Source organism: Schumannella sp. GW821-FHT10F01 (genome assembly GCF_058809295.1).
Map to the genome: position 1 here is coordinate 1 of NZ_JBXASM010000006.1, position 56,869 is coordinate 56,869.

Genomic DNA, 56,869 nt, shown 5'->3' on the forward strand with positions numbered 1-56,869 from the left:
GCCCCGGAGGCCGCCGCGCCGGCCGAGGCGTCCCGCACGGTCGCCGAGCGCCCGCGCGGCACCGCCGCATCCGATGTGTCCGCCGCCTCGCAGGCCGACACGACGTCCGCGGCCAGCGTCGGCGGCCTCCGTCGCGCCTCCGCGGTGACCTCGTTCGACGGCGGCGCCTGGCGCGGCTGGGCCTGGCTCGCCGGGCCGCTGTCCGTGCTGGCACTGACCGGCGCCGTCGCGCTCGCGTTCCGTCTGCGCGGCCGCCTGGGCTGATCCCGCGGCGGCAGCCCGTCGTTAGGCTGGATCCGTGGGCGATGCGGCGGATCCGGACGTTCCTCGCGCCGAGGTCCGCCCCGATCCGGCAGGCCGACCGCGCGAGGTGCTCCGCGTCCCGGCGTTCGCGCTGTTCTGGAGCGCGACGACGATCCGGGCGCTCGGCGGCTCGATCGCCGGCGTCGCGGTCCAGGTGCTCATCGTCACGGTGCTCGACGCGACGCCTGTGCAGATCAGCATCCTCAGCGCCCTCGGGGTCGTGCCGTACCTGTTCCTCGGGCTGGTGGTCGGCGCGCTCATGGACCGCTGGCGGCGGCAGCGGACGCTCGTCGTCACGAGCATCGCGCGCGCGCTCGTGCTCGCCTCGATCCCGGTGCTGCTCCTCCTCGGCGTGCTGGACTTCGCGGTGCTCGCCGCGCTGACGCTCGTGCTCGGCGTGCTGACTCTGTTCGAGGACTCGGCCGCCCAGCCGCTGCTCCCCCGGCTCGTGCCGCGCGGCTCGCTCGTGATGGCGAACGCGCGCCTCGGCCAGAGCGGCACGGTGGCGACGACGGCCGGACCGGCGATCGGCGGCGCGCTGCTCGGCCTCGTCGGCGCGCAGGTCCTGTTCGCGATCGACGCGGCGATCACCGCGGTGGCGGCGGTGCTCCAGTCGCGCATCCGCGTCGACGAGCCGCCTCCGGAGCCGCGCCCCGCGGGCCGCCATCTCGGCCACGACATCGCGGACGGCATCCGCTACACCTACCGGCACCGCACGCTCCGGCCGCTCGCGATCTCGATCCACACCTGGTTCCTCGGCAACAGCATGGTCTCGACCGTGTTCGCGGTCTTCGTGCTCCGCGAGCTCGACCTCGAGCCGTGGGCCTACGGCGTCGCGCTGGCCGGCGGCGGGGTCGGCGGCTTCCTCGGCGCGGTGCTCGCGACGCGGATCGGGGCGCGGCTCGGCGCCGGCCGGGCGATCCTCCTCGGCCGTGCGCTCGCCGTGGTGCCGTGGCTGACGCTGGCCGTCGCGCCGCTCGACGCGTCCGGCGCGCTGCCCGTGCTGCTCGCCGTCGTCGCTGCGGCGCAGTTCGTCTGGGCGCTGTCGATGGGCATCGAGGACGCGAACGACACCGGCTACCGGCAGGCGGTCGCGCCGGACGCCATCCAGGGCCGGATGAACTCGACCATCCGCACGGTGAACCGCGTCGTGTTCTTCGTCGGCGCGCTGCTGACGGGCGTGCTCGCGACGCTGCTCGGGTTCCGGGCGACCCTCGGCATCGCCGCGGCCGTGTTCGCGGTCGCCGCGCTCATCGTGCTGCTGTCGCCGCTGCGCGACGCGCGGCACGACGAGGCGCGCGTGCCCGCTCGCTAGCGGGCGGGCGTCAGGACTCGGATGCGCGAGCGCGCGCGGCCCGACGGATCGAGCGGCGCCACGCGATCGCCGTGAACAGCATCAGGCCGCCGATCACCGCGACGCCGAGGAAGACCTGCAGCAGCACGATCCGCGGGTCGAGTCGCGGCCCCGGATTCCCCGTCCGGTAGGACGACTCGGGCAGCGTCGGCATCGGGCCGCTGATGAGCCCGCCGTCGATGAGCCACGCGGCGAGCCCGCCGACGAGCAGCACCGCGCCCACGATCCCGAGGATCAGCAGCGCGCGACCGATCCGCATGGCACGAGTATGCGCCGCCCGGCGGGTGACGTCACCCCCGTCCGCGCCGTCGCACCGCGAGCCGGACGGCCTCGGACAGCGCGGCGACCGCGACCGCCGCGAGCACCCCGGTCACGACGAGCAGCACATCCCGGGTGGCGGGTCGGTTCACGTCCGCGACGTCGTAGTACGCACCGGGCAGCCGCAGGATCGCGTCGGCGGATGACCGGTCGGCGGGGTCGGTCGACGTCGTGCAGCGCCAGGCGCCCGCCTCCCCCTCCGAGGCTCCCGTGCGAGTGCAGGTCGTCTCAGCTGCGGCGAGCGCCGGCACCTCACCCGTGGCCTCGACCGCCCAGCGCGATCCGTCCGAGTCGAAGCGCGCCGCCGACGCCGTCGTCACGATCGACTCATCGCCCGTCCGCGTCACGCCGTCGCCGAACCGCACCGCGACGCGGTAGCCGGGCGCCGTCAGCGTGCGCTGCTGGAAGCCCGCATCGGTCCGGACGTCCTGCAGGTCGATCACGAGCGCACCCGTCGTGCAGTGCTCGTCCGGCTGGAAGTAGTCGATCCGCACGACGTGCGGACGGCTCGCCCCCTCGTGCACCTCGCTGCTCCAGCACGAGCCGTCATCGGCGACCGGCAGGCGCGGCGTCTCCGGTCGCGATCCGGTCCATCGCAGCTCGGCGCTGAACCCGGTCCACCCGGGCACGGTCCGGACGCTGAGGAGATCCCGGCCGTCGGGCGAGAGCGAGCGGCTCACCGACTCGACGGCGCCGGCGATGCGGAGCGAGTCCTGGGTCCGAGTCGGCGCGACGGACGGACGCACGGACGTGAGTCCGACGACGGCGAGAGCGGCCACCGCGGCCAGCACGGCGACGGCGAGGAGCGCGGCGAGCGGGACCCAGGCGCGGGATGGGCGCGTCGGCGGCGCCGCCGTCACGGCATCCGTCCTCGTCGCCGGCCGACCGGATGACCGCGACGCGCGCGCGGCGCGGCGGTCCGTCGTCCTGCGGTTGGGCATGCCCGAATGATGGACCCGCTCCGTCCGTGCGGGCAATGGCGGAAAGCGGCCCTTCGGCCGACGACCATCACCGCAGGGTGTCGAGCCACGCCGCGAAGGTCTTCCGTCCGAGCCGCGTGCCGGGCTCCGGCAGGAGCGTGCCGTCGCGCATCGCGCGCCCCCAGCGCCCGGGGAACGGCACCGGCAGCACCGGCGCGTGCGAGCCGCGCGCCGCGAGGTACCGCCGCACCATGTCCGGCATCCGCTCCTCGCGGGGGCCCGCGAGGTCGGGGGCGACGCCGCGCGGGTCGCCCTCGGCGAGCGCGACGAGCTCCGCGGCGACCTCCGCAGCGGCGATCGGCTGCGACCGCATCGTCGGCACGAGCCGCAGCGGACCCACGGCCCCGCGGTCAGCCAGCTGCGCGGCGAACTCGTGGAACTGGGTCGTGCGCAGCAGGGTCCAGCCGCCCGGCCTCGCCAGGAGCATCCGCTCCTGGAGCGCCTTGCCGGCGTAGTAGTCCGCGTCCACCTCGAGCGCGCCGATGATCGACAGCGCCACGTGATGGCCGACCCCGGCCGCCCGCTCCGCGTCGAGGAGGTGCTCCGTCACCTTGCCGAAGAAGCGCCGCGACGCCTCCGCGGCGAGCGTGCTCGTGGAGGCGACGTCGATCACGGCGTCGACGCCGTCCAGCGCGTCGGCGAGGCCGGCTCCGGTGACCAGGTCGACACCGGTCGCGCGGCTCAGCACCACGGCCTCGTGCCCGGAGGCCGCGAGCCGGTCGACGACCGGGAGCCCGACCGCGCCGGTGCCGCCGGCCACCGCGATCCTCATCGGACGACCTCCGCCGTCCGAGCGGTCCGCGCCGACTCCGCGCGCCGCGCCGGCACCGCCAGGGCGATCCCGAGCCCGGCGCTGACGACGAGCGCGAGGACCTCGGCGGCGTAGTCGGCGGCGGTGCCCTCCGGGTGGCTCACGTGGTAGCCGAAGTGGAGCACGCCGAACACGCCCCAACCCGCCCCGGCGAGTCGCCCGGGGAGCGCCGGGCGCGCGAGCAGCGCGACGAGGGTGATGGCGCCGAGACCCAGGTAGAAGGCGCCGACGTCGCGCACCAGGTGCTCGTTGTACGGCCCGTCGATCGACACGAAGGTGAGCCCGAAGCCAGGGAAGCCGTCGTAGAAGGATCGCGGCAGGAATGCGGCCCAGACGCCGGCGAAGAGCGCCAGGATCAGGGAGAGCGCCAGGAGGACGCGTCGCAGCGGTGTGTTCATACTCCACAGGACCGGACGGCGCACGGAGATGTCAGGTGCCACCTGACGATCCTCGCGGCTGTCCGGTCCTGAAGGCGAGACGAGGTGGAGATGACGGACCCGGAGACCGATGCCGAGGTGCTCGGCGAGCGGCGGCACCTGCTCGCGCTCGCCTTCCGGATGCTCGGCACGGTCGCCGAGGCCGAGGACGCGGTGCAGGAGACGTACATCCGCTGGTACCGGATGAGCGAGGCCGAGCGCGACGCGATCGAGGTGCCGCGGGCGTGGCTGACGCGGGCGGCGAGTCGCGTCTGCCTCACCGTGCTCGACTCGGCCCGGATGCGGCGGGAGCGCTACGTCGGTCCCTGGCTGCCCGAGCCGGTGCCGGCCGCCGCCTTCGCCCTGCCGGCGCCGCCGACCGACGATCCGCTCGACCGCGTCACCCTCGACGAGTCGGTCGGCACCGCGCTGCTGGTGGTGCTCGAGGCGATGACGCCGGCCGAGCGGGTCGCCTTCGTGCTCCATGACGTGTTCGCGCTGCCGTTCGACGAGATCGCGGAGATCGTCGGACGCACGCCGGCGGCCTGCCGCCAGCTCGCGTCCGCCGGCCGGAAGCGCGTGCAGGACAGCCGCGGCCGCCGGGTGCCGCGAGCGGAGCACGACGGCGTCGTCCGCGCGTTCGCCGCGGCGGCGCGAGGTGGCGACCTGGATGCGCTGATCGCGGTGCTGGACCCGGACGTCGAGCTGCGCTCGGACGGCGGCGGCATCGTGACCGCAGCGCGCAACCCGGTCGCCGGCGCCGACCGCGTCGTCCGCTTCCTCCTCGGCATCCTCGAGAAGAACCCGCACGCCGAGGTGCTCGAGCAGGACACCCCCGACGGGCTCGGCTTCGCCATCTGGGACGAGGGCCGCATCACCGGCGTCGTGACGCTCGACGTGGTCGCGGGGCTGGTGGCGAGCATCCGGATCGTGCTCAACCCGGAGAAGCTCACACTGTGGCGGTGAGGCCGCGCCCGGCCGGGGAAACAGCGAAGCCCGACCGGAGTGGAGTCCGATCGGGCTTCGTCGGGCTGACAGGATTTGAACCTGCGACCCCCTGACCCCCAGTCAGGTGCGCTACCAAGCTGCGCCACAGCCCGTGGCCTGCGCCGGACGGATCCGGCACGGCTGTCCACTCTACCGTGTCGCGCGCGACCGCCGGCACCGGATCCGGTGCCCGCCGGAACGCGTGCCCTTCACCCCGCCGGCGCCACGTTGAAGTTGTCGCGGAACACGTTGTCCGGGTCGACCTCGCGCTTGATTGCGCGGAGCCGCACGAGCGTGTCGCCCGGGAAGGCGTCGTCGATCCGCTCGGCCCGCAGGTCCGTGTCGAAGCTGAGGTAGAGGCCCGAGAAGTGGCTCGCCAGGTCGTCCCAGGCGGCGTCGATCCGGTCGCGGTCGGAGCCGAACGCGACGGCCGAGAAGCGGGCGTCCCGGGCGGCGAACGCGGTCGCGTCGGACGGCACGTCCTCGGTGGCGCCGCCCATCGCGCGGATCTGGAAGAAGTACACGTCGCCGCTCGCGAGCAGGTCCGCCGCGGCGCGCGCGAACTCGGGCGTGATCGTGCGGAGCAGGCCGCTGCGGGTGACGGGCTCGCCCGAGCCGGCGTGCGGGTCCGGCGAGACGTTCGCCATGATGCCCGCGTAGTCCGTCATCCGCGCCTCGGAGCCGACCAGGGTGCCGACGGCGGCGAAGGGCTGCAGGCGCTCGAGCACGGTGTCGGGGTCGTCGGAGTCGACGGCCACGGTGATCATGGCGACGTCGGGCTGGCCGGGACGCGGGCGGCCGAAGAGCAGGAAGCTCGTCGTGTCGCGCGGCGCGGCCACCTGCGCGGCGCCCCAGCGCTCGAGCAGGTCGGCGACGTCCTGCGTGGCGACCTGCAGCTGCGCGAAGCCGAGCTCGCCGACCTCGTCGACCTCGAACTCGAAGTCCACGACGATGCCGACGTTCGCGCCGGCCCCGCGGATCGCCCAGAACAGCTCGGGGTGCTCGGTGTCGGACGCACGGACGACACTGCCGTCGGCGAGGACGACCGTCGCCGCCCGGAGGTGATCGATCGTGAGCCCGTGCTCGCGCACCAGCCAGCCGATGCCGCCCGCCGTGGCCAGACCGCCCACGCCGACGCCGCCGTAGTCGCCGGAGCTCAGCGCCCAGCCGTGCGGCCGGAGCGCGTCGGCGACCGCCGCCCAGCGGGCGCCCGGGCCGACGCGCACGCGGCGCGCGGCCTCGTCGACGACCTCGATGGCGTCGAGCGAGCCGAGATCGAGGACGACGCCGCCGTCGTTCGTCGACCGCCCGCTGATGCCGTGCCCGCCGCTGCGGATCGAGAGCGGCACGGGCTGCCGCCGTGCGAACGCGAGGGCTGTCACGACCTCGTCGACGGTGCGAGGACGCAGCACGAGCCCCGGCGCACCGCCGCGGAGGTAGGTGGACCGCACGCGCGCGTAGCCGAAGTCGCCCGGCTCGACGGCCGTCTCCGCCAGCTCCGCGGGCACGGCGTCGTAGGCGATGCCCTCGCGACGAGCTGCGAGCGAGGCCGCCGAGCGGCCGGAAGCGGCCCCGGTGCCGCGACGGGCGCGCTCCGCCTCGACGGCCTCCCGCACCGCCGGCGCCAGGTCCTCCCCCACCTGCCGGATCCGGTCCGGGTCGTCCGTCGCCACGATGAACGTGCTGATGCCGCCGTCCAGGGCGAGCGTCACCAGCTCGGCCACCTCGGCGTCCAGCGACGTGTCGCCGCCGCCCACGTTGAGCAGCCGCTCGATCTCGTCCGGCCGCCGGCCGTGCTCCTCCGCCGACGCATCGATGATCGCGTTCCCGCGCGCCAGGTCGCCGTCGTCGAGCCACATCCGGCTCGGCAGCCAGCCGTCGGCCTTCTCGCCGATGAGCCGCAGCATCCGCGGCTTCCGCGCGCCGAGCCAGATCGGCACCTCGTGCGCCGGCCGCGGACCCCGCTTCGCGCCCGCGACGCGGTGGTAGGTGCCTGGGACGCGGAGCGGCCGCCGCTCCTCGGCGTCCCAGATGCCTCGGATGATGTCGATCGCCTCGCTCAGCGCGTCGACGCCCTGTCCCGGCGTCAGCTTCGACTCGCCCATGCCCTCGATCGCGTCCCAGAAGCCGCCGGCGCCGAGGCCGAGCTCGATGCGGCCGCCGGAGAGCAGATCGAGGCTCGCGACCGAGCGGGCGAGCACGGCGGGCTGCCGCAGCGGCAGGTTGAGCACGTTGCCCGAGAGGCGGATGCGCGACGTCTGGGCCGCGACCCAGGAGATGAGGGTCCAGGTGTCGAGGAACGCCGGCTGGTACGGGTGGTCCTGGAACGTCACCAGGTCGAGCCCGGCCTGCTCGCTGACCCGGGCGAGCGCGACGGGCGCCTGCGGGTCGCGGTTGGACGGGGTGATGAAGGTGCCGAAGCGGATCGGCCGGCCGTAGTCGGGCATGCTCCGATCATGCGGGGCGACGGACGCCCCCGGCAAACGCACGAGAAGCGGCTTACGATAGAGAAGTGACTACGACCTGGAGCCGGATCTCGGACGAGCAGTGCGGCGCCTTCACGAGCGCCGTCGAGCTGGTGGGGCGGCGATGGTCCGGCGGCATCCTGCTCGCGATCGCGCGCGACGCGCACCGCTTCAGCGACATCCGCGCCTCCGTGATCGGCCTGTCCGATCGGATGCTGGCCCAGCGGCTGCGCGAGCTCGAGTCCGCATCCATCGTCGAGCGCTCGGTGCTGCCGAGCACGCCGGTGCAGGTGCGCTACGACCTCACGACCCGCGGACGCGAGCTCATGAAGGCGCTCCAGCCGCTCGTGGCCTGGGCCCACGAGTGGGAGACCGAGCCGGCCGTCGCCGTCTGAGGCGCGGCCGATCGAGCCGGGGGGCGCCGGATCGCCGACGCCGCTCAGCCCTCCTCGGCGATCCGCTTGATCGCGGCCAGTCGACGGTCCCAGCCCGCGCCGATCGCGTCGAGCCGTGCGGCCGTCGCGCTGAGCTCCGCGCCGAGCACGCGGAACCGCACCTCGCGGCTGACCCGGATCGGCTCGACGACCCCGACCTGCTCGAGCACGGCCAGGTGCTTCGCGATCGCCTGGCGCGACACCGGCAGCCGCTCGGCGAGAGCGGACGCGGACGCGTCGCCCTCGCCGAGCGCCGTGAGGATGCTCCAGCGCGTCTCGTCCCCGAGCGCGGCGAACACCGGCACGAGGGTCGCACTCACGCGGCGCCCTCGAGCAGCACGACGAGCTCGTCGAGCTCGAAGACCCACCCGCGGGCGTGCTCGCGCAGGTTGCCGACCGGGTCGGAGGTGGTCGCGAAGCCGGTCTCGACGACGGTCAGCTCGGTGCCGTCGTCGATCGGGGTCAGCGTGAAGACGAACACCGTGGAGCGGGCGTCCTCGACCGCGGCGGGGATGTCCTCCGCGCGCGCGTCGTCATTCGTCCAGCGGTAGGCGATCGAGCGCGGCGCGTCGACGGACTCGATGCGGAACGGGATCGCGCCGTGGTCGTCCCAAATCAGCCTGCCGGTCGCGCCGGCCCCCTCGCCCTCGAGCTCGGCACGGTCGCTGAACCAGCGCGCGATCTGCTCGGGCTCGGTGATGGCGGCCCAGACCCGCTTCACGGGGGCGGCGATCCGGACGGTGCGGCGCACGCTGAGCGCGGTCTCGTCGATGACGGACGCCGGGTTGGTGGTGGTGGTCATGATCGGTCCTCTCAGTCGGTCGATCTGCAACCTCAGCATTGCACGTCTGGGTGTCCGGACGCAACTGTGGAGTTGCAGATCAGTCGAGCTGGTCGCCGTCGACGTAGACCCAGCGGCCGTCGACCCGGGCGAACCGACTGCGCTCGTGCAGCAGGCCCGCGCCGTCCGGGGACCGGTACGACGCCCGGAACTCCACCACCCCGGTCTCGTCGTCCGCTCCCCCTGCCTCCGTGTCGACGATCTGGAGCCGGCGCCAGACCAGGTCGGGCTCCAGATCGAGCGCCGCCGGCCGCGTCGACGGATGCCAGCTGCGCACCAGGTACGCGGCGTCCCGGCTCGCGAAGGCGCTGTACCGTGAGCGCATGAGCGCCTCGGCCGTCGGCGCCGGAGCACCCGCGAGCAGGGGTCCGCAGCAGTCGGCGACCGCGCGGCCGGACCCGCACGGGCAGTCGTCGGAGGTCTGCGGCTCGGCCATCGGGCACCATGGTGGCATGACCGACGCCGCGCCGACCGTGCTCCTCACCGGCTTCGAGCCGTTCGGCCGCGCGGTGCGCAATCCGTCGTGGGACGCCGTGGCGGCGCTGGCCGAGCGCGGCGTGGACGGCGTCCGCCTCGTCCCGGTGCTGCTGCCGGTCGGGTTCGGCGCCGCCTCCGACGCGCTGCGGGCCGCGATCGCCGAGCACGCCCCGGATGCCGTGGTCGCCGTCGGTCTCGCCGAGGGCCGCGACCGCATCACGCCGGAGCGCATCGGCATCAACCTCGACGACGCCCGCATCCCCGACAACGGCGGCGCGCAGCCGGTGGACGAGCCGATCGAGGCGGACGGACCGGATGCGCGCTTCAGCACGCTGCCCGTGCGCGCGATCGTCGACGCCCAGGTCGTCGCCGGGCTGCCGGCGGCGCTGTCGACCACGGCCGGCACCTACGTCTGCAACCACGTCGCATACCTGCTGCCGGCCCTGACGTCGGCGCCGGCGGGGTTCATCCACGTGCCGGCGACGGCCGAGACCGGCATCCCCGACGTGCCGACCGTGCCGCTCTCGACGATCGTCGACGCGCTGCGCGTCGCGGTGCAGGTGACGGCGGGAGCGGTGACGGCCGCGCGGGTCGACTGACCGCGACCGGGTTCAGGCGAGCTCGGCGATCAGCTCGTCGACCGTGACGACCTCGGCCTGCCGCGGGAACACCTTGCCGGTGAGCACGCGGTGCACCTCCTCGTCGAAGTCGGCGCAGGCGTCCTCGACGACGATGACCCGGTAGTCGCGATCGGCGGCATCGCGCACGGTCGAGAGCACGACCCCGCTCGTCGAGACGCCGGAGAGCAGCAGCGTGTCGATGCCGCGCGACCGGGCCCAGTCGTCGAGGTCGGTGGTCGACAGGGCGCCGACGCGGCGCTTGCGGAACTGCGGCTCGGCGGGCAGCGCACCGAGGCGCTCGTCGACCTGCGACGCGGCCGGATCGGCCGAGCGGCTCCGCGCCGCGTAGCCGGCGAAGATGCGGTTGTGCGGCGCGACGTCCGCGGCCTCCTCCTCGGTCAGACCGACGCGCACGTAGCCGACGCGCAGCTGTGCCGTTCGCGCGGCGTCGATCGCGCGACGCGCGCGCTCGAGCAGCGCGTCCACCTCCGCCACCCGGCCCAGCACGCCCGGCTGGAAGTCCATGACGAGCAGGAGCGAGCGGGCGGGGTCGACGGCGTCCATGAGCCGGAGGCTACTCCGGGTGCGTCGGGGCTTCGACAGGCTCAGCCATCCGGAGGAAGCGGCTCAGCCATCCGACCCTGCGACTCAGCCATCCGGGGAGGCGGCTCAGCAATCCGGAGGCGCGGGTCAGCGGCGGGCGCGCTTCTCCCGCACTCGCATGTTGACCTCGACCGGCGTGCCCTCGAAGCCGTAGACCTCGCGCAGGCGCCGCTGGATGAACCGGCGGTACTGCGGGTCGAGGAACCCGGTCGTGAACAGCACGAACGTCGGCGGACGCGTCGCGGCCTGCGTGCCGAACAGCACGCGCGGCTGCTTGCCGCCGCGCACCGGGTGCGGGTGCTCGGCGGCGAGCTCGGCCAGCAGGGCGTTGAGCTTGCCGGTCGGGATGCGGGTGTCCCAGCTCGCCAGCGCGGTCTCGAGCGCCGGCACGAGCTTCTCGAGGTGGCGCCCGGTGCGAGCGGAGATGTTCACGCGCGGGGCCCACGTCACGTGCGCCAGATCCTGCTCGATCTCGCGCTCGAGGTAGCGGCGGCGGTCGTCGTCGAGCAGGTCCCATTTGTTGAAGGCGAGCACGAGTGCGCGGCCCGACTCGAGCACGAGATCGATGATGCGCAGGTCCTGCACCGAGATCTGCTCGGTCACGTCGATCACGACCACCGCGACCTCCGCCTTCTCGAGCGCGGCGGCGGTGCGGAGCGAGGCGTAGAAGTCGGCGCCCTGCTGCAGGTGCACGCGCTTGCGGATGCCGGCGGTGTCGACGAACGTCCAGATGCGGCCGCCGAGCTCGATCTGCTCGTCCACGGGGTCGCGGGTGGTGCCCGCGAGCTCGTTGACGACCACGCGCTCCTCGCCCGCCGTCTTGTTGAGCAGCGAGCTCTTGCCGACGTTCGGGCGGCCGAGGATCGCGACGCGGCGCGGGCCGCCGATCTCCTGCTTGGCGACGGCCGACACCTCGGGCAGCACGGACATGGCGTGGTCGAGCAGGTCGTACACGCCGCGGCCGTGGATGGCGCTGACGGGCCACGGCTCGCCGAGACCGAGGCTCCAGAGCACGGCCGCCTCCGGGTCGCGCACCGCGTCGTCCGACTTGTTGGCGACGAGGATGATCGGCTTGCGCGAGGCGCGGAGCATCCGCACGACGTGCTCGTCGACCGCGGTCGCGCCGACGTTGACGTCGACGACGAACAGCACGGCGTCGGCGAGGTCGACCGCGACCTCGGCCTGCGCCGCGACGGAGGCGTTGATGCCCTGCGCGTCGGGCTCCCAGCCGCCGGTGTCGACGAGCGTGAAGCGGCGGCCGAGCCACTCGGCCTTGTAGCTGACGCGGTCGCGCGTGACGCCCGGCTTGTCCTCGACGACGGCCTCGCGGCGGCCGAGGATGCGGTTCACGAGGGCCGACTTGCCGACGTTCGGGCGGCCGACGATCGCGAGCACCGGCAGGGCCGGCAGGTAGGTGATGCCGTCGGGGCCCTCCTCGGCCGCCTCGAGCAGCTCCAGGTCCTCGTCGTCGAGCTCGAACTCGTCGAGTCCGCGCCGCAGCGCCGCGGCGCGCAGCTCGGCGGCGTCGTCGTCGAGGGCCTCGAGGCGCTCGGCGAGGGCGGGGTCGAACTCCGGCGCGTCGTCCGCGTCGGGGGTGTCGGGCAGGTCCGTGGTCATGTGCTGGTCCTCAGCTGGTCGTTGACCGCACCAGTCCGACGACCGCGGCGACGGTCTGGTCGAAGTCGAGCTGGGTGGAGTCGATCGTGGTGACGCCCTCGGCTGCGGTGAGGAAGTCCACCACCTGCGCGTCCGCCCGGTCGCGCTCGACGAGCTGCGCGGCGGATCCGGCGTCGGCGGGCGCCAGCTCGGCGGCCCGACGGGCGATTCTAACCGCTTCGTCGGCCGTGAGCAGGATCCGCACCTCGGCGTCGGGCGCGACGACCGTCGTGATGTCCCGTCCCTCGACCACGATCCCGGCCGCCGGGGTGTCGCGCATGAGCTTGCGGAACACCTGGTTCAGGCCCGTGCGCACCTCGGGCACGCGCGCGATGGCACTGACCACGGCGGTGATGCGGGGCTCGCGGATGGCGGACGTGACGTCCGCCCCGGCGACGCTGATGCGCGCCCCGCCGGGTGCGGGCACGATCCGGTAGTCGAAGTCGGCGAGCGCGGCGCGCACCTGCTCGGCGTCCTGCGGGTCGCGGCCGCCCTCGAGCGTCCACCAGGCGAGGCCGCGATAGGCCGCGCCGGTGTCGAGGAACTCGAACCCGAGCTCCCGGGCCGCGGCCCTGCTCACGCTCGACTTGCCGCTGCCGGCCGGGCCGTCGACGGCCACCACGACGGCGCTCATCCGTCCACCTCCATGAGAGTCCAGCCGCGCGCGGTCAGCGCGTCGGCGAGCCGGGTCGCCGACTCCGGCACCACGGAGACCTCGGCGAAGCCGACGTTCGCCTCCGGCGAGTGCTCGAGCCGCAGGTCCTCCATGTTCACGCCCTCCTGGCCGATCTCGGTCAGCAGGCGCGCGAGCACGCCCGGCTCGTCGTCGATCCGCACGGTCAGGGTCGCGTACCGGGTGCCCGAGCCGTGCTTGCCCGGCAGCCGCTGCACGCCGAGGTTGCCGTTCGCGATCGCCTCGACGAGCATGCGGCGCGATCCGGGGGCGTCGAGGTCCTCCAGCGCGCCGAGCACGGCGTCGAGGTCGTCGCGGAGCGGGCGGAGCACCGCGGCGATCGGCGCCGCGTTCGCACCGAGGATCTGGCCCCAGAGCGCCGGGTCGCTGCCGGCGATGCGGGTCGTGTCGCGCAGGCCCGGGCCGCTGATCGCCAGCGCCTCGTCGCTGCCGCGGGTGAGCCGCGCGGCGAGGAGGGAGGCGACGAGCTGCGGGGCGTGCGAGATGAGCGCGACGCTCTGATCGTGCGCGACCACGTCCATCTCGATCGGCGTCGCGCCGAGGTCGAGCACGAGGTCCTCGAGCGCGGCGGCCCGGCGGTAGGTGATGCCGCCGTGGCCGGCGAGGATCCAGGGCCGTCCGTTGAACAGGTCGGCGCGAGCGGACACCGCTCCCCCGCGCTCGCGCCCCGCCATCGGATGCGAGCCGAGGTAGCGGCTCACGTCGGCGCCGAGCTCGCGCAGCTCGGCGAGCGGCGCGGACTTCACGCTCGCGACATCCGTGACCAGCGCGTCCGGGTAGGCGGCCAACTGCGCCGCGACGACGCGCGCCGTCACGTCCGGCGGCACGGCGACGACCACGACGCCCGGCCGGTCGTCCGGCCCGGCGAGGCGGCCCGCGCCGTAGTCGACCGCGAGGCGGAGCGCGGCCGGCGACGCGTCGTCGAGCGTCACGTCGACGCCCTTGGCGCTGAGGCCCAGGCCGACGCTCGTGCCGAGCAGGCCGGTGCCGACGACGCGGACCGACTCGGCGAGACGTCGGTCGCTCATGGTCAGCTGTCCTGTCGGTCGGCGGGCCGGTCGTCCCGGTCGGCGCCGCCCGCGCGCGAGAGCGTCAGCAGGCGGCCGACCTCCACCTTAGTGAGGTGGCGGCTGCGCCCCGACCCGAGCGTGCCGAGGTGCAGCGGCCCGAACTGGCGCCGCACGAGCTCCTCGACGGGGTGGCCGACGGCGTCCATCATCCGGCGCACGATGCGGTTGCGCCCCGAGTGCAGCGTCAGCTCGACGATCGTGCGGCCCCGGCTCGGCTCGCCGAGCAGCCGCGCCTTGTCGGCCCGGATCGGGCCGTCCTCGAGGTCGAGCCCCGACAGCAGCGCGCGGAGCGCCGGGGGCGCCACCACGCCGCGGACCGTCGCGATGTAGGTCTTCTCGACCCCGAACGACGGATGCGCCAGCACGTGGGCGAGGTCGCCGTCGTTCGTCAGCAGCAGCAGCCCGCTCGTGTCGGCGTCGAGGCGGCCGACGTTGAAGAGCCGCTCCTCGTACTCGTCCGTGAACTCGCGGAGGTCGGGCCGGCCGCGCTCGTCCTTCATCGTGCTCACCACGCCGGTCGGCTTGTTGAGCATGACGTAGCGCACGTCCGGTCGCAGCTGCACGGCCTGGCCGTCGACCGCCACGAGATCGACGTCGGGGTCGACGCGGCTGCCGAGCTCCGTGACGATGCGGCCGTTCACCTCGACGCGGCCCTCCACGATGAGCTGCTCGCTGACGCGGCGGGAGGCGACGCCGGCCGCGGCGAGCACCTTCTGCAGGCGCTCGCCCTCGGTCGGCAGTCCGGGGTCAGAGGTCGTCGAAGCCATCGGATCCATCCGGGAGGAGCGGGGAGATCTCGGGCAGCTCGTCGAGCGAGTTGATGCCGAGCTGGACCAGGAGCAGGTCGGTGGTCTCGTAGAGCACCGCCCCCGTCTCGCTGTCGGTGAAGGCCTCCTGGATGAGGCCGCGGCCGAGCAGCGTGCGCACGACCGAGTCGACGTTGACGGCGCGGATCGACGCGATCGAGCCGCGGCTGATCGGCTGCTTGTAGGCGATCACCGCGAGCGTCTCGAGCGCCGCCTGCGACAGCCGCGTCGGGTTCTGCGTCATCACGAAGGAGGCGACGACGCTGTCGTGCTCCGGCCGCACGTAGATGCGCCAGCCGCCGCCGACCTCCCGCAGCTCGAAGCCGCGGCGCGGGCCGCCGGCCTCGCCGTCGTAGTCGGCGACGAGCCGCTCGACGGTCTGCCGCACGGCCGCCACGGGCGCCTGGAGCGCGGTGGCCAGCTGCACGAGCGACTGCGGCTCGTCGACGACCATGAGGATCGCCTCGAGCGCGCGCTCGAGGTCCCGCGGGGCGGCGGCGTCCACCGCGGTCGTCTCCGTGTCCGTCGTCTCGGCGTCGGTCATCGCGTCCGCGTCATCCGTCATAGTCGGCTCCCAGATCGGCCAGGCTGTCGTCCGTCCAGTGTGCCGCGGTCCAGCGCACGGTGAGCTCGCCGAGCGGCTCCAGCTGCTCGAAGGCGACCGCGGCGTGACGGTAGAGCTCGAGCACGGCGAGGAAGCGCGCGACGACCACGCCCTTCTCGGTCGCGCCGGCCACCAGCGCGCGGAAGCTCAGCGGCTCACCGCGGCGCAGCAGCGCGACGACGTGCGCGGCCTGCTCGCGGATGCTCACCAGCGGCGCGTGCAGGTGGGCCAGCCCGACGAGCGGCGCGTCCTTCGGCGTGAAGGCGAGCACGGCGAGCGCCGCGAAGTCGTCGGCGGTCAGCGTCCAGCGCAGCTCGGGCGTCTGGCGGCGGTACTTCGCCTCGAGCCGGACGCTGCGCACGTGCCGCGTCGACTCGGCCTCGAGGTGCGAGCCGAACCACGCGGACACCTCCTTGAACGCGCGGTACTGCAGCAGCCGCGCGAACAGCAGGTCGCGGGCCTCGAGCAGTGCGACATCCTCGGCGTCGACGAGCTCGCCGCGGGGCAGGAGGCCGGCGACCTTGAGGTCGAGGAGCGTCACCGCGACCACGAGGAACTGGCTCGCCTGGTCGAGCTCCTCCTCGCTCTCGAGGCCGCGCAGGTAGGAGATGAACTCGTCGGTCACCTGGCTCAGGGAGATCTCGGTGATGTCGAGCTCGCGCCGCGTGATCAGCGTGAGGAGCAGGTCGAACGGGCCCTCGAAGTTCGCCATCGAGAGCCGGAAGCCCGCCTCCGCCTCCCGCGCGGACGCCGCCTCGGGCGACGTCGCGCCCGGCGACGTCGCGACGGGCGACGTCACGCCCGGCGACGCCACGCCCGGCGAGGCCGCGTCCGGCGACGGCGCGTCAGGCGACGGCACCGCGGGCCACGAGCTCCCTCGCCAGGTGGCGGTAGGACTCCGCGGCCGGGTGGTCGGGCGCGAAGTCGACGATCGCCTTCGCCGCGACCGAGGCGTCGGGGAACTTCACCGTGCGTCCGATGATCGAGTCGAGCACGCTGCCGCCGAACGCCTCCTGCACGCGCTCGAGCACCTCGCGGGAGTGCAGCGTGCGCGAGTCGAACATGGTGGGCAGGATGCCGTCGAGCGCGATCGCGGGGTTGAGCCGCTCGCGCACCTTGTCGATCGTCTCCAGCAGCAGCGCGACGCCGCGGAGCGCGAAGTACTCGCACTCGAGCGGCACCAGCACGCCGTGGGCGGCGGTCAGCGCATTGACGGTGAGCAGGCCGAGCGAGGGCTGGCAGTCGATGAGCACGACGTCGTAGTCGTCGCTGACGTGCCGCAGCACCCGCGCCAGGATCTGCTCGCGCGCGACCTCGTTGACCAGGTGCACCTCGGCGGCCGACAGGTCGATGTTCGCGGGGATCACGTCGAGCCCGTCGACGCCGGTGTGCTGGATGGCGCCCCGCACGTCCTTGCTGCCGCCGAGCAGCAGGTCGTAGATGGTGGTGGCCTCGTGCGTGTCGACGCCGAGCCCGGCGCTGAGGGCGCCCTGCGGGTCGAAGTCGATCGCGAGCACGCGCCGGCCGTACCGCGCCAGGCTCGCGCCGAGGTTGATGGTGGTCGTCGTCTTGCCGACGCCGCCCTTCTGGTTGCACAGCGCGATGATCCGCGCCGGCCCGTGACCCGAGAGCGCGCGGGGCACCGGGAACTCGTGATGCGGCTGCCCGAGGCGCCCGGCGCCGGCCGTCTCGGGCCGGTCGATCTCGGCCACATCGTTCGGCTCTGCCATGGCGGCGAGTCTACGAGCGGCCGGCACCGGCACCCGGCCGCGCAACGCCCGTCTGCGCGGGCTCGGTTCGACCTCTGGTTGAAGGTCGTACACCGTCCGGACCTAGTCTGATCGCATGACGACGGTGCTCCTCACGGGCGGGTCCGGCAACATCGCCACCCGCGTCCGGCCCCACCTCCGCGAGCGAGGCTGGCGCGTCCGCCTCCTCGATGTCACGGCCCCGCGGGAGCCGCTCGAGGCGGGCGAGGAGGCGATCGTCGGCTCGATCCTGGAGGACGCGGATGTGGCGCGCGCGGTCGAGGACGTCGACCTCGTCGTGCATCTGGCCGCCTACCCGACCGAGCAGGCCTGGCCCGACATCATGCGGCTCAACATCGACGCGACGGAGCGCGTGCTGCGGCTGTCGCAGGCGGCCGGCGTGCGGCACGTCGTCTACGCCAGCACGGTGCACGCCGTCGGCTTCGTGAACTTCTCGCAGCTCGCCTCGGCCGAGGTTCTGCTCCCCCGCCCCGACACCTACTACGGCGTCAGCAAGGCCGCGAGCGAGGCGCTCTGCAGCGTCTACGCCGACCGCTTCGGCATGTCGATCGCCTCCGTGCGCATCGTCAACGCGACGCCCTACCGCGAGGAGGCGGGCCAGCGGATCACCTGGTTCGATCCCGCGGACGCCGCCCGCCTGTTCGCGGCGACGCTCGCCCTCGAGGAGCCGGGCCACCACATCGTCTGGGGCGTGTCGCTCGGCGCGGAGCGGTACTTCCCCCTCGGCCCCGGCCGCCGGATGGGCTACGACCCGCAGGAGGACATCACCCTGCCCGGCGACCACGACGGCATCGACGACTTCGAGGACGGGCCGATCGGCTGGGACTTCCCGCAGTACCCGCTCGGCGTCCCCCTGCCGGCCGACTACGGCGCCGGCGGCCCGCCCGCGAGCTGATCGAGTCGCGCGGCCGACCGCGCGTGCGTGCGGCGCTCAGCGCGCGCGGGGATGCGCCGTCGTGTACGCATCGCGGAGCGCATCCGCGGTGACGAGCGTGTAGAGCTGGGTCGTGCCGACGTCCGCGTGGCCGAGCAGCTCCTGCACGACGCGCACGTCCGCGCCGCCTTGCAGCAGGTGCGTCGCGAAGGAGTGCCGCAGCGAGTGCGGCGAGAGCGCCACGTCCACCTTCGCCCGCGCCGCCGCCGCCCGGATCACCAGCCAGACGCTCTGCCGCGACAGCCGCGCCCCGCGGGCGCCGAGGAACAGCGCCGGGGTGGCCGGGCCGCGAGTCGAGAGCACCGGGCGTCCGCGCACGAGGTAGGCGTCGACGGCGGCGCGGGCGTAGCTGCCGACCGGCACGATCCGCTGCTTGCCGCCCTTGCCGGTCAGGCGCACGAGATCGAGCGCGCCGTCGTCGCCGATCAGGTCGTCGACGTCGAGCGAGGTCGCCTCCGAGACGCGGGCGCCGGTCGCGTAGAGCAGCTCGAGCAGGGCGCGATCGCGCAGCGCGACCGGCTCCTCCCCGTCCACGGCGGCGAGCAGCGCCTCCACCTGGTCGAGCCGGAGCGCCTTCGGCAGCCGCCGCGCCGCCTTCGGGGCGACCAGCCGGGCCGACGGATCGGCTGTCAGCACCCCCTCGTCGACGAGGAAGCGCGCGAACCCGCGGATCGACGAGATGAGCCGCGTTCGCGACGCCGTCGCGCGACCCGAGCGCTGGACGGCCGCGAGGTGGGCGCCGATCGCCTCCTCCGTGAGCGCGTCGGCGCCGGCCCCCGGCGGCAGCTGCGCGAGCAGCGCGTCGAGGTCGCGGCGGTAGGCGTCGAGCGTGTTCGCCGACCGGCCGCGCTCGATCGCGAGATGCCGCAGGTACCGGTCGCGCTGCCGCTCCAGCTCCCCCGACACCGTCGCGCCCGCCACCGCTGCTCCCGCCGTCCCGATCCGACCGAGCCCGGTCGGCCTCCGTCCCGCCGATGCTATGCCGGTGGGCGGACGACGGACGGCGCCGCCCCGGAGATCCGGGACGGCGCCGTCGGCGTGCGGTCGATCAGGCTCCGAGGAGCGAGGCCGTGCCGCGATCGGTGTCGATCACCAGGAGGCGCTTGCCGACCTTCTGGATGTACTCGGTGTCGTCGAGGTCGTACGACCAGACCTCGTCCTTCTCGGAGTACTTGTGGGCCGAGAGCTGGTCGTCCTCGGCCTCGTAGTACTGCTGGGCGCCGAGGTAGGTGGAGCTGCCCGAGTCGAAGCGCTCGGTGTAGTTCTCCGTGCCGTCGCCCGCCTTGAGCAGCACGACCTCCTTCTCGGTCTTCACCACGACGTTGTCGCCGACCACGCCGGAGACGTACTGGAACGTGTCGTCCCACGCCTTCGTCCACTTCTCGGCGCCCGTCGCGGGGTCGAGTCGCTGGATGCTGTCGTAGCCGTCGTCGCCCGCGCTCTCGCCGGAGAACAGGGCGCCGTCGGTGATGAAGAACTGGTCGACGTCGACCGACTTCGACCAGCTGTCCTTGCCGGTGGTCGGGTCGATCGCCATCAGCGTGTAGCTCTTGCCCTTGTCGTCGCCCTCGGCGCGGAGCACCTTGTCGCCGAGCGACACGTAGTACGTGTTCTCGTCGATGTCGTCGCCCCAGCTGGCCGACTTGCCGGTCTTCGCGTCGTAGACCTCGCCCGAGACGTCGTAGGAGAAGTCGCTGTCGTCGGAGGAGCTGTCCGACGACGAGAAGTCGTAGGCGCGCACCTCGATGTAGTCGCCGACGAAGCTGAGCCCGGACGACTTGTCGTCGACCTTGATGGACCAGTCCGCCTTCTTGTCGACCGCGGCGCCGTTGTAGCGCGACAGCTCGACCGGGGCGTCGTCATCCTCCTTGCTGAGCACGAAGGTGTCGCCGCCGTGCGTGTAGACCGTGGCGTAGCCGTCGACATCCTGCTTGACGTCGACCTTGCCGGTCTTCGCGTCGACCGCGAGCAGCGTCGTCGTGTAGTCGCCCTTGTCGCCGAGCGTGGCGGCCGAGACGACCACCGTGCCGGCGGCTGCGAGCGGGTCGGCGGTGACGGCGGTCTGGAAGTCCGCGCCGTCGACCTCCTTCGTCACGTCGAGCTTCCAGAGCACCTTGCCGTTCGACATGTCGACGCCGGCCACCTGCGGGGTGAAGTCGGGGTCCTCCGGCTTCACGGCCTTGCTGGTGCCCTCGGGGTCGCCGTACGAGCCGTCGTCCCAGCCGTCGCAGGCGCCGGTCTCGTCGTCGTCGCCGAAGCTGTAGCACGTGCCGAAGTAGTCGCCCGACGGGAAGTAGTCGTCCTCGTCCGGGTAGTCGAGCGTGAAGGTCGAGTCGTTGAAGTACGCGTCTTCGGCCGCCGCGTAGGCGACGCCGGCCGCGTAGCCCGCCGAGTAGTCCTCGTCGTAGCCCTGGTACCAGTTGCTGTCGCCGCCGTCGTACGAGTCCTCGTCGAACACCGGCACGACCACGGCCAGGTCCTCGCCCACCTCGGAGACGTCGACCGACTTGATCGTGTCGCTGTCGTTGCCGAGCGTGTAGTCGGCCTTCCAGACCGCCTTGGGCTCGCTGGTCAGGTCGGTGATGAGCCCCGCCGACGACCCCGCCGGCGCGAACAGGCCCGGGAGCACGAGCACCGCGACCGCGATGATCGCGCCGACGACGAGCACGCCGCCGCCGGAGAGCCCGAGGATGAGCGGGAGGCGGCTCTTGCGCTTCGGCGGCACCGGCGGCACGGCACCGGTGAAGCCCTGCGGCGGCTGGGCCGTGGCCCCGTAGGACCAGTCGCCGGTCTGCTGCTGCCCGGTCTGCTGCTGCCCGGCCCACTGCCCGGCGGGCTGCTGGCCCGGCTGCACGTACTGGCCGGTCTGCGGGTCCCACTGCGGCTGCTGGCCGGTCGGCTGCTGCGCCTGCTGGCCCCACTGCTCCGGCTGAGCCGGCTGCTGGGGCTGCTGCGCCTGGACGTACTGGCCGGTCTGCGGGTCCCACTGCGGCTGCTGGCCGGTGGGCTGCTGACCGATGGGCTGCTGCTGGGCCTGCTGACCCCACTGGGGGGCGGCCGGGGCGGCCGGCTGCTGGCCGGGCTGCACCCACTGGCCGGTCTGCGGATCCCACTGCGGCTGCTGACCGGTCGGCTGCTGCGCCTGCTGGCCCCACTGCTGTCCGGGCTGCTGGGGCTGGGCCGGCTGCTGACCCCACTGCGGCTGCTCGCCCGTCGGCTGCTGCGGCTGCTGGGGTGCCTGCCCCCACTGCGGCTGCTCCGGCTGCGTCGGCTGCTGGCCCCACTGCGGCTGCTCGCCGGTCGGCTGCTGCGGCTGCTGGGGTGCCTGACCCCACTGCGGCTGCTCGCCGGTCGGCTGCTGCGGCGCCTGCGGGTCCTGGGGTGCCCACGGCGAGCCCTCGGGCTCCCCCGGCTTGCCGCCGTTCGGCGGGACGTTGGAATCGGACACGGGTCTCCCTCGGTGCGGTGAAACGGTGCTGTGTTTCGCAGGACGCCCGCGAAAGAGAACGTGAGCGTACCCCGACAGCGAGGATCCTAGACCCGGGTCGCGCCGGGTCGGGATGCCCCGTTGTGGGGGATGCTCACATCCTAGCGCGCGGCCAGCGCGGCGAGCGCGAGTGACGCGACCTGCAGCGGACCGTTGCGCAGGCGCCCGTCGAGCACCGCATCGACGACCTCGGCCAGCGGCACCCAGCGGGCCACGATCTGCGCCTCCTCGTCGGTGCGCTCGTAGTCCGACTCCACATCGCGGAGCCCGCGCGCGGCGAAGACCGTGATGATCTCGTCGCTGCCGCCGGGGCTCGTCGCGATCTGCACGAGCGGCTCCCAGGTGTCGGCGGCGAGGTCGACCTCCTCCGCCAGCTCGCGGCGGGCCGCGTCGACCGGCGGCTCCCCCGCGACGTCGAGCAGCCCGGCCGGCAGCTCCCAGTCGCGCAGGCGCACCGGATGCCGGTACTGGTTGATCAGCAGCAGCCGGCCCTCGTCGTCCAGCGCCGCCACGGCGACGGCGCCCGTGTGGTCCACGTAGTCGCGCGTGAACTCCGAGCCGGCCAGCCGCACGCGGTCGGAGCGGATGTTCCACACGCGCCCCTCGAACGCGATGCCGGTCTCGAGCACCTCGGCCTGCTCGGCGACGTCGACGAGCGGCCCGGTCAGCAGGCGCTCGCGCAGCGCGGCGAAGTCCTCCATCTCAGGACTCCACGGCCTCGGCACTGCGACGGCGCTCCTCCTCGGCCACCTCGAACAGGCGGGTGGAGCGCTGGCGCTCGAGCGCGGCGCCGACCAGCCCGCGGAACAGCGGATGCGCCCGGTTCGGCCGCGAGCGCAGCTCCGGGTGCGCCTGCGTGCCCACGTAGAACGGGTGCACGTCGCGCGGCAGCTCGACGTACTCGACGAGCGTGCGGTCGGGCGAGATGCCCGAGAACACGAGGCCGGCGTCCGCGATGCGGTCGCGGTAGTGGTTGTTCACCTCGTAGCGGTGGCGGTGGCGCTCCGAGGCCTCCGTCGACCCGTACAGCCCGGCCACGATCGACCCCGGCGTCAGCGCCGCGGGGTAGAGGCCGAGGCGCATGGTGCCGCCGAGATCGCCGCCGGCGATGATGTCCACCTGCTCCGCCATCGTCGCGATGACCGGGAACTCGGTGTCGGGGTCGAACTCGCTCGAGGAGGCGCCGGGCAGGCCGGCGACGTCGCGGGCGTACTCGATGACCATGCACTGCAGGCCGAGGCAGAGGCCGAGCGCCGGGATGCCGTTCTCGCGCACGAAGCGCAGGGCGCCGAGCTTGCCCTCGATGCCGCGCACGCCGAAGCCGCCGGGCACGCAGATGCCGTCGACGTCGCCGAGCATCCGCGCGGCGCCCTCAGGGGTCTGGCACTCGTCCGACGGCACCCAGCGCAGGTGCACCTTGGTGTGGTGCGAGAAGCCGCCGGCGCGGATCGCCTCCGAGACCGAGAGGTACGCGTCGGGCAGGTCGATGTACTTGCCGACGAGCGCGATCGTCACCTCCTGGCGGGGGTCGTGCACCGTGTCGAGCAGCGGCTGCCAGGTGCTCCAGTCGACGTCGCGTGCCCGGGTGAGCCCGAGCTGCTCGATGATGTAGCGGTCGAGGCCCTGGTCGTGGAGCATCGTCGGGATGTCGTAGATCGAGGGCACGTCGATCGCGTTCACGACCGCGCGCTCCTCGACGTCGCACATGAGCGCGATCTTGCGCTTGTTCGACTCCGAGACGGGGCGGTCGCTGCGCAGCACCAGCGCATCCGGCTGGATGCCGATCGAGCGCAGCGCGGCGACCGAGTGCTGGGTCGGCTTCGTCTTCTGCTCACCGGAGGCGCTCATGAACGGCACGAGCGAGACGTGCACGAAGAACACGTTGCGGCGGGTGAGCTCGTGGCGCACCTGGCGCGCGGCCTCGATGAACGGCTGCGACTCGATGTCGCCGACGGTGCCGCCGATCTCGGTGATGATCACGTCGGGCGCGGGGCTGCCGTCCTCCGGCGGGATCGCCTGGAGGCGCATGCGGCGCTTGATCTCGTCGGTGATGTGCGGGATCACCTGCACCGTGTCGCCGAGGTACTCGCCGCGGCGCTCCTTCGCGATGACGCTCGAGTAGATCTGGCCGGTGGTGACATTCGCCGCCTGGTCGAGGTCGATGTCGAGGAACCGCTCGTAGTGGCCGATGTCGAGATCCGTCTCGGCGCCGTCGTCGGTCACGAAGACCTCGCCGTGCTGGAACGGGTTCATGGTGCCGGGATCGACGTTGAGGTACGGGTCGAGCTTCTGCATGACGACCCGGAGCCCGCGCGCGGTGAGCAGATTGCCCAGACTCGCGGCGGTGAGGCCCTTGCCGAGGGAGGAGACGACACCCCCGGTCACGAAGATGTGCTTGGTCACGTCCGCTTCGGTATTGATCGCCACGGGTTTTCAGCGTATCGGACCCGGGGCCTGTCCGCCGACGCGATCAGCGGCGTGGTGTGTCGTGCGCCAGCTCGAGCAGCTCGCGCGCGTGCTCGAGGCCGGTGTCGGAGTCGGGCAGGCCGCTGAGCAGCCGGGCCATCTCGGCCGTGCGCTCCTCGCCCTCGAGCCGCCGCACATCGCTCGCGGTGACGGCGCCGTCGACGCTCTTCACGACCGCGAGGTGGTTGCCGGCGAACGCCGCCACCTGCGCCAGGTGGGTCACGACGATGACCTGGGCCGTCTCGGCGAGCCTCGCAAGGCGGCGCCCGATCTCGATGGCGCTCGCACCGCCCACGCCCGCGTCGACCTCGTCGAACACGAACGTGGGCACCGGATCCGCCCCGGCGAGCACGACCTCGATCGCGAGCATCACGCGCGACAGCTCGCCGCCGGACGCCCCGCGGGCCAGCGGCCGCGGCTCGGTGCCCGGATGCGGCTGCAGCAGGATCGACACCTGATCGCGGCCGTGGCGGCCGAGATCGCGCTCGGCGAGCTCGACCGAGAGCCGCGCATCGGGCATGGCGAGCGCGCCGAGCTCGGCGCTGACCTGCTCGGCGAGACGGGAGCCGGCATCCGACCGCAGCGCGCTGAGGTGCGCGGCGCCGGACTCGACCCGCGAGCGGAGCACGCCGACCTCCTCCTCGAGCGCGGTGATCCGGTCGCCGTCGCCGTCGAGCTCGAGCAGGCGCCCGCTCCCCCGGTCGAGCAGGTCGATGACCGCGTCGAGGTCGGCGCCGTGGCGTCGGACGAGGGCGGCCAGCTCAGCGCGGCGCTCCTGCAGCGACTCGAGCTCGCGGGCGCCGTCGGCGTCGAGTGACCCGAGGTAGTGCGCGAGCTGCGCCGACAGCTCGCTCAGCGCGACGGACGCGGTCGTGCCGGCCTCGACGACGGGCGTCAGCGCCGGATCGTGCGATGCCACGCGGTCGATGCGCGAGCGGGCCGTCTCCAGCAGCCCGAGCGCGTCGGGCGCGTCCTCGCCGAACTGCGACGACACGGCCTCGAGCGCCTCGGCGGCGGCGACGCGCAGATCCTCGAGGTTCGTGAGCCGCTCGGCGCGCTCCGCGAGCTCGGCGTCCTCGCCGCGCTGCGGTGCCGCCCCCTCGATCTCCTCGATCGCGGCCCGCAGCTCCTCGGCCTCCACGGCGCGGCGGTCGCGGTCGGTCACGAGCAGCTCGAGCTCGGAGGCCGTGGACTGCCAGCGGTCGAAGTCGTCGCGGTACGCGGCGAGCGCCGCGAGCATCGGCTCGCCGGCGAAGCGGTCGAGCGCGTCGCGCTGCGCGGTCGCCGACTTCAGCCGCAGCTGCTCCGACTGCCCGTGCACGACGACGAGCTCCTCCCCGAGCTCGGAGAGCACCCCGACGGGCGCGGAGCGGCCGCCCACCGTCGCGCGGCTGCGTCCCTCCGACGACACCGACCGGCTCAGGATGAGGTGCGCGCGCCCGCCGGCGTCCTCGTCGAGGTCGCCCCCGGCATCCCGCACGCGGTCGGCCACCGCGCCGGCGGCGGCCACGTCCCAGTGGGCCTCGACCACGGCGGCCGCGCTGCCCGAGCGCACCGCACCGGCATCGGACCGCTCGCCGAGCACGAGCCCGAGCGCCGTCACGACCATCGTCTTGCCCGCGCCCGTCTCGCCCGTCAGCGCGGTGAAACCCGGCCCGAGCGGGAGCGTCGCCTCGGAGATGACGCCGAGGTCGCGGATGACCAGCTCCTCGATCACTCGGAGCCCTCCCCCGACGCCGGGCCGCGCCAGCCGGCGACCGGCAGCGCGAACTTGTCGACGAGCCGCTGCGTGAAGCTGCCCTCGCTGAGCCGGGCGAGCCGCACGGGCACGTCCGAGCGCTCGACGACGACACGAGCCCCGGCGGGCAGGTCGACCCAGCGCCGGCCGTCGGCCCACAGCACACCGGCACCGGTCGAGCGCTCGAGCAGCTCCACGGCGAGCGCCGACGACGGGCCGACGACGAGCGGCCGCGCGAACAGCGCGTGGGCCGACAGCGGCGTCATGAGCAGGGCGTCGACCCCCGGCCAGACGACGGGCCCGCCGGCCGAGAACGAGTAGGCGGTCGAGCCGGTCGGCGTCGACATGACGACGCCGTCGCAGCCGAACGTCGAGAGCGGGCGGCCGTCGACCTCGATCACGACCTCGAGCGACCGCTCGCGGCTCGCCTTCTCGACGGAGACGTCGTTGAGCGCCCAGGTCTCCCACACCGTCGTGCCGCGGTGCTCGACGCGCGCGGCGAGCGTCATCCGCTCCTCGACCGTGTAGTCGCGGGCGAGCGCCCGGGCGACGGTCTCGGGGAGGTCGGCGCGCTCGACCTCGGCGAGGAACCCGACGTGGCCGAGGTTCACGCCGAGCAGCGGCGCCCCGCAGCCCCGAGCGAGCTCCGCCGCCCTGAGGATGGTGCCGTCGCCGCCGAGCACGATCACGAGCTCGAGCTCGCTGGTCGCGACGTCGCGGCCGAGCAGATGCAGCGGCTCCAGGTCGGGAGCGGCGCTCTCCAGGTCGGCGAGCTCGTCGTCGGAGACGACCGGCACCAGGCCGGCGGCGATCAGCCGGCGGCACACCTCGATGCCGGCCTCGAGCGACTCGCGGCGACCCGTGTGCGCGACCACCAGCAGGTGACGCGGTTCGGACATCGTCGCTCCTCGGGGGTCAGGGCAGGGCGGAGACCGCCCGGGTCCATTGTGTCGGATCGACCTCCGCACCGCCGCCCAGCCAGGCCAGGTACTCCTGATTCCCCGACGAGCCGAGCACTGGGGAGGAGACGATTCCGCGCACCGCGAGCCCGAGATCGTGGGCGCGCCAGAGCACCTTCGACGCGGCGTCCTGCCGCAGACCTCGATCGCGGACGACCCCCTCGCGGATGCCGGTCCTGCCCACCTCGAACTGCGGCTTCACGAGCACGAGCAGGTCCGCACCGGGCGCGGCGGAGGCTGCCACCGGCTCGAGCAGCAGGGTCAGCGATATGAAGGACACGTCGGCGACGACGAGATCCGGGCGCTCGGTCGTGCGCGCCACGGCCGCGAGCCGCTCCGGCGTCAGCTCGCGGGCGTTCTCGCCCTCCACGACGCGCACCCGCGGATCGCCGCGCAGCAGCGGTTTGATCTGCCCGTGCCCGACGTCGAGCGCGATGACCTCGCGCGCCCCGCGCTCGAGCAGCACTTGGGTGAACCCGCCCGTCGAGGCGCCGACGTCGAGCGCGAGCCGATCCGTCGGATCGACGGGGAACGCGTCGAGCGCCGCCAGCAGCTTGTGCGCCGAGCGCGCGACGTAGTGGTCGGCGCCCGCGATCGTCAGGTCGGCGCGCACCGAGACCCGGAGCGACGGCTTCGCCGCGGGCCGGCCGTCGACCGACACCCGCCCCTCGGCGATCGCGGCCGTCGCCTGGGCGCGCGAGCGCACCAGGCCGCGGCGCACGAGCTCGGCGTCGAGGCGCCCCTCGCCGGCATCGTCTTGGCCGTCGTGGATCGTGCCGCGGTCGTCCGTCGTCACGCGGAGGCGCGGGGCGCGTCGCCCGACTCGAGCCGCGCGCGGAGCTCGTCGTGCAGCTCGCCGAGCGCCACGGCGCGCTCCGACAGGGGCTGGTCCTCGATCACGCGGAGACGGGAGAGGAGGGCGTCGTCGACGTCATCGGCATCGGCATCGGCATCGGCATCGGCATCGGCATCGGCATCGGCATCATCTGCGGGGCCGTCATCCGCAGCATCGTCATCCGCAGCATCGTCATCCGCAGCATCGTCATCCGCTGACGGCTCGTCGTCGGGCAGCTCCGCGTCGGCGTCGTCACCGTCGTCGACCGCACCGTCATCCTCGACCGGACCGGCTTCGGCGGACTGCTCGTCGTCGGTCCACGAGTCGCGGTCGTCGTCGCGGTGCTCGTCGGTCATGCGCTCGAATATAGCCGCGCGTCGACGTCGAGGGCGTAGATCGGCACCCCCGCCGCCCACACCGCGGCGCTGCCCGCGCGGAGCACGTCGATGGCCGTTCCCGGCCGCTCGAGGCGCACGACGGAGCCGTCGCGCACGACGACCGCGTCGCCGCTGCGGTGCTCGGAGCGACCGCGCCGCTCGCGCACCGACTGCTCCGGATAGGGCTGGTGCAGCTCGCGCAGATCGGCGAGCAGGAAGTCCGGACGCGAGGCCGCATCCGCCGCGAGCACCTGCTTCGGCCCGTCGATGCCCGTCATCACGAGCGCCGTCGGCATGCCGGCGGCGCGACCGCCCGAGATGTCGGTGTCGAGCCGGTCGCCGAGGAAGAGCGGATGCTCCGCCCCGAACCGCTCGACGGCGGCGTCGAAGATCGCGCGCTGCGGCTTTCCGGCCACGATCGGCAGCCGCCCGACGGCGGTGTGCACAGCGGATACGAGCGTGCCGTTGCCGGGGGCGATGCCCCGGGCCTGCGGGATCGTCCAGTCGGTGTTGGTGGCGACCCAGGGGATCTCGTCCTCGCCGGGACGCGCAGCCAGCGCGAACGCCGCCTCGGCCAGCTCGGTCCAGCCGACCTCGGGAGCGAAGCCCTGCACGACCGCGGCCGGATGGTCCTCGGCGGAGCGCGTAACCCGGAATCCGGCCTTCTCGACCTCGACCGTGAGCCCGTCGCCGCCGATGACCAGCAGCGTCGAGCCGGCGGGGACGAGCCCGGCCATCAGCGCCATCGCCGCCTGCGGCGACGTCACCACATCGTCCGCCGCGACGCGCAGCCCGAACGATGCGAGGTGCTCGGCCACGGAGGCGTCGGTGCGGGACGCGTTGTTCGTGATGTAGCCGACGCGCAGCCGGTCCTGGGCGCGCGTCAGCGCGTCCACGGCGTGCGGGATCGCATCGGGCCCGGCGTAGACGACCCCGTCGAGGTCGGCCAGGAGCACGTCGACGCCATCGAGCGGCGTCGCGGACTCAGCCCTTCGCATCCGGGTCCTGCTCGTCGCCCTGCTCGTCGTCCGACTCGTCCCCCAGCTCGTCACCGAAGAGGCGGTCGTCGAACAGGAGGTCGTCCGGCACCTCGGCGGCGGGCTCGGCCGCCTCGGCGGGAGCTTCGGCGGCGGACTCCGCGGCCTCCTCCGCCTCAGGCTCGTCCGCCTCAGGCTCGTCCGCCTCAGGCTCGTCCGCCTCAGGCTCGTCCGCCTCAGGCTCGTCCGCCTCAGGGTCACCGGCCGACTCGTCGGCGAGATCCTGGTCGAGCGGGAGATCCTCGTCCTCGTCGTCGGCGACGCCATCGGCACCGTCGGCCAGATCTTCATCGAGGGCGAGGTCGTCGTCCAGGGCGAGGTCCTCCTCGCCGGCCGTGTCGTCGGGGTCCTCCGACTCGTCGGCGTCCTCGACGTCGTCGGCGGCGTACGAGCCCTCGGGCAGGTCCTCCTCGACGATCTCGATCGTGCCGTCGTCGGCCGCGTCGCCGAGCGCCTCCTCGGCGCGATCGGCCAGCTCGTACCAGCGCTCCGCCTCGGCGGTGTCGCCGAGCTCCTCCTGCACCGCGGCGTACGCGGAGAACAGGGCGGGGCTCCAGCTGAACGCGCGCTCGGGATCGAGCTGCGGGATGCGCAGCTCCTGCAGCGCGAGCTCCGCCTGACCGAGGTCGAGCCGTGCGCCGGACATGGCGATCGCGAGGCCGACCTGCACGGCGACGTCGAGCTCAGCGCGCGGAACCGAGCGTCCGAGCTCGAGCGCCCGCTCCGGACGACCCACGCCCCGCTCGCTGTCCACCATCAGCGCGAGCTGGTCGTTGCTGCCGGAGATGCGCCGGTACGTCCGCAGCTCCCGAAGGGCGAGGGCGAAGTCGCCGACGGCGTAGGCCGTGATCGCGACGGTCTCGCGCACGATGCCGACGCGACCGGCGCGACGGGCCGCAGCCAGTGCGTGCCGATGCGCGAGAGCCGGATCCTCGTCGATCAGCCGCGCCGCCATCACGAGGTGCTTCGCGACGCCGTCGGCGTTGTCCTTCGACAGCGTCTTCAACTCGCCGCGCGCGACCTTGTCGAGCTGGTTCGCGGCCACGTCCTCCGGGAGCTCCGGGTCGTCGTGGCGCTGGAGCGGGACGAGCCCGTATCCGCGCCCCTCGGCCTCGCGCTCCGCACGCAGCTCCGCATCGGTGCGACGCGGGCGATCGCCGAAGCGGTCGCTGCCGCCGCGCGGACGATCGCCGTCACGTCCGCGGAAGCCGCCGCGCTGCTCGCCGCCGCGAGCGTCGCCGCCGCGGAAGCCGCCATCGCGTCCGCCCGTGCGCGGGGCGGCACCACGGGGACCGTCGCGGCGGTCTCCGGCGTCACTCCGACGCGGACGATCGCCCGAGTCGCTCCGACGCGGGCGCTCTCCGCCGTCACGGCGCGGGGCGCTGTCGCGCGAGTAACCGCCCTCGCGACGCGGGGCACCATCACGGCGGTCTCCACCGTCACGGCGCGGGGCGCTGTCGCGCGAATAGCCGCCCTCGCGACGAGGACCACCATCACGACGGTCTCCGCCCTCGCGGCGCGGGGCACCATCGCGGCGGTCTCCACCATCACGGCGCGGGGCACTGTCACGCGAGTAGCCACCGTCGCGACGAGGGGCACCATCACGGCGATCCCCACCATCACGACGCGGCGCGCTGTCACGCCGGTCTCGCCCATCACGACGCTGGCCGCCGTCACGCGAGTAGCCCCCGTCACGGCGCTGACCTCCATCGCGGGGGGCGCCGGCGTCACGACGGGGTGCTCCATCACGACGCGGAGCACTGTCGCGCGACGAGGCGCCGTCCCGACGCGGGGCGCCATCACGACGGTCTCCGCCATCACGACGCTGACCGCCATCACGCGAGCTGCCGCCATCACGACGCTGACCTCCATCGCGGGAGCTGTCACGCTGATAGCCGCCCTCGCGACGGGGTGCGCCATGACGGCGCTGAGGGCCGTCTCGACGGCCGGCCTGATCGCCGGACCGAGCCGGGCGATCTCCATCACGCCGAGGTCGGCGGTCATCGTCTCCACGACGGGCGGCGTCGCCCGATCGGCTGTCGTCGTCGCTCACATCGCTCCTCGTGTGGTCCGGCGCTCCGAGCGCGCGGTTAAACACAAGATGGCCATCCGAATACTCGGATGGCCATCTTATGAAAGAAGTCCGGCGGTGTCCTACTCTCCCACGAGGTCCCCCTCGCAGTACCATCGGCGCAGAAGGTCTTAGCTTCCGGGTTCGGAATGTAACCGGGCGTTTCCCCTTCGCTATGGCCGCCGAAACACTATTGATTTACAGTCTGTCGGCCGCTGCCGTGCTCTCACACGGTGCGGGCGCAGTTCTCGACCGTAGATCGAGAACCACAAAGTGGACGCGAGCAACACGCAAAACTCATTCCCTGAATAGGGGTGTTGTCAAGTTGTCGGCTTATTAGTACAGGTCAGCTGCACGGGTCTTTAGTCCCCGCTTCCACATCCTGCCTATCAACCCAGTCGTCTGGCTGGGAGCCTCTCCCCCGAAGGGATGGAAGTCTCATCTTGAAGCCGGCTTCCCGCTTAGATGCTTTCAGCGGTTATCCGTTCCGAACGTAGCTAATCAGCGGTGCTCCTGGCGGAACAACTGACACACCAGAGGTTCGTCCATCCCGGTCCTCTCGTACTAGGGATAGATCTTCTCAAACTTCCTACGCGCGCAGCGGATAGGGACCGAACTGTCTCACGACGTTCTAAACCCAGCTCGCGTACCGCTTTAATGGGCGAACAGCCCAACCCTTGGGACCTACTCCAGCCCCAGGATGCGACGAGCCGACATCGAGGTGCCAAACCATGCCGTCGATATGGACTCTTGGGCAAGATCAGCCTGTTATCCCCGAGGTACCTTTTATCCGTTGAGCGACAGCGCTTCCACAAGCCACTGCCGGATCACTAGTCCCGACTTTCGTCCCTGCTCGAGCCGTCACTCTCACAGTCAAGCTCCCTTGTGCACTTACACTCGACACCTGATTGCCAACCAGGTTGAGGGAACCTTTGGGCGCCTCCGTTACTTTTTGGGAGGCAACCGCCCCAGTTAAACTACCCATCAGGCACTGTCCCAGAACCGGATTACGGTTCGTGGTTAGACATCCAGAGTGACCAGAGTGGTATTTCAACAACGACTCCACGAACACTAGCGTGCCCGCTTCAAAGTCTCCCACCTATCCTACACAAGCCACACCGAACACCAATACCAAACTATAGTAAAGGTCACGGGGTCTTTCCGTCCTGCTGCGCGTAACGAGCATCTTTACTCGTAGTGCAATTTCGCCGAGTTCGCGGTTGAGACAGCTGGGAAGTCGTTACGCCATTCGTGCAGGTCGGAACTTACCCGACAAGGAATTTCGCTACCTTAGGATGGTTATAGTTACCACCGCCGTTTACTGGGGCTTAAATTCAGAGCTTCGCCGAAGCTAACCCTTCCTCTTAACCTTCCAGCACCGGGCAGGCGTCAGTCCGTATACATCGTCTTGCGACTTAGCACGGACCTGTGTTTTTAGTAAACAGTCGCTTCCCACTGGTCTCTGCGGCCCTGCAGCGCTTCCGGAGCAAGTCCGTACACGCCTTAGGCCCCCCTTCTCCCGAAGTTACGGGGGCATTTTGCCGAGTTCCTTAACCACGATTCTCTCGATCTCCTTGGTATTCTCTACCTGACCACCTGAGTCGGTTTGGGGTACGGGCGGCTGGAACCTCGCGTCGATGCTTTTCTTGGCAGCATAGGATCACCCACTGTCTCTTTCGAGTCCGCGTCGTGTCTCGGCCTTTATGAGAGACGGATTTGCCTATCTCTCAGCCTACGCACTTGCACCGGGACAACCATCGCCCGGCTTGGGCTACCTTCCTGCGTCACACCTGTTAATACGCTAGCCGCACCAGCACGGGTTCGAGCGTTAGGCCGGCTGCTTCACCCCGAAGGGATCCATCTGCCGGATTAGGACTCTTAGCACTACTGGATTAGCTTGGGCGGTTCTTCGCCGGTACGGGAATATCAACCCGTTGTCCATCGACTACGCCTGTCGGCCTCGCCTTAGGTCCCGACTTACCCAGGGAAGATTAGCTTGACCCTGGAACCCTTGGTCTTTCGGAGGACATGTTTCTCACATGTCTTTCGCTACTCATGCCTGCATTCTCACTCGCGTGGCGTCCACGGCTGGATCACTCCGCCGCTTCACTCGCCACACGACGCTCTCCTACCACTCCGCACGGCTGGACCACGAAGGCCTACCAAATGTGCGAAATCTACGACTTCGGCGGTGTGCTTGAGCCCCGTTACATTGTCGGCGCGGAATCACTTGACCAGTGAGCTATTACGCACTCTTTCAAGGGTGGCTGCTTCTAAGCCAACCTCCTGGTTGTCTGAGCAACTCCACATCCTTTCCCACTTAGCACACGCTTAGGGGCCTTAGTCGGTAGTCTGGGTTGTTTCCCTCTCGACGATGAAGCTTATCCCCCACCGTCTCACTGCTGCGCTCTCACTTACCGGCATTCGGAGTTTGGCTGACGTCAGTAACCTTGTAGGGCCCATCGGCCATCCAGTAGCTCTACCTCCGGCAAGAAACACGCAACGCTGCACCTAAATGCATTTCGGAGAGAACCAGCTATCACGAAGTTTGATTGGCCTTTCACCCCTATCCACAGCTCATCCCCTCGGTTTTCAACCCAAGTGGGTTCGGTCCTCCACGACGTCTTACCGTCGCTTCAACCTGGCCATGGATAGATCACTTCGCTTCGGGTCTAGGGCATGCGACTGAAGCGCTCTATTCGAACTCGCTTTCGCTACGGCTACCCCTCACGGGTTAACCTCGCCACATACCGCTAACTCGCAGGCTCATTCTTCAAAAGGCACGCTGTCACAGCTGCTAGGGCTGCTCCAACGGTTTGTAAGCAGACGGTTTCAGGTACTATTTCACTCCCCTCCCGGGGTACTTTTCACCTTTCCCTCACGGTACTTGTCCGCTATCGGTCATCTGGGAGTATTTAGGCTTACCAGGTGGTCCTGGCGGATTCACACGGGATTTCAGGGGTCCCGTGCTACTTGGGATACTCTGCACCGCTGCACCGCATTTCGACTACGGGACTGGCACCCTCTGTGGTCGGCCTTTCAATGCCGTTCGTCTATACGCTGCATGTCGATGTGGTCTTCGGCAGAAGACCGTCAGAGTCCCACAACCCCGAACGTGCAACGCCTGCCGGCTATCACACACGTTCGGTTTGGCCTGTTCCGGTTTCGCTCGCCACTACTAACGGAATCGCGGTTGCTTTCTCTTCCTGTGGGTACTGAGATGTTTCACTTCCCCACGTTCCCTCTACCCGCCCTATATATTCAGGCGGGAGTCATCAGGTCGCACAAGTACGCCTGACGGGGTTTCCCCATTCGGAAATCCTCGGATCGAAGTTCGCTTATCAACTCCCCGAGGCTTATCGCAGATTGCTACGTCCTTCTTCGGCTCCAGATGCCAAGGCATCCACCGTCTGCTCTTAGAAACTTGACTACATGAGTTTTGTTTTTAGAATCGATCGCGCTCGAGCTGCCGAAGCAGTCCGAACGGGATTGACCAATGATCTATAAATCAGATCATCATGATTTGCGTATCGCTCCGAAGAGCTCTACGCGAATCTAAGATGCTCGCGTCCACTGTGTAGTTCTCAAAATACGGGCGGTACTCCGTCTGCCGCGGTCTCGGACCGTGACATTCGAAGTCCAGAGGAGTGGTGCGACCCGAAGGCCGTCCCGGTCCCTCAGGACCCAACAGCGTGCATGTCCTGCAGTCGTCGCCGGCTGCCGTTCCTGGATCCGAGGATCCGTACTGAGCTGCCCGCGCTTTCCGCAGGACCTATGTCAATGTTCCACCCATGAGCATCCGCCCCGAGAACATTCGTCTCGAGCGCGGCTCTGGCTCGATACCCGAAGGCACCGAGCAGAAGCTCCTTAGAAAGGAGGTGATCCAGCCGCACCTTCCGGTACGGCTACCTTGTTACGACTTAGTCCTAATCACCGATCCCACCTTCGACGGCTCCCTCCACAAGGGTTGGGCCACCGGCTTCGGGTGTTACCGACTTTCATGACTTGACGGGCGGTGTGTACAAGGCCCGGGAACGTATTCACCGCAGCGTTGCTGATCTGCGATTACTAGCGACTCCGACTTCATGAGGTCGAGTTGCAGACCTCAATCCGAACTGAGACCGGCTTTTTGGGATTCGCTCCACCTTACGGTATTGCAGCCCTTTGTACCGGCCATTGTAGCATGCGTGAAGCCCAAGACATAAGGGGCATGATGATTTGACGTCATCCCCACCTTCCTCCGAGTTGACCCCGGCAGTCTCCTATGAGTTCCCACCATTACGTGCTGGCAACATAGAACGAGGGTTGCGCTCGTTGCGGGACTTAACCCAACATCTCACGACACGAGCTGACGACAACCATGCACCACCTGTATACGAGTGTCCAAAGAGTTGACTATTTCTAGCCCGTTCTCGTATATGTCAAGCCTTGGTAAGGTTCTTCGCGTTGCATCGAATTAATCCGCATGCTCCGCCGCTTGTGCGGGCCCCCGTCAATTCCTTTGAGTTTTAGCCTTGCGGCCGTACTCCCCAGGCGGGGCGCTTAATGCGTTAGCTGCGACACGGAAACCGTGGAATGGTCCCCACATCTAGCGCCCAACGTTTACGGCGTGGACTACCAGGGTATCTAATCCTGTTCGCTCCCCACGCTTTCGCTCCTCAGCGTCAGTTACGGCCCAGAGATCTGCCTTCGCCATCGGTGTTCCTCCTGATATCTGCGCATTCCACCGCTACACCAGGAATTCCAATCTCCCCTACCGCACTCTAGTCTGCCCGTACCCACTGCAGGCCCGAGGTTGAGCCTCGGGTTTTCACAGCAGACGCGACAGACCGCCTACGAGCTCTTTACGCCCAATAATTCCGGATAACGCTTGCACCCTACGTATTACCGCGGCTGCTGGCACGTAGTTAGCCGGTGCTTTTTCTGCAGGTACCGTCACTTTCGCTTCTTCCCTACTAAAAGAGGTTTACAACCCGAAGGCCGTCATCCCTCACGCGGCGTTGCTGCATCAGGCTTTCGCCCATTGTGCAATATTCCCCACTGCTGCCTCCCGTAGGAGTCTGGGCCGTGTCTCAGTCCCAGTGTGGCCGGTCACCCTCTCAGGCCGGCTACCCGTCGTAGGCTTGGTGGGCCATTACCTCACCAACTACCTGATAGGCCGCGAGTCCATCCCAGACCGAAGTTCTTTCCAGCTCCTAGCCATGCGGCTGAAGCTCGTATCCGGTATTAGACGTCGTTTCCAACGCTTATCCCAGAGTCTGGGGCAGGTTACTCACGTGTTACTCACCCGTTCGCCACTGATCCGGAGGAGCAAGCTCCTCCTTCACCGTTCGACTTGCATGTGTTAAGCACGCCGCCAGCGTTCATCCTGAGCCAGGATCAAACTCTCCGTAGATGTTTGATTGCTCGGCAGCCGAAGCCGCCGGCACATCGTGTGTCACGAGAGCGGGGAAAACCGCCTGCTCGCGACGAGTTGATCTGACTGAAAGGATCGTCTACTGACAATCCGTCAATCCAAAGGAATCTCCTCGACGACCGAGGTCGCCGAGCGAGGTATTTTGGCATTTGACATAGTGCACGCTGTTGAGTTCTCAAGGATCGGGCGCTCCTGCCCCTTCCCGTCGCCGGGTCGGCTGCAAGGCCACTTGTCCTGTTGCCGCACGGCCTGTGGCGCTACGACGTTCCGGACCGAAGGTCCTGCTGGTCGAGCTGCATGCCGGAGTGTTGAACCCCAGCGGCGGCCGGTGCGGCTCCCCACCATACGTTCTCTTCACCGATCTTCGCAAGCGAGGATCTGGAAGGAACCCGGTGGGGTTGGTCCCTCTTGAGGCCGGATCGCCGGGCCTTTCGGCCCCGGGCTTTCCGCACCTTTGGGGTGACGAGTGATTACTTTACGCAGACCGGGGCGCGCCGCCAAATCTTCGGCGCATCCCGGGCGTGTCGCCCGTGTTTCCGGGGTTTTCGCGGTGCGGGTGCACCCTGTGGGGCCGTGCGGGGCGGGCCGAGGGCGCGGTTCCGCGGGGTCCGGATCCGCCTCTCGAGCCGGCCGCGGCGGCAATGGCGGTACGGGCTCCGGCTGACCGCGGTCACCGAGCGCGGATCGTCACGGCGGGTGGGGCGTCGAGCATCTCGTCGGCACCGGCGCCGACTCGCGGGCCGGGTCAGCCGCAGTGGGCGGCGACGAAGGCAGGCACCCCGGAGGTGCCGTGCACGGTCGCGAGCTGCGCGGCGATGCCGGCGCGGTCGAGCGTGCGGGTGGTCGCCACATCCGAGGCGGCGGTCGAGGCGGCGGCGGCGATCGCGCCGACCTCGCGTCCGATCGACGGCGGCGAGACCGCCGCGGCGGCGGACCACCGGTCCGCGAACGCCTGGAGCCGGGCGGCCGCGTCGTCGATCGACGCTCCCCCCGTCGGCAGCCCGAAGTCGTCGCCGGTGCTGAGGCCCTGCTCGGCGATCACCCGGCACAGCGGCTGGGATCGCGCGGTCAGGGCCCGGTCGGCGATCGCATCGCGCGCGGCACCGTCGGCGACCACCCCCGCGCCGACGAGTCCGAGCGTGAGCACCGAGGCGATCACGATCCCCGCGCTGACTGCGGTCGGGACCCACCCGCGACGCCGTCCGCTCCGGATCGCGTTGGCCACGCCGACGATGAGCCCGATCGGCGGCAGCACGACGGCGGCGACGATGCCGGCCTTCTCGAGCACGGTGGTCCCGCCATCCGGCACGGCGGTCGGCCGGAGCCGGAGGATCGACTCGGTGCCGGGATCCGCGAGCGGTCGCGCGGGCGCCGGCCGGGACGCGTCGGCGCGGGCCCCCGACGGGGTCTCCGGTCGCGTCGGCGATGCCGCCGCCGAGGTCCGGCGCTCGGTCGACGCCGGCACGGAGGGTCGCGAGACCGGATCGGCATCCGACCGCGTCGGCGGCGCGGCGGCGGGGGCTGCTGCGGCCGGCGCCGGCTGGATCGGCGCCGGCTGGATCGGCGACGGCTCCGACTCGGAGGACAGCGACCAGCCCCCGGAGGGCGTGTCGACGTCGAACGCGGCGGCGAGGAGGTCGAGGTCGTCGGGCTCGGACGCCTGCGGTCGGGGCGCGACCCTCGGCGCGTCCGGACCTCCCTGTGACGCCGGCGCCGCGGGGGACGCGGGCTGCGCGGGGTGTGCCTGCGCGGCGGACGCCGGCGCCGCGGGCGGGACAGCTGATGCGGGCTGGACGGCTCCGGACGCCGCCAGATCCGTCGCCGCGGCAGCCGGCGGCGCGGGCGCCTCCGTCACGGGCCGTTCCGGTGCGGGCGCGGGGTCCGCGTCCGGCGCCGCGAGGCGCTCCCCCGGCGCGGCGCTCACGGCATCGGCCGCGCTCGGTCGCTCGCCCGTCGCCGAGGGGGCCGGATCGGGCGACGCGGGCGCGGTCCGCGCCGTCGGATCGCTCGGCTGGAACCACGCGGTGACGCCGGACTCGCGGAGCGAGGGCGGATCGGCGGGCTCCTGCAGCGGGATGGGCTCGGGACGGGCCGACGGGGTGCCGGCGCCCGGCCCGCTTGCGGGCGGGGCCGCGGCGGCGGGCGGAGGAGTCGCCGGCGACGTCGGCTCGGGGCCGGATGCTGCGGTGGGTTGCGCTGCGGTCGGCGCTGCCATCGCAGGCGGGGTGCCGGTCGCCGCGGTGGCGGCGGGCGCGGCAGCCGGAACGGTCGTCGACGGCGGGGTCGAGGCGGCGTTCTGCGCCACGGGCCAGCCGGACGTGTCCGGGCGCTCGGCGCGCGGCGACGATGGTGCGGCCGGCTGCGCCGATGCGGGTGCGGGCGCCGACGGTGCCGGGCCGGGCGGCGGGGCAGCCGGGGCCGCGGACGGCGGAGTCGAAGACTGCGGGGCCGCGGACGACGGGGCCGCGGACGACGGGGCCGCGGACGACGGGGCCGCGGACGACGGGGCCGCGGACGACGGAGTCGCGGACGTCGGGACCACGGTGGGCGGGGCCGCGGACGTCGGAGTCGTGGTCGGCGGAGTCACGGTGGGCGGGGCCACGGTGGGCGGGGCCGCGGACGTCGGAGTCGCGGTGGGCGCCGATCGCGGGGCCGGCGTCGAGGTCATCGCGGCGGCGCCGGGTGCGACATCCGCGGCCGGGTTCGATGCGGACGGGGGCGATGACGCCGGCGGGAACGCGGCGGACCGCGGCGGCGAGCTCTGCGGCGATGCGGTGCCGGCGCTCGACGCACCGGATGCCGGTCCGCCGGCGGGAGCCGCACCTCCGGGCTGCGCGGCGGGCGCGGGCGATCCCGCGGTTGACGGCGGGACCGCCGCTGCCGCAGTCGGGACCGCAGGTGCCGCGGGATCGGGACGCGCCGCGTCCGTCCGTGACGGATCCGAGGGCCAGCTCGACGCGCCGGCGGACGGCGGCCAGGCGGATCCGCTCGGTGTCGGCCAGGCTCCTCGCGCGGAGCCGGCGGGAGCCGCGGGGCTCGCGCTCGGCGGACCCGGATCGGCCGGGGCGGCGGCGGGCGGGACCGGCGTTGCAGCGGGCGGGACGGGCGCTGCGGTCGGCGGCGCGGTCGGCACCCCGGCATCGTGGGCCGCCGAGTCCGGGCGAGCAGCTCCCGGCGCACCAGCACCCGGCGCACCAGCACCCGTCGCTCCAGCACCAGGCGCTCCAGCACCGGGCGCAGCCGCTCCGGCCTCTCCGGCTGCCGAGCCGTACGAGCTGGACGGCGTGAACGAGCTCGGGCGCGCGTACGGCGCCGACGAGGGCGCGGCCGGCGGGACGGCCTCGCCGGCGGCATCCGGGCGCGCGTCGGCGCCCTCCGCCCCTGCCGCGACGCCCTCAGCGGGCTCCGCGGGCCGCGGAGGAGGCGCCTGGCCGAGCAGTCTCTGCCGCTCGAGGCGCGCGCGCTCCTCGTCGTCCGTCATCGTCTCCTACATAACCACACGGCCGATCGCCCTCCCGGACGGTCGGTGCGTGTCATCCGAGCCGGAGCCCTGCCAGCGTCTTCTTGCCGCGGCGCAGCACCGCGACGCCGCCCGCGAGCTCCGAGCCCGCGAGGGTGGCCTCGGCATCCGCGACGGCCACGTTGTTGAGGTAGACGCCGCCCTGCGCGATGGCGCGGCGCGACTCCCCCAGGCTCGAGGTGAGCCCGGTGTCGACGAGCGCCTGCACGACCGCGGTCGCGGGCGTCGCATCCGCTCCCGGCAGCTCCGCGACGGCCGCCGCGAGCGTGCCGGCGTCGAGGGCCGCGAGATCGCCGTTGCCGAACAGCGCCCGCGAGGCCTCGATGGCGGCGTCGACGGCCTCCACGCCGTGCACGAGCCCGGTCACCTCCCGCGCCAGCCGAAGCTGGGCCGCGCGCCGGAACGGCTCGTCCGCGACCTGGCGCTCGAGGTCCTCGATCTCGGCGCGCGGGAGGAACGTGAAGACCTTCAGCCGCGACACCACGTCGGCATCGGCCGTGTTGAGCCAGAACTGGTACATCGCGTACGGGCTCAGCAGCTCCGGGTCGAGCCAGACCGCGTTGCCCTCGCTCTTGCCGAACTTCGTTCCGTCGCTGTTCGTGATGAGCGGCGTGCCGAGCGCGTGCACGGAGGCGCCCTCGGCGCGGTGGATGAGGTCCACCCCCGCGGTGAGGTTGCCCCACTGGTCGCTGCCTCCGGTCTGCAGCACGACGTCGTGGTCGCGGTAGAGCTGGAGGAAGTCCATCCCCTGCAGGAGCTGGTAGCTGAACTCGGTGTAGCTGATGCCGGCATCGCTGTTGAGGCGCGCCGCGACCGCATCCTTCTTCAGCATCGCGCCGACGCGGAAGTGCTTGCCGATGTCGCGGAGGAAGTCGATCGCCGACATCGGCGCGGTCCAGTCGAGGTTGTTGACGATCGTCGCCGCGTTCTCGCCCTCGAACGACAGGAAGCGCTCCTCCTGGCTGCGGAGGCGCTCGACCCAGTCGGCGACCGTCTCCTTCGTGTTCAGGGTGCGCTCCGAGCTCGGGCGCGGGTCGCCGATGAGCCCTGTCGATCCGCCCACCAGCCCGAGCGGACGGTGCCCGGCGAGCTGGATGCGGCGCATCGTGAGCAGCTGCACGAGGTTGCCGAGGTGCAGGCTCGGGGCCGTCGGGTCGAAGCCGCAGTAGTAGGTGATCGGCGCACCGCCGAGCACCTCGCGCAGCGCCTCCGCGTCGGTCGAGACCTGCACGAGCCCGCGATAGACCAGCTCGTCCCAGACGTTGTCGAACGACGGGTCGAGGGCGGGAGCGGTCAGGGCGTCGGACACCGTCTCAGGATACCGGGGCGGCGGACGCCGTACGGCCACGGGGCGGCGGCCACGGGGCGGCGGCCACGGCGACGGTCGGCCCGCTGATTAGGCTCGGAACGTGATGCGACGACTGCTCTCCGCCCTGGCCGCCGTCACCCTGGCGCTCGCGCCCGCCGTCGCGGGGACGACCGCGGCGAGCGCGGTCACCGCTCCTCCGGTCGCCGCTCCCCTGGCCGGCTCCGGCGTGCCTGCCGGCGTGGACGACTTCACCTTCGAGTCGATGGCCGCGGACTACGAGCTCGGCCGCGACGCGAGCGGGCACGCGACGCTGCAGGTGAGGGAGACGCTCGTCGCCGTGTTCCCCGACACCGACCAGAACCGCGGCATCGTGCGCTACCTGCCGCAGCGCGACGAGACCACGCGCGCCGACTACGGCGTGCGGATCGTGGGCGTGACCGACGGCGACGGCGGGAAGGTCCCCTACGAGACGAGCACGCAGGAGGACTCGGAGGGCCGGCCGTTCGTCGCCGTCGCGCTCGGCGACGACAGCTTCGTGCACGGGCGGACCACGTACGTCATCGAGTACACCGAGCGGGATGTGGTGCGGCACTTCGCCGACACCGACGACGACGAGTTCTACTGGGACGTCAACGGCAACGAAGCGGCGCAGCCCTTCGGCACGGTGACGGCCGACGTGCGGGTCGACGACGAGCTCCGCTCGGCCGCGACCGGCCGCTACTCCTGCTACACCGGCGTCTACAGCTCGACGGCGCAGTGCCCGATCACGACGACCGACGACGGCTGGTCCGCCACGACGACGGACCTCCCCGCGAACGCCGGGATGACGGTCGCGATCGGCTTCCGGTCGGGCACCTTCGCCGAGCCCGCGACGCCGGCGACCTCGTGGCTCGCGACCGTGGCGCCGTGGCTCGTGCTCGCCGCGGCGGCGATCCTCGTCGCCGGCACGGTGCTCGCCCGCGCGCGGCTCTGGCGGGACGCACCCGGCCGCGGCATCGTCATCGCGCAGTACGAGGGCCCCGACGACGTCGGCGTGCTCGAGAGCGCGCACTTCCTCGGCCGCGGCGACTCCGGGCTGCCCGCGACGTTCGTGCAGTTCGCCGTGACCGGGGCGGCGACGCTGCGGGAGGCGTCCACCGGCGACCCGTACCAGCGCTACTCGCTCGTCGCCGGCGACGCCGACCGGCTCGAGGTCGCGGACGACCGGCGCATCTTCGACCAGCTCTTCCCGGGAGACCTCGGCAAGCCGGGCGGCGTGCTCGTGCTCGACCGCAGCTCGGAGTCGCTCGGCGACCGGCTCACCCGCATCGACGCGGGCGCGCTCGCCGAGGTCGACTCCGACGGCCTCATCCGCCGGGTGCGGAGCCGGCTCTCGGTACTCATCCGCGTCCTCGCGCTCGGCGTCGTGATCGCGGCAGGCCTGCTGCTGCTCTGGGCGATGGACGTCGAGGTCGCGCCCGCGCAGGTCTGGCTCGGCGCGCTGCTCGGCGGCGGGGCCGCGCTCGTGCTGCTGTTCGGCGCCGCCCGCGCGCCGCGCCGGCTCACGCGAGCCGGCGCCCTGCTGCGCGAGCACCTGCTCGGCCTGCGCGAGTACCTCCGCTGGGCGGAGGAGGACCGGCTGAGGTTCCTGCAGAGCCCGGCCGGCGCCGAGCGCACAAGGGTCGATCCGGCGGACCCGGCGGCGGTCGTCCGCCTCTACGAGCGGCTGCTCCCGTGGGCGATCGTCTGGGGTCTCGAGGCCGACTGGACCCGCGTGCTCGGCGAGAAGTACGCCACGACGCCGCCGCAGACCACCGGCGGCATGAGCTTCGCGGACGGCTACCTCGTCTCGTCGTTCGCCCGCGGGGCCGCGGTCAACGCTTTCGCGACCACGCCGCCGCCGAGCTCGTCGGGCTCGAGCTTCTCGAGCTCGTTCGGCGGGTCCAGCTCGTTCGGCGGCTCGTCGGGCGGCGGCTTCTCCGGCGGCGGAGGCGGCGGGGGCGGCTTCGGCGGACGCTGACGCTGACGCTGACGCTGACGCGAACGTGCGCGGCGACGGCCATCCCGCGCCCGCGCCCGCGCCACCACCCCGCAGTCCGTCAGCGCGTGCGCACCCGCGGCACGCTCGCCTTGTACGGCGACACCGTCGGATCGCCGTCGATCCAGAACCGCCACGGGAACGCCTCCGTGCCGCCCGCGCCGGACACCCCGGTGCGCGGACCCGAGCGGATGCGCGCCCCCGGCAGCGGTGCGCCGGGCTCGAGCCGGATCGGGTCCGGGGCGGACGGCGCGCCGTCGAGCGCGGCCCCGTCGTCGGCGAGGCCGATGCCGAGCGCGACGGTGAGCCGCGCGGGGCCGCGCGCGAGATCCGCATCCGTGCGCGACGTGGTGCGGCGGGCGCGGGCCGCATCGAGCCCGTCGACCACCTCGCCCGCCCGGAGCAGCACGGCCGACGCCTGGCCCTCGGGCGAGCAGACGATGTTCGCGCAGGCGTGCATGCCGTAGGAGAAGTAGACGTAGAGGTGCGCGGGCGGGCCGTACATCACGCGTGTGCGCGGGGTGACGCCGCGGAACGCGTGCGATCCCGGATCCTGCTCGCCGAGGTAGGCCTCCACCTCGGTGATGCGCAGCGCGACGCCGCGTCCGTGCAGCGTCGCCCCGAGCAGGCGCGGCGCGACCTCGAGCGCCGGCGCGGCCAGCAGCTCGGCCAGGGCGGTCATCGTCGTACGGTCGGCCCGAGCCGGCTCAGAACAGGTGCCCGAGCGCGGCGGCCCAGATCACGCCGCCGAGCACCACGGCCGCGGCGACGATCACGATCGCGCGGATCACGATCGGGTTCGACGCGCGCTTCTCGGGGCGGCGGTCGCCGGGGCGACCGCCCGAGGGCTCGGCGCCGCTCATCGCGCCGCCACTGCGAGGGAGCGGACGCGGTCGGTGAGCGCCGCGAGCTGCTCGGCGACGCGCTCGGGGGCGGTGCCGCCGACGCCGGCGCGGCTCGCGAGCGAGGCGGCGACCGTGAGGTGCTCGCGCACGTCCGGCGTGAGGCGGGAGTCGATCGCGGCGTACTGCTCGTCGTCCGGCTCGTCGAGCTCGAGGCCGTACTGCTCGCAGAACCGCACGAGGGCTCCCGAGATCTCGTGGGCGTCGCGGAACGGCACGCCCCGGCGCACGAGGTGGTCGGCCACATCGGTCGCGAGGGAGAAGCCCTGCGGGGCGAGCTCCGCCATCCGCTCGGTGTCGAAGCGGAGGGTCGCGATCATGCCCGCGAACGCCGGCAGCAGCACCACGAGGGTGTCGACCTGATCGAAGACCGGCTCCTTGTCCTCCTGCAGATCGCGGTTGTACGCGAGCGGCAGACCCTTCAGCGTCGCGAGCAGCCCGGTCAGGTCGCCGATGAGGCGGCCGGCCTTGCCGCGCGCGAGCTCCGCGATGTCGGGGTTCTTCTTCTGCGGCATGATGCTCGACCCCGTCGAGAAGCCGTCGTCGAGCGTGACGAAGCCGAACTCCTTCGTGTTCCACACGATGACGTCCTCGCTGAAGCGCGAGAGGTCGATGCCGATCTGCGCGGCGATGTACGCGAACTCGGCGACGACGTCGCGGCTCGCGGTCGCGTCGATCGAGTTGGGCATCGGGGCGCCGAGGCCGAGCTCGGCGGCGATCGGCACGGGATCGAGTCCGAGCGCGCCGCCCGCGACCGCGCCGGCGCCGTAGGGCGACTCGGCCGCGCGGACCCGCCAGTCGCGCAGCCGCTCGAGGTCGCGCACCAGCGGCCAGGCGTGCGCGAGGAGATGGTGGGCCAGCAGCACCGGCTGCGCGTGCTGCAGGTGCGTGCGGCCCGGCATGACCGCGGCCGGGTGGGCGGACGCCTGCGCCGCGATCGCGTCGACGAGGTCGACCACGAGCCCCGCGATGGTGGTCGCGGAGTCCAGCAGGTAGAGGCGCACGAGCGTGGCGATCTGGTCGTTGCGGCTCCGGCCGGCGCGCAGCCGACCGCCGAGCTCCGGCCCGACGGCCTCCACGAGCTCGCGCTCGAGGGCGAAGTGCACGTCCTCGTCGGTGTCGCGCGGGCGGATGCTCCCGTCGCGCACGCCGGTCTCGATCGCGTCGAGGCCGACGAGCATCCGGCCGAGCTGATCGGCGTCGAGATGCCCGGCCGTAGCGAGCGCCCGGGCGTGCGCCCGCGAGCCCGCGAGGTCGTAGACCGCGAGCCGCCAGTCGAAATGGGTCGACCGCGACAGCGCGGTCAGCTCCGGCGACGGCCCGTCGGCGAAGCGACCGCCCCAGAGGCTGCCGCCGCCCGCGCCGGACCCGGTCGCGTCCTGCCCGCTCATTCGGACTGCGCCAGGTCGCGCTTGGCGCTGATCTTCGACGGCAGCGACCAGAGCTCGATGAAGCCCTTGGCCAACGACTGGTCGAAGGTGTCGCCCGTGTCGTAGGTCGCGAGGTCGAAGTCGTACAGCGACTCGACGCTGCGGCGGCCGGTGACGGTGGCGCGCCCGCCCTGCAGCGTGAGCCGGATGTCGCCGGAGACGTGCCGCTGGGTGTGGTCGATGAAGGCGTCGAGGCTGCGCTTGAGGCCCGAGTACCAGAGCCCGTCGTAGACGAGATCCGCCCACTCGGCCTCGACGCCGCGCTTGTAGCGCCCCAGGTCGCGCTCGAGCGTGAGGTTCTCGAGCTCCTCGTGGGCCGCGATCAGGGCGATCGCGGCCGGGGCCTCGTAGACCTCGCGGCTCTTGATGCCGACGAGGCGGTCCTCGACCATGTCGATGCGGCCGACGCCGTGGCGCCCGGCCACGTCGTTGAGCCGCTGCACCGCCTCGAGCGGCGAGACGACCTCGCCGTCGATCGCGACCGGGATGCCCTCGGCGAACGTGATCGTGACCTCGTCGGCCGGGCCGTCGGCGGCCGGATCCTGCGTGTACTCGTAGAGGTCCTCGATCGGCGCGTTCCACGGGTCCTCGAGGAAGCCGGTCTCGACCGCGCGACCCCAGACGTTCTTGTCGATCGAGTACGGGTTCTTCTTCGACTGCCGGATCGGCAGCCCGTGCTCCTCCGCGTAGGCGATCGCCTTGTCGCGGGTGAGGGCGAGGTCGCGGATGGGGGCGATGCTCGTGAGGTCGGGCGCGAGCGCGGCGACCGCCGCCTCGAAGCGCACCTGGTCGTTGCCCTTGCCGGTGCAGCCGTGCGCGACGCTGTCCGCGCCGAGCTCCTTCGCGACGCGGGCGAGGTGGCGGGCGATGAGCGGACGGCTCAGGCCCGAGACCAGCGGGTAGCGCTTCTGGTACATCGCGTTGGCCTTGAGGGCGGGCATGAGGAAGTCGTCGGCGAACTCGTCCTTCGCATCCACCACGACGGCCTCGACGGCGCCGCAGTCGAGCGCGCGCTGACGGATGTCCTCCATGTCCTCGCCGCCCTGGCCGACGTCGATCGCGAGGGCGACGACCTCCTTGCCGGTGGCGTCCTGCAGCCAGCCGATGCCGACGGAGGTGTCGAGTCCGCCGGAGTAGGCGAGGACGACGCGTTCTGCCATCTGTGGTGCTCTCCTTCGTGTGCTGTTCAGTCTAGGGATCAGGCGCGGACGGCTAGGCTCGCCCCATGAGCGAGCAGAACTCGGGTGAGCAGCCGCCCCGTCCCCGCTACGGCGAGTACGCCCCGCCCGGATACCAGCCGCCCGCGGCGACCCCGCCGGCCCAGCCCGCTCCCGAGCAGCACGCGCCCGCTCCCGGCGCCCAGCCCGCGTGGCCGAGCGCGCCGCAGCAGCAGCCCGCCTGGACCGCTGCGCCCGCGCAGCAGTCGTACGACCCGACCGCCTGGGGCGAGCCCGCGAAGCCGGCGAAGCGACGCCGCATCTGGGACCTCGTCCTCACGATCATCCTCCTCGGCCTCGGGCTCCTCGGCGCCGGTCTCGGCGTGCTGTACGGGTTCATCTTCACCGACCCCACCCTGCTCGACGAGGCGTTCCGGCAGCAGGGGTACGGCGGCTTCGACGGCGACGCCGGTGCCGCTCCGGCGATCATCCTGGTGAGCCAGCCGCTGCTGTACGTCGCGGCGCTCGCGGTCGGCATCTTCCTGCTCGTGACGAAGCGGATCGCCTTCTGGGTGCCGCTCACGGCGGGGGTCGTGGCGGCGATCATCTTCTGGAGCTGCTTCGTCGGCGTGCTGGTCTCCGACCCGTCCCTCACGAGCCGCTAGGACGCGCGACCCGGCAGGTCCTGCCTGCCGGGCGAGCGGCTGAGCCGGCCTCAGCCGGCGCGCTCGAGCAGCCAGACCAGCAGCGCCTTCTGGGCGTGGAGGCGGTTCTCCGCCTCGTCCCAGATGACGCTCTGCGGCCCGTCGATGACGGAGGCCGACACCTCGTAGCCGCGGTCGGCCGGCAGGCAGTGCAGGAAGACGGCGTCGGCGGCGGCGTGCGTCATGAGCTCCGGGGTGACCTGGAAGCCGCCGAACACCTGCACGCGGTGCGCCTTCTCCTCCTCCTTGCCCATCGAGACCCAGGTGTCGGTGACGACGACGTCGGCGCCGGTCACGGCCTCGACCGGATCGGCGAGCACGCGGACGGAGCCGCCGGTCGCGAGCGCGCGCTCCTCGGCATCCGCCACGACCTGCACCGAGGGCGCGTACTCGGCGGGCGCGGCGACGCGGACGTGCATACCGGCCGTGGCGCCGGCCAGCAGGTAGCTCTGCGCCATGTTGCTCGCGCCGTCGCCGAGGAAGGCGACCGTGAGCCCGGCCAGCGCGCCCTTGTGCTCGCGGATCGTGAGCAGGTCGGCGAGCAGCTGGCAGGGGTGGAAGTCGTCGCTCAGCGCGTTGACGACCGGCACGCGCGTGCCGGCGGCCATCTCCTCGAGTCCGGCCTGGGCGTAGGTGCGCCAGACGATCGCCGACACCATGCGCTCGAGCACGCGGGCAGTGTCCGACGGCGTCTCCTTGCCGCCGAGCTGGCTCGACGCGGTCGAGATGATCAGCGGGCTGCCGCCGAGGTCGGCGATGCCGACCGCGAAGCTCACGCGCGTGCGGGTCGACGACTTGTCGAAGATCACGGCGACCGTCTGCGGGCCCGCGAGCGGACGCCGGCCCCAGCGGTCCGCCTTGATCTCGGCGGCGAGGTCGAGGATCTCGGCCTGCTCGACGGCGGTGATGTCGTCGTCGCGGAGGAAGTGGCGGGTCATTCGGGGGCTCCCGTCTCGAGGTGGTGCTGCACGGCGTGCAGGGCGGCGGTGAAGCGCTCGGCGAACGCCTCGATCTCGGCGTCGCCGATGATGAGGGGCGGGGCGAGGCGGATGGTGGACTCGTTGGCCGCGTTGATCACGAGGCCGTGGCCGAGCGCGACGCCGGACAGCCGGATCGCCTCCGGCCGCTCGAGCACGACGCCGAGCAGGAGCCCCTGCCCGCGCACCTCGCGGACGAGCGGCGAGCCGATGCCGGCGATCGCGGCACGCAGCTGCTCGCCGCGCACCCGCGCGTTCTCGACCAGACCCGCCCGCTCGATCTCGCCGAGCACCGCGTTCGCGGTGGCCGTCGCGAGCGGGTTGCCGCCGAACGTCGAGCCGTGGTGGCCGGCACGGAACAGGTCGCTCGCGGCGCCGAACGTGATGAGCGCGCCGATCGGGAACCCGCCGCCGATGCCCTTCGCGACCGCGATCGCGTCGGGCACGATGCCGTCCTTCTGGAACGCGAACCACTCGCCGGTGCGCCCGGCTCCGGTCTGGATCTCGTCGATGATGAGCAGCGCGCCGTGGCGCGCGGTGAGCTCCCGCGCCGCGCGGAGGTAGCCCTCCGGCAGCGGGATGACACCCGCCTCGCCCTTGATGGGCTCGACGAACAGCGCGGCGACATCCGGCCCGATGGCCGCCTCGAGCGCCTCGATCCTCGTCGGCAGGTGCTCGATGCCCGGGATGAGCGGCTCGAAGTCCTGCCGCAGCGCGGGCTTGCCGGTCAGCGCGACCGAGCCCGTCGTGCGGCCGTGGAAGGCCTGCTCGAGCGCGAGCACGCGGGTGCGGCCCGTGAGCCGCGTGAGCTTCAGCGCCGCCTCGATCGCCTCGGCGCCCGAGTTGCCGAAGAACACGCGGCTGCCGCCGGAGAGCCGGCAGAGCCGCTCGGCGAGCTCGATCTGCGGCTCGGAGGCGTAGAGGTTCGAGATGTGGGCGGCCTTCGACGCCTGGCGCGTGACCGCCTCGACGAACACCGGATGCGCGTGCCCGAGCGAGTTGACGGCGATCCCCGCCACGAAGTCGAGGTACTCCTCGCCCTCGACGTCGGTCACCCACGCCCCGCTGCCCGACTCGAGGAGCAGCGCCGGCGTCGGCGCGGATCGCATCATGACGTCGTGGAAGCGCTCGGTGAGGAGCTCCGTCGTGGTCGGTTCGTCCCTGTGCTGCTGCGCGCCGCTCATGCGGGCACCACCTCCGTGCCGATTCCGGCGTCCGTGAAGATCTCCAGCAGGACCGAGTGCGGACGCCGTCCGTCGATCACCGCCGCCTTCGCCACTCCCCCGCGCACCGCGTCCAGGCAGGCCGTCATCTTCGGGATCATCCCCGACTCCAGCCCGGGCAGGAGCGCCTCGAGCTCGGCGGTGTCGATGACCGAGACGAGCGACTCCGGATCCGGCCACTCGCGGTAGAGGCCGGCCACGTCGGTGAGCACGACGAGCTTCGCGGCCCCGAGCGCCACGGCCAGGCTCGCGGCCGCCGAGTCGGCGTTGACGTTGAGCGACTGGCCCGGCACGTCGAGGTCGGGCGCGATCGAGGAGACGACCGGGATGCGGCCGGCGTCGAGCTCGGCGAGCACGGCGGCGGGATCGACCTCGACGACGTCGCCGACGAGCCCGATGTCGACCGCCTGCCCGTCGACGACGGCCTCCCGGCGGCGGCCGCCGAACAGGCCGGCGTCCTCCCCCGAGATCGCCGAGGCGAGCGGGCCGTGGCTGTTGATGAGCGTGACCAGCTCGCGGCTCACCTGGCCGGTGAGCACCATCCGGACGACCTCCATGGCCTCCGGCGTGGTCACGCGGTAGCCGCCCCGGAACTCGCTCGGGATGCCGAGCCGGTCGAGCATCGACGAGATCTGCGGTCCGCCGCCGTGCACCACGACCGGACGCAGCCCGACGTGGCGCAGGTAGACCATGTCCTGCGCGAAGGCGCGCTTGAGGTCGTCGTCGACCATGGCGTTGCCGCCGAACTTCACGACGACGATCTCGCCGGCGAAGCGCTGGAGCCACGGCAGCGACTCGATGAGCACGGCGGCCTTCACGGCGGCCGTCTCGAGCCGGTCGGCGGGGCGCGACGAGCCGGCCGAGGCGATGACGACCGCGGTGGCGTCGTCGGCGGGGATGCCGTCCGCGCCGCTCACGAGCTGTACGCCGAGTTCTCGTGCACGTAGTCGTGCGTGAGGTCGTTGGTCAGGATGACCGCCGCCGCCGCACCCGCGTGCAGGTCGAGCTGCAGCAGCACGCGCCGCGGGGTCAGATCCACGTCGTCGCGCGGACGGTCGGGGCCGCCCTTCGCGCACACCCGCACGCCGTTCATCGACACGTCGACGTCATAGGGGTCGAAGGCCGCCCGCGTCGTGCCGATCGCGGCGAGCACCCGGCCCCAGTTCGGGTCGTTGCCGAACACGGCGGCCTTGAACAGGTTGTTCCGCGCGATGGCGCGGCCGACCTCGACCGCGTCCGCCTCGCTCTCGGCGCCCGCCACCTCGATCACGATGTCGTGGCTCGCGCCCTCGGCGTCGCCCTGCAGCTGGATCGCGAGATCCATGCAGAGCGCGGTGAGCTCGTCCGCGAAGTCGTCGAGCTCCGGCTCGACGCCGGAGGCGCCGGAGGCCAGGAGCGTGACCTGGTCGTTCGTCGACATGCAGCCGTCGCTGTCGAGGCGGTCGAAGCTCACGCCCGTCGCGCGACGCAGCGCGCGGTCGAGGCGGTCGGCGTCGAGCACCGCGTCGGTGGTGATCACGACGAGCATGGTCGCGAGGCCCGGCGCCAGCATCCCGGCGCCCTTCGCCATGCCGCCGACGATCCAGCCGTCGCGGCCGCGCACGGCGGTCTTCGCGTGCGAGTCGGTCGTGAGGATGGCCTCCGCGGCCGCAGCTCCCCCGTCGTCCGAGAGCATGCCCGCCGCGGCATGGACGCCGGCCTCGAGCTTCGCGCGGTCGAGCTGCTCGCCGATGAGGCCTGTCGAGCAGACGAGCACATCGCCGGCCGAGATCGACAGCGCCTCGCCGACGGCTTCGGCGGTGGCGTGGGTGGTCTGGAAGCCCTGCTGGCCGGTGAAGCAGTTCGCGCCGCCCGAGTTGAGCACGATCGCGGAGACCACGCCGTCGGCGACGGCCTGCTGCGACCAGAGGATCGGGTTCGCCTTGGCGCGGTTGCCGGTGAACACGGCGGCGCCGGCGGACAGCGGCCCGCGGTTCACCACGAGCGCGAGGTCGGGGTTCCCCGAGGATTTGAGCCCGGCGGCGACGCCGGCGGCCTCGAAGCCGGCGGCGGCGGTGACGCCGACGCCGGCGGGGGTGCTGGTCGGGTCGGTGCTCACGGGGCGACTCCGTTCAGGGGGAGGGCGGTCGTCTCGGCCAGGCCGAGCGCGAGGTTGGCGGACTGGACGGCGGCGCCGGCCGTGCCCTTGACGAGGTTGTCGATCGCGCTGACGACGACGACGCGTCCGGCACGCTCGTCGACCGCGAGGCCGAGGAGGGCCGTGTTCGCGCCCGTGGTGTCGCCGGAGCGCGGGAAGACGCCCTCGGGCAGGAGGTGCACGAACGGCTCGTCGGCGTAGGCGCGCTCCCAGGCGGCCCGCACGTCCGCCGCCGTCACGCCCGGCGCGAGGCGGGCCGTGCTCGTGGCGAGGATGCCGCGCGACATCGGGACGAGCACCGGCGTGAACGAGATGGCCACGTCGACGCCGCCCGCCGCGGCGAGGTTCTGGATGATCTCCGGCGTGTGGCGGTGGACGCCGCCGACCCCGTAGGCGGACGCCGACCCGGCGATCTCGCTCGCGAGCAGGTGCGTCTTCAGCGACTTCCCCGCGCCCGAGGTGCCGACCGCGAGCACGGCGACGAGGTCGTCGGACTCGATCACGCCGGCCTGGATGCCCGGGGCCAGCCCGAGCGTCACCGCGGTGACGTTGCAGCCGGGGGCCGCGATCCGCCGGGCGCCCACGAGGGCGTCGCGCTGCCGCGAGCCGTCGGCGAGCACGAGCTCCGGCAGCCCGTAGGCCCAGGCGCCGGAGTACTCGCCGCCGTACCAGGCGTCCCAGGCGGCGGGGTCGGTCAGGCGGTGGTCGGCCCCGCAGTCGACGACGAGCGTGTCGTCGGGCAGCTGCGCCGTGATGGCGCCCGAGGCGCCGTGCGGGAGGGCCAGGAACACGACATCGTGGCCGGCGAGCACCTCGGGCGTGGTCGGCTGCAGCGTGAGGTGCGCGAGCGAGGCGAGGTGCGGCTGGGTGGCCAGGAGCGGCTGCCCGGCGTTCGTGTTGGCGGTGACCGTGGTCACCTCGAGGTCGGGGTGATCGGCGAGCAGCCGGAGCAGCTCGCCGCCCGCGTAGCCGCTCGCGCCGGCGACGGCGACGGTGTGGGACATGGCTCTTCCTGAAGGGGGATCGTCGGGACTGCGGTCGGTTCCGGCGGCGTCGCGCGTGATCCTGTCAGAAGGGTCAGCGGCGGGACGTCGCCCCGAATCGGCGCGCACGACGGAGACGGCGCGTGAGGGCGCCTGCCCGGAGTCCGCGTGCCATGTCCACGCTCCGACCCTACTCCGCAGACCTCGCGCGGGGCTAATCTGCGCCTGTCGGGCCACCGGCGCCCGCGGAGCGGAGGGGAACATGAGCGACCTGGACGAGCTGCTGCGGCAGCTCCCGATGGGCGAGATCGCGCAGCGGCTCGGCGTCGACGAGGACACCGCGGACGACGCCGTGCGGCAGGTGCTGCCGGGACTCGTGGGCGGCCTGTCGGCGAACGTCGAGAACGGCGGCGGCGACTCGCTCGCGCGGGCGCTGGCCGGGCACGCCGGCGACCTGCCCTCACCCGCGGACGTCGACACCGACGACGGCGAGCGGATCGTGCGGAACGTGTTCGGCGGATCGACCGGTCAGGTCGCCTCGCGGCTCGCGGACAACAGCCCGAGGTCGGCCGTGACCTCCGGCCTCATCCAGCAGCTGCTGCCGATCCTCGCGCCGATCGTGCTGTCGTGGCTCGCGAGCCGGTTCCTCGGCGGGAAGGCCGGGGGCGCTGCGGCCGCGCCGTCGTCCGCGTCGTCCGGCGGGCTCGGGGATCTGCTCGGCGGGCTGCTCGGGGGCGGATCGTCATCCGGCTCGGCCGGCTCGGCCGGCGGCGGACTCGGCGGACTCGGCGATCTGCTGGGCGGGCTGCTCGGCGGCGGGAAGCGCTGAGCTCCCCCTCGGATCCCCGAGCCTGTCGACGGGTCCCTTCGACAGGCTCAGGGATCCGCGGTCACTCCCGGATGCTCGCGCCGTGGCGCTCCGCGGCGAGCGCCACGCCCGCCAGCTTCGCGTCCGTGGCCTCGGCGGCCGTCAGCGTGCGGTCGGGGGCGCGGAAGCGCAGCGCGAAGGTCAGGGACCGGCTGCCCTCCGGCATGCCCGCGCCGCGGTAGTCGTCGACGAGGTGCGCGTGCTCGAGCAGGGCGCCGGCGCCCGCGACGAGCGCGGCGCGCACGTCGCCGGCGGGCACGGCCACCGGCACGACGAGTGACACGTCCTGCGTCGCCGCCGGCATCGTGCCGATCGGCTGGGCGGACACCTGCACGTCGCCGGCCTCCAGCATGCCGTCGAGGTCGAGCTCGGCGACCGCGACGACGTCGGGCAGGTCGAGCTCGGCCGCGAGCGACGGGAGCAGCTCGCCGGCGACGCCGACGACCCGGTCGCCCACGAGGAGCTCCGCGGTGCGGCCCGGGTGCAGCGCCGGGTGGGCGCCCTGGCGGATCGTCAGCTGCACGCCGAGCGCGTGCGCGGCCTCCCGCGCGGCGTCGAGGGCGTCGACGAGCCCGGTCGGCACGGCGGGCTGCCCCGGCTGGCGCGTCACGGCGTCGCCCGCGGCGAGCACGCCGATGCGCCACGGCTGCGCGGGCACGGAGGCGGAGAGCCGCGCGGTCGTCTCGGCCGGCAGCATCACCCCGCCGACCGGCAGGTCGTCGGTGCCGAACCCGGCCGGGTCGGCGTCGCCATGGCCGAACACGCGGCCGATCTCGTACACCGCGAGGTCGGTCAGGCCGCGCGACCGGTTGCGCTGCGCCACGCCGACGAGCCCGGGCAGCATCGACAGCCGCAGCAGCGGCTCGCGCGGATCGAGCGCGTTCTCGACGCGGAACGCGATGCCGCCGGGCGTGAAGCGCTCGACCGTCTCGGCCGACTGGAACGGGTACGACAGCACCTCGGTGAGCCCGGCGGCGGCGAGCGCGTCCGCGACCCGGCGGCGCAGCACCTGGGCGCGGGTGAGGCCGCGTCCGGGCGGCGCGGTCGGCAGCACCGACGGGATGCGCGAATAGCCGGTGATCCTGGCGATCTCCTCGACCAGTCCGGCGTCGTCCGCGAGGTCCACCCGCCAGCTCGGCGGGCGCACCACGAGCTCGTCGCCGTCGCGGCGCACCGCGGCGCCGACCGTCTCGAGCGAGCCGATGACCTCGTCGTCGGTGTACGGCACGCCGATGAGGGCGGCCGCGCGGCCGAGCGCGAGACGGATCTCGCGGGGCTCGGGGGTGCTGCCGAACTCGGCGCCGAGCGGATCCGCGGTACCGCCGGCGAGCTCGACGAGCAGGTCGACCACGCGCTGCGCCGCGATCGGCGCGAGGGCCGGGTCGACCCCGCGCTCGAGCCGCTTCGACGCCTCGCTGAACAGCTTGTGGCGACGGGAGCTGCGGGAGACGGAGACCGGCTCCCAGCACACCGCCTCGATGAGCACGTCGACCGTGTCGACGCTCATCTCGGTGGCCGCGCCGCCCATGACACCGCCGAGCGCCAGCGGTCCGGACTCGTCGGCGACGACCATGTCCTCCGCGTCGAGCGCGCGGTCCTTGTCGTCGAGCGTGCGGATGCTCTCCCCCGGCCGCGCGCGGCGGAGCGTGATGCCGCCCGCGACCTTCGCCAGGTCGAAGCCGTGGATCGGCTGGCCGAGCTCGAGCATCACGTAGTTCGTGACGTCGACCGGCAGCGACACGGAGCGCACGCCCGCCAGCAGCAGGCGCGAGCGCAGCCACGGCGGGGTCGGGCGGTGGCCGTCGATCCCCCGGACGACGCGGAGGGTGCCGCGGATCGCGCCCTCGCGTCCGCGGATCGGCGCGTCGTCCTCGAGCGAGAGCGGGAGGCCGGCCGGCGCCGCGGCGGGCAGCGTGATCGCGGCGGCCGGATCGCGGTACGACGCCCCGGTGGAGTGCGAGTACTCGCGGGCGACGCCGCGGATCGAGAGCGCGTAGGCGCGATCCGGGGTCACGTTGATGTCGACGGCGGCATCATCGAGGCCGAGCAGCGGGATCGCGTCGGCGCCGACCTCCGCGTCGATGCCGAGGTCGGCCAGGCGCAGGATGCCGTCGTGCTCCTCGCCCATCCCGAGCTCGCGCGCGGAGGCGATCATGCCGTCGGAGACATGGCCGTAGGTCTTGCGGGCCGCGATCGGGAACGGGCCGGGCAGCACGGCGCCCGGCAGGGTCACCACGACCTTGTCGCCGGCGCCGAAGTTGTGCGCGCCGCAGACGATGCCGCGCGGCTCGGCCTCGCCGACGTCGACCTGGCACCAGTTGATGGTCTTGCCGTTCGACTGCGGCTCGGGCTCGGCCGACAGCACCTGCCCGACGACGATCGGGCCGGTGAGGTCGAAGACGTGCACGTCCTCCTCCTCGAACCCCACCTTCACGAGCGCGGCGTGGAGCGACTCCAGCGAGATGTCCTCGGGCAGGTCGACCCAGTCGCCCAGCCAGCTGATCGGGACGCGCATCAGACTCCCATTCCGAACTGCTGCGAGAAGCGGATGTCGCCCTCGACCATGTCGCGCATGTCGTTGAGGTCGTCGTTGCGGAACTGCAGGGTCCGCTCGATGCCCATGCCGAACGCGAAGCCCTGGTAGACCTCCGGGTCGACGCCAGCCGACCGGAGCACGTTCGGGTCGACCATGCCGCAGCCGCCCCACTCGACCCACCGTGCGCCGCCCTTGGCGTTCGGCTGCCAGACGTCCATCTCGGCGCTCGGCTCGGTGAACGGGAAGAAGTTCGGGCGCAGCCGGATCTGCGCGCCGGCGCCGAACATCGCACGGGCGAGGTGCTCGAGCGTGCCGCGGAGGTGCGCCATCGTGAGCCCCTTGTCGATGGCGATGCCCTCGATCTGGTGGAACACCGGCGTGTGCGTCGCGTCGAGCTCGTCTCGGCGGAACACCTTGCCGGGCGCGACGACGTAGACCGGCAGCTCGCGCGAGAGCAGCGAGCGGATCTGCACGGTCGAGGTGTGACTGCGCAGCGCGAGGTGGCGTTCGGTGGGCGCGATGTAGAGGGTGTCCTGGTCGGAGCGGGCCGGGTGGTCGGGGTCGGTGTTCAGCGCGTC

At 72.4% G+C, this 56,869-nt stretch carries 48 protein-coding genes, 1 tRNA gene and 3 rRNA genes (1 of these 52 cut by a window edge); 9 read left to right on the top strand and 43 right to left on the bottom strand.

Translation table 11 applies throughout. The features are described 5' to 3' along the window. Both AC1RSJ_RS08365 and AC1RSJ_RS08370 read left to right on the top strand, forming a co-directional pair. Positions 1-264, top strand: a 264-nt coding sequence (locus AC1RSJ_RS08365; protein WP_493117904.1) for a hypothetical protein, incomplete at its 5' end; no start/stop codon positions are given. A 34-nt stretch (positions 265-298) separates the two neighbouring features. Beyond that, on the top strand, positions 299-1,618 hold the full coding sequence (locus AC1RSJ_RS08370; protein WP_493117905.1) for an MFS transporter: 1,320 nt from the start codon (positions 299-301) through the stop codon (positions 1,616-1,618). Between the two features lie 10 nt (positions 1,619-1,628). On the opposite strand, the gene AC1RSJ_RS08375 is transcribed toward AC1RSJ_RS08370, so the two are convergent. The 4 genes from AC1RSJ_RS08375 to AC1RSJ_RS08390 form a co-directional block, all read right to left on the bottom strand. Then, a complete protein-coding gene (locus AC1RSJ_RS08375; RefSeq protein WP_493117906.1) occupies positions 1,629-1,916 on the bottom strand; it encodes a hypothetical protein in 288 nt (95 codons plus the stop codon). Positions 1,917-1,947: 31 nt separating this feature from the next. Further along, positions 1,948-2,916: a hypothetical protein gene (locus AC1RSJ_RS08380; protein WP_493117907.1), complete on the bottom strand. Its 969-nt coding sequence runs from the start codon at positions 2,914-2,916 to the stop codon at positions 1,948-1,950. A gap of 67 nt (positions 2,917-2,983) precedes the next feature. Further along, positions 2,984-3,727 carry an SDR family oxidoreductase gene (locus AC1RSJ_RS08385; RefSeq protein WP_493117908.1) on the bottom strand — a complete coding sequence of 248 codons (744 nt, stop codon included), beginning with the start codon at positions 3,725-3,727 and terminating at the stop codon, positions 2,984-2,986. Next, positions 3,724-4,206 (bottom strand): hypothetical protein, encoded by a 483-nt coding sequence (locus AC1RSJ_RS08390; protein ID WP_493117909.1) that lies wholly within the window; start codon positions 4,204-4,206, stop codon positions 3,724-3,726. Before AC1RSJ_RS08390 ends, AC1RSJ_RS08385 begins: the two co-directional genes overlap by 4 nt. A gap of 48 nt (positions 4,207-4,254) precedes the next feature. On the opposite strand from AC1RSJ_RS08390, the gene sigJ reads away from it, so the two are divergent. Then, positions 4,255-5,148 (top strand): RNA polymerase sigma factor SigJ, encoded by an 894-nt coding sequence (gene sigJ, locus AC1RSJ_RS08395; RefSeq protein WP_493117910.1) that lies wholly within the window; start codon positions 4,255-4,257, stop codon positions 5,146-5,148. A gap of 60 nt (positions 5,149-5,208) precedes the next feature. On the opposite strand, the gene AC1RSJ_RS08400 is transcribed toward sigJ, so the two are convergent. Together AC1RSJ_RS08400 and AC1RSJ_RS08405 are read right to left on the bottom strand one after the other, a co-directional pair. After that, a tRNA-Pro gene (locus AC1RSJ_RS08400) sits at positions 5,209-5,282 on the bottom strand. Positions 5,283-5,378: 96 nt separating this feature from the next. Then, entirely contained in the window at positions 5,379-7,616 is a 2,238-nt protein-coding gene (locus AC1RSJ_RS08405; protein WP_493117911.1) for an LLM class flavin-dependent oxidoreductase, read from the bottom strand. A 65-nt stretch (positions 7,617-7,681) separates the two neighbouring features. Between AC1RSJ_RS08405 and AC1RSJ_RS08410 the strand changes: the two genes are divergently transcribed. After that, a complete protein-coding gene (locus AC1RSJ_RS08410; protein WP_493117912.1) occupies positions 7,682-8,029 on the top strand; it encodes a winged helix-turn-helix transcriptional regulator in 348 nt (115 codons plus the stop codon). Between the two features lie 44 nt (positions 8,030-8,073). On the opposite strand, the gene AC1RSJ_RS08415 is transcribed toward AC1RSJ_RS08410, so the two are convergent. The 3 genes from AC1RSJ_RS08415 to AC1RSJ_RS08425 form a co-directional block, all read right to left on the bottom strand. Then, positions 8,074-8,388, bottom strand: a complete 315-nt coding sequence (locus AC1RSJ_RS08415) for an ArsR/SmtB family transcription factor (protein ID WP_493117913.1) — start codon at positions 8,386-8,388, stop codon at positions 8,074-8,076. Then, positions 8,385-8,870 (bottom strand): SRPBCC domain-containing protein, encoded by a 486-nt coding sequence (locus AC1RSJ_RS08420; protein WP_493117914.1) that lies wholly within the window; start codon positions 8,868-8,870, stop codon positions 8,385-8,387. Before AC1RSJ_RS08420 ends, AC1RSJ_RS08415 begins: the two co-directional genes overlap by 4 nt. Before the next feature lie 79 nt (positions 8,871-8,949). Continuing rightward, entirely contained in the window at positions 8,950-9,345 is a 396-nt protein-coding gene (locus AC1RSJ_RS08425; RefSeq protein ID WP_493117915.1) for a YchJ family protein, read from the bottom strand. 16 nt (positions 9,346-9,361) lie between these two features. On the opposite strand from AC1RSJ_RS08425, the gene pcp reads away from it, so the two are divergent. Then, a complete protein-coding gene (gene pcp, locus AC1RSJ_RS08430; RefSeq protein ID WP_493117916.1) occupies positions 9,362-9,985 on the top strand; it encodes a pyroglutamyl-peptidase I in 624 nt (207 codons plus the stop codon). Positions 9,986-9,997: 12 nt separating this feature from the next. On the opposite strand, the gene AC1RSJ_RS08435 is transcribed toward pcp, so the two are convergent. The 8 genes from AC1RSJ_RS08435 to AC1RSJ_RS08470 all read right to left on the bottom strand — a co-directional run bounded on the left by AC1RSJ_RS08435 (position 9,998) and on the right by AC1RSJ_RS08470 (position 17,169). After that, a complete protein-coding gene (locus AC1RSJ_RS08435) occupies positions 9,998-10,570 on the bottom strand; it encodes a cysteine hydrolase family protein (RefSeq protein WP_493117917.1) in 573 nt (190 codons plus the stop codon). A 126-nt stretch (positions 10,571-10,696) separates the two neighbouring features. Continuing rightward, positions 10,697-12,226, bottom strand: a complete 1,530-nt coding sequence (der, locus tag AC1RSJ_RS08440) for a ribosome biogenesis GTPase Der (protein ID WP_493117918.1) — start codon at positions 12,224-12,226, stop codon at positions 10,697-10,699. Between the two features lie 10 nt (positions 12,227-12,236). Then, complete coding sequence (gene cmk / locus AC1RSJ_RS08445) at positions 12,237-12,899, bottom strand: (d)CMP kinase (RefSeq protein ID WP_493117919.1); 663 nt, start codon at positions 12,897-12,899, stop codon at positions 12,237-12,239. Then, complete coding sequence (locus AC1RSJ_RS08450) at positions 12,896-13,987, bottom strand: prephenate dehydrogenase (RefSeq protein WP_493117920.1); 1,092 nt, start codon at positions 13,985-13,987, stop codon at positions 12,896-12,898. Before AC1RSJ_RS08450 ends, cmk begins: the two co-directional genes overlap by 4 nt. Positions 13,988-13,989: 2 nt before the next feature. Beyond that, a complete protein-coding gene (locus tag AC1RSJ_RS08455) occupies positions 13,990-14,796 on the bottom strand; it encodes a pseudouridine synthase (RefSeq protein ID WP_493117921.1) in 807 nt (268 codons plus the stop codon). Next, positions 14,777-15,400, bottom strand: a complete 624-nt coding sequence (gene scpB / locus AC1RSJ_RS08460) for an SMC-Scp complex subunit ScpB (protein WP_493117922.1) — start codon at positions 15,398-15,400, stop codon at positions 14,777-14,779. Before scpB ends, AC1RSJ_RS08455 begins: the two co-directional genes overlap by 20 nt. Further along, on the bottom strand, positions 15,390-16,151 hold the full coding sequence (locus AC1RSJ_RS08465) for a segregation and condensation protein A (protein ID WP_493118099.1): 762 nt from the start codon (positions 16,149-16,151) through the stop codon (positions 15,390-15,392). The genes scpB and AC1RSJ_RS08465 overlap by 11 nt, the downstream gene beginning before the upstream one ends. A 133-nt stretch (positions 16,152-16,284) precedes the next feature. Further along, entirely contained in the window at positions 16,285-17,169 is an 885-nt protein-coding gene (locus tag AC1RSJ_RS08470; RefSeq protein WP_493117923.1) for a ParA family protein, read from the bottom strand. A gap of 115 nt (positions 17,170-17,284) precedes the next feature. Here AC1RSJ_RS08470 and AC1RSJ_RS08475 point away from each other — a divergent pair, with 115 nt between their 5' ends. Beyond that, positions 17,285-18,103 carry an NAD-dependent epimerase/dehydratase family protein gene (locus AC1RSJ_RS08475; protein WP_493117924.1) on the top strand — a complete coding sequence of 273 codons (819 nt, stop codon included), beginning with the start codon at positions 17,285-17,287 and terminating at the stop codon, positions 18,101-18,103. A gap of 36 nt (positions 18,104-18,139) precedes the next feature. Here AC1RSJ_RS08475 and AC1RSJ_RS08480 read toward each other — a convergent pair whose 3' ends face one another. The 15 genes from AC1RSJ_RS08480 to tyrS all read right to left on the bottom strand — a co-directional run bounded on the left by AC1RSJ_RS08480 (position 18,140) and on the right by tyrS (position 41,357). Beyond that, entirely contained in the window at positions 18,140-19,063 is a 924-nt protein-coding gene (locus AC1RSJ_RS08480; RefSeq protein ID WP_493117925.1) for a site-specific tyrosine recombinase XerD, read from the bottom strand. A 127-nt stretch (positions 19,064-19,190) separates the two neighbouring features. Continuing rightward, on the bottom strand, positions 19,191-21,590 hold the full coding sequence (locus tag AC1RSJ_RS08485; RefSeq protein ID WP_493117926.1) for an outer membrane protein assembly factor BamB family protein: 2,400 nt from the start codon (positions 21,588-21,590) through the stop codon (positions 19,191-19,193). A gap of 140 nt (positions 21,591-21,730) precedes the next feature. Further along, a complete protein-coding gene (locus AC1RSJ_RS08490; protein WP_493117927.1) occupies positions 21,731-22,330 on the bottom strand; it encodes an NUDIX domain-containing protein in 600 nt (199 codons plus the stop codon). Between the two features lies 1 nt (position 22,331). After that, the gene (gene pyrG / locus AC1RSJ_RS08495) at positions 22,332-24,032 is read right to left on the bottom strand and encodes a CTP synthase (protein WP_493117929.1); all 1,701 of its coding nucleotides are present in this window, start codon (positions 24,030-24,032) and stop codon (positions 22,332-22,334) included. A 67-nt stretch (positions 24,033-24,099) separates the two neighbouring features. Beyond that, the gene (gene recN, locus AC1RSJ_RS08500; RefSeq protein WP_493117930.1) at positions 24,100-25,812 is read right to left on the bottom strand and encodes a DNA repair protein RecN; all 1,713 of its coding nucleotides are present in this window, start codon (positions 25,810-25,812) and stop codon (positions 24,100-24,102) included. Further along, positions 25,809-26,732, bottom strand: a complete 924-nt coding sequence (locus AC1RSJ_RS08505; RefSeq protein WP_493117931.1) for an NAD kinase — start codon at positions 26,730-26,732, stop codon at positions 25,809-25,811. Before AC1RSJ_RS08505 ends, recN begins: the two co-directional genes overlap by 4 nt. 16 nt (positions 26,733-26,748) lie before the next feature. Next, entirely contained in the window at positions 26,749-27,588 is an 840-nt protein-coding gene (locus AC1RSJ_RS08510) for a TlyA family RNA methyltransferase (protein WP_493117932.1), read from the bottom strand. Beyond that, positions 27,585-27,983, bottom strand: a complete 399-nt coding sequence (locus AC1RSJ_RS08515) for a hypothetical protein (RefSeq protein WP_493117933.1) — start codon at positions 27,981-27,983, stop codon at positions 27,585-27,587. Before AC1RSJ_RS08515 ends, AC1RSJ_RS08510 begins: the two co-directional genes overlap by 4 nt. Further along, complete coding sequence (locus AC1RSJ_RS08520) at positions 27,980-29,002, bottom strand: HAD-IIA family hydrolase (protein WP_493117934.1); 1,023 nt, start codon at positions 29,000-29,002, stop codon at positions 27,980-27,982. The genes AC1RSJ_RS08515 and AC1RSJ_RS08520 overlap by 4 nt, the downstream gene beginning before the upstream one ends. Beyond that, complete coding sequence (locus tag AC1RSJ_RS08525) at positions 28,989-30,086, bottom strand: hypothetical protein (protein WP_493117935.1); 1,098 nt, start codon at positions 30,084-30,086, stop codon at positions 28,989-28,991. The genes AC1RSJ_RS08520 and AC1RSJ_RS08525 overlap by 14 nt, the downstream gene beginning before the upstream one ends. Before the next feature lie 1,096 nt (positions 30,087-31,182). Then, positions 31,183-31,299, bottom strand: a 5S ribosomal RNA gene (gene rrf, locus AC1RSJ_RS08530). Positions 31,300-31,428: 129 nt separating this feature from the next. Then, a 23S ribosomal RNA gene (locus tag AC1RSJ_RS08535) occupies positions 31,429-34,542 on the bottom strand. A 441-nt stretch (positions 34,543-34,983) separates the two neighbouring features. Then, a 16S ribosomal RNA gene (locus tag AC1RSJ_RS08540) occupies positions 34,984-36,507 on the bottom strand. Together the 16S, 23S and 5S rRNA genes form the textbook arrangement of a ribosomal RNA operon. 766 nt (positions 36,508-37,273) lie before the next feature. Beyond that, positions 37,274-38,383, bottom strand: a complete 1,110-nt coding sequence (locus AC1RSJ_RS08545; RefSeq protein WP_493117936.1) for a hypothetical protein — start codon at positions 38,381-38,383, stop codon at positions 37,274-37,276. A gap of 1,678 nt (positions 38,384-40,061) precedes the next feature. Beyond that, a complete protein-coding gene (tyrS, locus tag AC1RSJ_RS08550) occupies positions 40,062-41,357 on the bottom strand; it encodes a tyrosine--tRNA ligase (RefSeq protein WP_493117938.1) in 1,296 nt (431 codons plus the stop codon). A gap of 103 nt (positions 41,358-41,460) precedes the next feature. Here tyrS and AC1RSJ_RS08555 point away from each other — a divergent pair, with 103 nt between their 5' ends. Beyond that, positions 41,461-43,356, top strand: a complete 1,896-nt coding sequence (locus AC1RSJ_RS08555; RefSeq protein ID WP_493118100.1) for a DUF2207 domain-containing protein — start codon at positions 41,461-41,463, stop codon at positions 43,354-43,356. A 79-nt stretch (positions 43,357-43,435) separates the two neighbouring features. Here the strand turns inward: AC1RSJ_RS08555 and AC1RSJ_RS08560 are convergent, their stop codons facing one another. Genes AC1RSJ_RS08560 through AC1RSJ_RS08575 form a run of 4 tightly spaced genes read right to left on the bottom strand, consistent with a single transcriptional unit; the run spans position 43,436 to position 46,866 of the window. Further along, entirely contained in the window at positions 43,436-44,056 is a 621-nt protein-coding gene (locus tag AC1RSJ_RS08560) for a DNA-3-methyladenine glycosylase (RefSeq protein WP_493117939.1), read from the bottom strand. 25 nt (positions 44,057-44,081) lie between these two features. Continuing rightward, positions 44,082-44,237 carry a hypothetical protein gene (locus tag AC1RSJ_RS08565; RefSeq protein ID WP_493117940.1) on the bottom strand — a complete coding sequence of 52 codons (156 nt, stop codon included), beginning with the start codon at positions 44,235-44,237 and terminating at the stop codon, positions 44,082-44,084. Beyond that, complete coding sequence (argH, locus tag AC1RSJ_RS08570; protein ID WP_493117941.1) at positions 44,234-45,667, bottom strand: argininosuccinate lyase; 1,434 nt, start codon at positions 45,665-45,667, stop codon at positions 44,234-44,236. The genes AC1RSJ_RS08565 and argH overlap by 4 nt, the downstream gene beginning before the upstream one ends. Next, on the bottom strand, positions 45,664-46,866 hold the full coding sequence (locus AC1RSJ_RS08575) for an argininosuccinate synthase (protein WP_493117942.1): 1,203 nt from the start codon (positions 46,864-46,866) through the stop codon (positions 45,664-45,666). Before AC1RSJ_RS08575 ends, argH begins: the two co-directional genes overlap by 4 nt. A 65-nt stretch (positions 46,867-46,931) precedes the next feature. Between AC1RSJ_RS08575 and AC1RSJ_RS08580 the strand changes: the two genes are divergently transcribed. Beyond that, positions 46,932-47,528 carry a DUF6264 family protein gene (locus AC1RSJ_RS08580; protein WP_493117943.1) on the top strand — a complete coding sequence of 199 codons (597 nt, stop codon included), beginning with the start codon at positions 46,932-46,934 and terminating at the stop codon, positions 47,526-47,528. A 50-nt stretch (positions 47,529-47,578) separates the two neighbouring features. Here AC1RSJ_RS08580 and argF read toward each other — a convergent pair whose 3' ends face one another. The 5 genes from argF to argC are packed head-to-tail and all read right to left on the bottom strand — an operon-like array spanning position 47,579 to position 52,908. Beyond that, entirely contained in the window at positions 47,579-48,505 is a 927-nt protein-coding gene (argF, locus tag AC1RSJ_RS08585; protein ID WP_493117944.1) for an ornithine carbamoyltransferase, read from the bottom strand. Then, a complete protein-coding gene (locus AC1RSJ_RS08590) occupies positions 48,502-49,728 on the bottom strand; it encodes an acetylornithine transaminase (RefSeq protein ID WP_493117945.1) in 1,227 nt (408 codons plus the stop codon). The genes argF and AC1RSJ_RS08590 overlap by 4 nt, the downstream gene beginning before the upstream one ends. Further along, on the bottom strand, positions 49,725-50,636 hold the full coding sequence (argB, locus tag AC1RSJ_RS08595) for an acetylglutamate kinase (RefSeq protein WP_493118101.1): 912 nt from the start codon (positions 50,634-50,636) through the stop codon (positions 49,725-49,727). The genes AC1RSJ_RS08590 and argB overlap by 4 nt, the downstream gene beginning before the upstream one ends. A gap of 44 nt (positions 50,637-50,680) precedes the next feature. Further along, complete coding sequence (gene argJ / locus AC1RSJ_RS08600; protein ID WP_493117946.1) at positions 50,681-51,865, bottom strand: bifunctional glutamate N-acetyltransferase/amino-acid acetyltransferase ArgJ; 1,185 nt, start codon at positions 51,863-51,865, stop codon at positions 50,681-50,683. Beyond that, entirely contained in the window at positions 51,862-52,908 is a 1,047-nt protein-coding gene (argC, locus tag AC1RSJ_RS08605) for an N-acetyl-gamma-glutamyl-phosphate reductase (RefSeq protein WP_493117947.1), read from the bottom strand. Before argC ends, argJ begins: the two co-directional genes overlap by 4 nt. Positions 52,909-53,149: 241 nt before the next feature. On the opposite strand from argC, the gene AC1RSJ_RS08610 reads away from it, so the two are divergent. Continuing rightward, on the top strand, positions 53,150-53,716 hold the full coding sequence (locus tag AC1RSJ_RS08610) for a DUF937 domain-containing protein (RefSeq protein ID WP_493117948.1): 567 nt from the start codon (positions 53,150-53,152) through the stop codon (positions 53,714-53,716). Positions 53,717-53,777: 61 nt separating this feature from the next. On the opposite strand, the gene pheT is transcribed toward AC1RSJ_RS08610, so the two are convergent. Together pheT and pheS are read right to left on the bottom strand one after the other, a co-directional pair. Then, on the bottom strand, positions 53,778-56,270 hold the full coding sequence (pheT, locus tag AC1RSJ_RS08615; RefSeq protein ID WP_493117949.1) for a phenylalanine--tRNA ligase subunit beta: 2,493 nt from the start codon (positions 56,268-56,270) through the stop codon (positions 53,778-53,780). Then, positions 56,270-56,869: the 3' portion of a phenylalanine--tRNA ligase subunit alpha gene (gene pheS, locus AC1RSJ_RS08620; RefSeq protein WP_493117950.1), read on the bottom strand. The gene runs 456 nt beyond the window's last position; the window shows 600 of its 1,056 coding nt (coding positions 457-1,056); its start codon lies off the right edge, out of view — the gene reads right to left on this strand; its stop codon occupies positions 56,270-56,272. Before pheS ends, pheT begins: the two co-directional genes overlap by 1 nt.

What these genes read in the sequence shown, in the direction of transcription:
- AC1RSJ_RS08375 (WP_493117906.1), bottom strand. Translation starts at nt 1,916, where the DNA reads ATGCGGATCGGTCGCGCGCTGCTGATCCTCGGGATCGTGGGCGCGGTG.
- AC1RSJ_RS08380 (WP_493117907.1), bottom strand. Translation starts at nt 2,916, where the DNA reads ATGCCCAACCGCAGGACGACGGACCGCCGCGCCGCGCGCGCGTCGCGG.
- AC1RSJ_RS08385 (WP_493117908.1), bottom strand. Translation starts at nt 3,727, where the DNA reads ATGAGGATCGCGGTGGCCGGCGGCACCGGCGCGGTCGGGCTCCCGGTC.
- sigJ (WP_493117910.1), top strand. Translation starts at nt 4,255, where the DNA reads ATGACGGACCCGGAGACCGATGCCGAGGTGCTCGGCGAGCGGCGGCAC.
- AC1RSJ_RS08405 (WP_493117911.1), bottom strand. Translation starts at nt 7,616, where the DNA reads ATGCCCGACTACGGCCGGCCGATCCGCTTCGGCACCTTCATCACCCCG.
- AC1RSJ_RS08420 (WP_493117914.1), bottom strand. Translation starts at nt 8,870, where the DNA reads ATGACCACCACCACCAACCCGGCGTCCGTCATCGACGAGACCGCGCTC.
- AC1RSJ_RS08425 (WP_493117915.1), bottom strand. Translation starts at nt 9,345, where the DNA reads ATGGCCGAGCCGCAGACCTCCGACGACTGCCCGTGCGGGTCCGGCCGC.
- pcp (WP_493117916.1), top strand. Translation starts at nt 9,362, where the DNA reads ATGACCGACGCCGCGCCGACCGTGCTCCTCACCGGCTTCGAGCCGTTC.
- AC1RSJ_RS08435 (WP_493117917.1), bottom strand. Translation starts at nt 10,570, where the DNA reads ATGGACGCCGTCGACCCCGCCCGCTCGCTCCTGCTCGTCATGGACTTC.
- der (WP_493117918.1), bottom strand. Translation starts at nt 12,226, where the DNA reads ATGACCACGGACCTGCCCGACACCCCCGACGCGGACGACGCGCCGGAG.
- cmk (WP_493117919.1), bottom strand. Translation starts at nt 12,899, where the DNA reads ATGAGCGCCGTCGTGGTGGCCGTCGACGGCCCGGCCGGCAGCGGCAAG.
- AC1RSJ_RS08450 (WP_493117920.1), bottom strand. Translation starts at nt 13,987, where the DNA reads ATGAGCGACCGACGTCTCGCCGAGTCGGTCCGCGTCGTCGGCACCGGC.
- AC1RSJ_RS08455 (WP_493117921.1), bottom strand. Translation starts at nt 14,796, where the DNA reads ATGGCTTCGACGACCTCTGACCCCGGACTGCCGACCGAGGGCGAGCGC.
- scpB (WP_493117922.1), bottom strand. Translation starts at nt 15,400, where the DNA reads ATGACGGATGACGCGGACGCGATGACCGACGCCGAGACGACGGACACG.
- AC1RSJ_RS08465 (WP_493118099.1), bottom strand. Translation starts at nt 16,151, where the DNA reads ATGGCGAACTTCGAGGGCCCGTTCGACCTGCTCCTCACGCTGATCACG.
- AC1RSJ_RS08470 (WP_493117923.1), bottom strand. Translation starts at nt 17,169, where the DNA reads ATGGCAGAGCCGAACGATGTGGCCGAGATCGACCGGCCCGAGACGGCC.
- AC1RSJ_RS08475 (WP_493117924.1), top strand. Translation starts at nt 17,285, where the DNA reads ATGACGACGGTGCTCCTCACGGGCGGGTCCGGCAACATCGCCACCCGC.
- AC1RSJ_RS08490 (WP_493117927.1), bottom strand. Translation starts at nt 22,330, where the DNA reads ATGGAGGACTTCGCCGCGCTGCGCGAGCGCCTGCTGACCGGGCCGCTC.
- AC1RSJ_RS08505 (WP_493117931.1), bottom strand. Translation starts at nt 26,732, where the DNA reads ATGTCCGAACCGCGTCACCTGCTGGTGGTCGCGCACACGGGTCGCCGC.
- AC1RSJ_RS08515 (WP_493117933.1), bottom strand. Translation starts at nt 27,983, where the DNA reads ATGACCGACGAGCACCGCGACGACGACCGCGACTCGTGGACCGACGAC.
- AC1RSJ_RS08520 (WP_493117934.1), bottom strand. Translation starts at nt 29,002, where the DNA reads ATGCGAAGGGCTGAGTCCGCGACGCCGCTCGATGGCGTCGACGTGCTC.
- AC1RSJ_RS08555 (WP_493118100.1), top strand. Translation starts at nt 41,461, where the DNA reads ATGCGACGACTGCTCTCCGCCCTGGCCGCCGTCACCCTGGCGCTCGCG.
- AC1RSJ_RS08560 (WP_493117939.1), bottom strand. Translation starts at nt 44,056, where the DNA reads ATGACCGCCCTGGCCGAGCTGCTGGCCGCGCCGGCGCTCGAGGTCGCG.
- AC1RSJ_RS08565 (WP_493117940.1), bottom strand. Translation starts at nt 44,237, where the DNA reads ATGAGCGGCGCCGAGCCCTCGGGCGGTCGCCCCGGCGACCGCCGCCCC.
- argH (WP_493117941.1), bottom strand. Translation starts at nt 45,667, where the DNA reads ATGAGCGGGCAGGACGCGACCGGGTCCGGCGCGGGCGGCGGCAGCCTC.
- AC1RSJ_RS08575 (WP_493117942.1), bottom strand. Translation starts at nt 46,866, where the DNA reads ATGGCAGAACGCGTCGTCCTCGCCTACTCCGGCGGACTCGACACCTCC.
- AC1RSJ_RS08580 (WP_493117943.1), top strand. Translation starts at nt 46,932, where the DNA reads ATGAGCGAGCAGAACTCGGGTGAGCAGCCGCCCCGTCCCCGCTACGGC.
- argF (WP_493117944.1), bottom strand. Translation starts at nt 48,505, where the DNA reads ATGACCCGCCACTTCCTCCGCGACGACGACATCACCGCCGTCGAGCAG.
- AC1RSJ_RS08590 (WP_493117945.1), bottom strand. Translation starts at nt 49,728, where the DNA reads ATGAGCGGCGCGCAGCAGCACAGGGACGAACCGACCACGACGGAGCTC.
- argC (WP_493117947.1), bottom strand. Translation starts at nt 52,908, where the DNA reads ATGTCCCACACCGTCGCCGTCGCCGGCGCGAGCGGCTACGCGGGCGGC.
- AC1RSJ_RS08610 (WP_493117948.1), top strand. Translation starts at nt 53,150, where the DNA reads ATGAGCGACCTGGACGAGCTGCTGCGGCAGCTCCCGATGGGCGAGATC.
- pheT (WP_493117949.1), bottom strand. Translation starts at nt 56,270, where the DNA reads ATGCGCGTCCCGATCAGCTGGCTGGGCGACTGGGTCGACCTGCCCGAG.